A 57,671-nucleotide genomic window follows, 5' to 3' on the forward strand; every position below is an offset into this window, starting at 1 on the left:
CAAGGTATTCTTGCCGAAGACCGTGCGGTTCAAGACAAAGCCAAAGACCACGAAGAGGCCAGCAAGTATCCAGACCGGAGTCGGGATGCCGAACAATTTCGAGAGCGCCAACTGATAGAAACCCGGATCATTGATGCCTATGGCGCGCCCATCCGACGATATCAGGGCAAGGCCACGCACAATCTGCATGGTCGCCAGTGTGGTGATGAGCGCGTTGATCCTGAACTTTGCAATGACGAAGCCGTTGACGAACCCAACGAACGCACCGCACAGAAGTGCTGCACCGATCCCGACCAGTATTGATCCGGTGGTGTTCGACGCCATGACAGCCACCATCCCGGTGAAAGCGGCCGTCGAGCCGACCGACAGATCGAAGTCCCGCGCTGCGAGACAAAACATCATGGTGCAGGCGACAATCCCCACCGTAACCACCGACTGCAGCAGGCCAAGCATATTGCGTTCGGTCAGGAAATTGGGAACCAGCAATGCAACGATTGTGAAGGCCACGATGAAAATCAGGACGATGCCCTGGTCCCCCAGCAAAATCTTCTTCAACTGATTGGTCATGCCTGTGTCCTCAATACGCAATTTCTGTTGGCTGCTTCACGTCCGGAAGCGCCGCTGCCAGGATCGCATTTTCTTCAAACTGGTCACGGTTCAACCCGGCCGCGATTTTCCCGGCGCACATGACCAGGATACGGTCGCAGATGCCCATCACCTCGGGCAGTTCGCTCGAAACCACGACGATGCCCATCCCGCTTTCGGCAAGTTCGTAGAGAATCTCGTAGATTTCGGACTTGGCGCCGACGTCGATCCCGCGCGTCGGTTCATCGACGATCAGGACCTTCACACCCTGCTCCGCCAGCCAGCGGCCCAATATGACTTTCTGCTGATTGCCGCCGGAGAGGTTGACGATGTCCTGCTTGCGCGACGGGGTGCGTACCTTCAGGCGCTTGATGAAGGTTTCCGCAACCTCCACCTCCCTCTTCCGGTCGAGCAATCCGTATGGACTGTAATGGCGGCGCGAGGAAACATTGATGTTTTCTTCGATCGAGCGTCCCTGAAGAATACCGTCATGTTTGCGGTCCTCAGAACACAGAACAATCCCCGACCGGATCGCCTGACGCGGACTCCCGGCTTTCACCTGGGCACCATCGATCGAGGTTGCACCGGAAAACTGCGGATCGGCCCCGAAGACCAGTCGCATCAGTTCGGAACGGCCCGCGCCGATAAGGCCGAAGAAGCCGACAATCTCGCCGGCGCGCACATCAAAGCTCGCAGGCTCCGGCAGGCGTTCTCCGGAAACATTCTCCACCTTCAGACGCACGGCACCTGCCTCACGGCCGCGCCAGCCCCAGATATCGTTGATTTCCCGCCCGACCATTTCGGCTACGATCTGATCACGCGTTACACCTTGCAACGTCTGATGGTGTGCTGCGAGCTTGCCGTCGCGCAAAACCGTCAAACTGTCACAAAGCCTGAAAACCTCATCCAGCCGATGCGAAACATAGAGGATAACCTTGCCTTCGGCCCGCAAGCGGTCAATCAGCGTGAAAAGAATTTCACTTTCGCGGGAAGAAAGCGAAGAGGTCGGCTCATCAAGGGCAATCACCCGTGCATCGAGCATCACTGCCTTGGCGATTTCCACCATCTGCCGTTCACCGATGGACAGCGTCTTTACCTTCTGGCGCGGATCGATATCGATTCCTGCATTCTTCAATTTTTCGGTGACATCGGCGAACATTTTTGCGGAGGCAACTACACCCGCCTTTGCCGGGAACCGGCCAAGATACAGGTTTTCCGCCACGGTCAACTCGGGCACGAGCTGCAGCTCCTGGTGGATGACGATCACACCATGTTCGAAGGCGTCTCTTGAAGAGCCATACGCCTGAACATCGCCGTCAATGCGTATTTCGCCCTCGTTCGCATGCTGATCTCCAGACAGAATTCGGATGAGGGTTGATTTACCGGCACCGTTCTCACCCATCAATCCATGCACGGCACCCTTGCGTACATCGAAACTGATGCCGGACAGCGCTTTCACGCCGGGATAGGTTTTCGTAAGATTTGAGAACTGTAAAAACGACACGTGGCTTCCCCTCCAGCTTGGCGGCGGAACAAACCGCCGCCAGGGATTTCAATATACGGCGAGGATTACTCGATACCGAGTTCCTTGCGCACCTGCTGGAAAGTATCCCGCTTGGCGAGAGCGCCCGATGTCAGGGTAAGCTTTTCCGGCTGCTTGCCGTTCGCCACCCACTCATACATGTTGGTGGCGGTCTCATAGCCATGACGCTTGGGAGAAATGATAACAGTCCCGACAAAACCGGTAGCGGTCGGCTTCTTGAACTCGTTGATCGCCGAGTCCGCCCCGCCGATGCCGACGCCGATCACACCGTCTGCCGGAATGCCCACACTCTCCGTCGCGCGCACAGCACCGAGCACCGCCTCGTCATTGAGGCCGAAAGCGACCCACTTCTTGATACCGGCATGCGCATTCAACACCACGGTTGCAGCATTCAGAGCAGCTTCGGTATCCGTCTTTGCCTGCGGGGCAGGAAAGATATTCTCGGCCTTGAAGCCGTTTGCCTTCAGCACCGAAATGGCACCCTCGACACGGTCAACGGCCGTCGGCAGCTGATCGTAGGAAACGCGAATGGCCCCCACTTCTTCCGGCTTCCAGCCGCGCGCCTTCATCTCGTCAACGATGCCCTGCCCGACGGCTTCGCCGATCTTGGTGGCGGAAATGCCCATATGCGGCACATCCTCAAGCGGTTTGCCGGCGGCATCGACCAAACGGTCATCGACCGTCATCATCTTGAGATTGTTCGCAGCCGCCTTGGCCACAATGCCCGGTCCGAGCTTCACGTCGGGCGTGCAGACGACAAAGCCCTGAGCGCCTTGCGCGCCAAGATTGTCGATTGCCGACATCAGCTTCTCGCCATCCTCAGCGCCAATCTTGACGAGAGTAAATCCCTTCTCCTTGGCTGCCTGGTCGGCAAATTTCCACTCATCCTGGAACCAGGGCTCCTCCGGCTGTTTCACGATGAATCCGATTTTGGCATCCTGCGCACTGGCAGGAACCATGGACACGACAGACATCGTTGCGAGTGCGCCGGCGAGAATCGCCGTCTTGATTAAATTCATTGTCATTCCTCCCAAAAGCACGATCCCGTTTTCCGATCGTGATGGTACAATTAATCATTTTTATCATACTCGTCAATTGCTCTGGTATGATAAATAGTCTATTGCTCAAGGGATTGGAATTCTCGATACGATGATCGATAAGGCTGTGACGCCGTCGCGTCACAGAGGGGAAGAAATGATGAGCCAAGCCACTGATCCGTCGACTGCAGGCGCGCAGAAAATACGCCGCCCCCGCGTGATGCCGGATGTGGTGCGCGCGCTTGCACGTGACATATTTGCCGGCCGTTATCCGAGCGGCAGCCTTTTGCCGCGGGAAAGCGACCTCGGCGACGCCTATGGCGTTAGCCGGACGGTTATCCGGGAGGCGCTGAAGGTTTTGGCCGCCAAGGGGCTGGTCAGCAGCCGTCCGCGCATCGGAACAACCGTATGTGATCCGGATAACTGGAACATCATCGACCCCCAGGTGCTGGAATGGCACGCGCCGCACCTCCTGGACGACCGCCTGTTCGACGCCATCCTTGAAACACGCCGCGCCATAGAACCGCTGGTTGCGGAACTCGCAGCGAGCAGGGCCACACTGCAGGAAATCGCCGATCTCGAACTTGCCTGGCAGGGCATGGCCGACGCTGCGAACGACGTGGAACAGTTCTCGCGTTCAGACATAGCGTTCCACCAGATTCTGTATGCGGCAAGCCACAACCCGGTGTTTCGTCAGATCGGCGGACTGATCGACGCGGCACTGAAATTCGTTCTCGAAACCACCGCCACCACTTCCAACGATCAGAGAAGCGAAGCGATCAAGGCGCACCGCGCCATGGTCGAAGCATTGCGGATGCGCGACGCTGCCGCTGCACGCAAGGCCGCCAGTGACATTCTGGACCTCGCCGCACGCGATCTTGCCGCGGCAAAATCCCTCAATGCAGGCAAAACCGTTTAAAGGTCAGACAGACGATGAAAATCACCGCACTCAAGACATTCATTGTTCCCCCGCGCTGGCTCTTTCTGAAAATTGAAACCGACGAGGGTGTCAGCGGCTGGGGCGAACCCGTTGTCGAAGGCCGGGCGCACACGGTTGAAACCGCGATCACGGAACTTGCCGATTATCTGATCGGCAAGGATCCGCGTCTGATCGAGGATCACTGGACGGTGATGTATCGCGGCGCCTTCTATCGCGGCGGCCCCATCCTGATGAGTGCGATCGCCGGTGTCGATCAGGCGCTTTGGGACATCAAGGGCAAAGCACTGGGCGTGCCTGTCCATGCGCTTCTCGGCGGCAAACTCCGCGACCGGATCAAGGTATATTCCTGGATCGGCGGTGACCGGCCAGCCGACATCGCCGCCGGCGCCCTTGACGTCACCAGCCGCGGTTTCACCGCACTCAAAATGAACGGCACGGAAGAATTGCAGATCGTCGACAGCCACGACAAGATCGATGCAGTCATCGAACGTGTCGCGACTGTTCGCCAGGCAGTCGGACCGAACATCGGCATTGCCGTCGATTTTCACGGCCGTGTCCACCGGCCGATGGCACGGGCCCTGGTCAAGGAACTCGATCCCTATCGCCTGATGTTCATCGAAGAACCGGTGCTGAGCGAGAACCGTGAGGCGCTCAAGGAAATTGCCGCTTTTTCATCCGCGCCGATTGCACTCGGCGAGCGCCTTTATAGCCGCTGGGACTTCAAGAGCGTTCTTGAGCAAGGGGCCGTTGATATCATCCAGCCCGACCTGTCTCACGCGGGCGGCATTACGGAATGCCGCAAGATCGCGGCCATGGCCGAAGCCTACGACGTGGCGCTGGCACCCCATTGCCCGCTTGGCCCGATCGCACTGGCAGCTTGCCTGCAGCTTGATGCTGTCAGTTACAACGCCTTCATCCAGGAACAAAGCCTCGGTATCCACTACAACAGTACCAATGATTTGCTCGACTACGCCAAGGACAAATCCGTCTTTCACTACGAGGATGGTTATGTGGCAATTCCGGAAGGTCCGGGCCTCGGCATTGAAATCAACGAGGAATACGTCATCGAACGCGCCAAGGAAGGACACCGCTGGCGCAACCCGATCTGGCGGCACAAGGACGGCTCTTTTGCCGAATGGTGATGTTCAAGCGCCGTCATTTTGATCGATCATTCTGCGATCCATCGCTGGACAATTCTGGTCAGTCCTAAATTGCATGAACGGTTCAATCGCTGGACACGCATTCTTACCCGCACCTGAAATTTCAACGAGACATATCCCATATAAAGCCCCTCGGTTTTGGTGTGATCGCAGCGTAAACAAACGTCTCGTATATTTCCTCCGCATTCTCACATCGGTCGTCGCGCGCTTGTTATCAAGCGGTGGCTTGCAGTGGAATGCGCATGTTGGCCGTCAAATAATTTGAGTTGACCGTTTTTGATGACGAGGCAACACTTGCAATCCACCGCAAGGCAGGAGGAAAAATTATGAACGAGCCTGATCGTTGGCGCCACATGGCAGCCGCGCCGAGAGATGGCCGGCGGATTCTCGTCACGATTCGCCCATCCGAACAGGGGCCGGCGGAAGTCGACCTTGCCTATTGGTCGAAGGGTGATCAGTTCGGCACAGAAGGCTGGCGTGCTTCCGATTCCTCGCCTGGCCGCCTCGTCGAATATGCCGAGCCGGAATTGAAATGCTGGATGCCGATGCCCACAGCTAATCTCGACGGCAGCTCCATGCCGTCACCATGGGAAGGCGACGACGCGCGCGAGCTCGACGGGACAGGGATTTAGTAGCTCGCGCCGATATGTTGCGAGGACTCAATATGGACTCTCAAAATCCTGTTGAGCCACAGGCTTTTATACTCACTGCAGTCTATTGTTCGTTGTTTTTGTTATATTATTTATCCTATCCCGCACCTAATACGAAGATAGCTTCGGCAGTATGGACTTAAAACTTTTCTTAACCATGATGCCGAATGCGATATGCGCCTGATGGGGCTGCGTTAAAAGGCTAATTTCGCTCTGCGGTGGTCCATCTACCCGCTTATCGCGGCATTCGTGGCTTTGCTTGGCTGTACAGCGTTGCTTTTAATGAGTTTTTGGTGCCCCCTGCCCTCTCCGCTCTGTCCTGGCGCCTGCGTACTTGCCGGTGTTTTTCTCTTATCGGCATATACAACTGTTCGTTTTCTCGCGTCTTGCGCGTTTGTACACATTGAATTTGCTGGGGTTTTTCCGGGTGGTTTCGCCCGCGAAACGGTGTGGTTGGCGCGCCATGTCGGTGTTATTCCAGCTGCCCCTTGACCAGTCTGACATGGGTGCCATTGGCCCTGAGCTGGGCAAGCAGCATCGGCCAGACGGAGAATTCGCCCTTGGCCGCCTTGTCGGTGAGGGAGCGCAGATACCCGCCGGCCGAATTGATCTGATCGGCCCTTTGCAGGATGCAGGCCATGGCAATGGCGGCGTTTTCCTGGCCGAGCACCGCACAGGCCTCCTCATAGGCGGATGGGCTGACGCCGAGCATGGAGCGCACGACAATGGCCGCGCCCATCAGTTCGGACCAGCTGGCCAGCCCGTTTTTGGCATAGGCCGCGATATCCGGACAGGCCTGGCGCACCAGTCCGAGCGGAACCGGCTTTGCCTCGAAGCCATCCGCGCCCAGCCCGGAAAGATCGACGCTGCGGCCGGACATATCTGCCGGCAGCCCGGCGGCCTCCGGCATCCTCCGGTCCGGGCCCGGGTTTTCCGCTGTCTGGTCTTCCCCCGGCTCTTGCTGCGGTTCGCTCGGCAGATCCCCGTTGTGGTTGTGCGTGTTGGCTTGGCCTTGGTCTTTTCTAAAGCCGGGTTCAAGATCAGAAGTGGATTGGGTATTTGAATTTTGTTTGTGGCGCTCAGAATGAGACTCTTTGGCGCTTGTTTGTGTCAAATTCAGCTTATCCTGCAACAACTTGGAGATCTCCAGCTGGATGCATTCCAGGCCGTCGACAACCGGCTCCAGATCGCGGATCGTCGCCTGGCGGGGAATATCATCGATCACACCGCGAAACGCCGTGTGGTGGCCGTTCCAGTCGATGTCAGGCATTTCCTCAAAGCCGAGCTCAATCAGCTTGACGATGTCGCGGCGCAACAGCGTCACCTTCTCCTTCATCAGCTTCAGCTGCAGCCGCTCGCCCCGCACCGTCTGCGCCATGGTGTCGAACTCCTGCGCCCGCACCACCAATGGTGCCAGCGAGAAGCCAAAGGCCTCGCCGCCCTCCCCTGCCCCCGCTGTTCGGGCTTTGCGCGCATAGCGCTTGCCGTTGGGGCTGTCCTTGCGGAAAATCAGGCCGGTTTCCACCAGCGCGCTCAAATGCCGGCGCAGCGTTGCCGGCGCCATGCCGTGCGCACGCAGCGACAATTGCACATTGGACGGAAACACCACCAGCCCGCCCGCCTCGCTGAGCTCGCTCTGCGGATAGAACGTCAGCAGCGCGTTCAGAACCACCAGCGCCCGGTCGGAAATCCCGATCAGCGCCCGTGCCTCGCACAAGGAGCGGAACAGCTTCCATTTGTCGACCGAAGCCTGCGGATCGACGTCGCTCGCCTGCGCCTGTGTTGCCAGCATGCCAAGCGACAGCGATCGCCGCCCGAACGGCGTCGTGAATGCATTCCCCGACTGCATCGTCTTCTACCTTTCAATAGGCAAAAGAAATCCGCTCGCCCAAACGACGCCAAAATGTCTTGACACTGATTCCCGGAAATGCGATTCTCGATCCTGCTAGAGATATGAGAGAAGCCTTCCAAGACAGAGATGTTTAGGTGGGCTTTTTTCTTGTGCGGTTAATCTCCTGTTTTTCCTACTGTTTCCGATTCCCTGAAGGCTCGATAGAGTTCGTCAAGGTTATCGGCAATATATGCACCGAAACGAGAAGCATTTCTGGCCTTCAACGCCAGTGTAAAGCTCTTTCCCGTATCTTTGATCTCTGCGTTAAGCGATTTATCCTTGGCCGCCCAGGTCTTCGTCCTGGAAGCGCTTGCTTTCAGCGCCGGCCGCTTCGCATTGTTCAGGCAATCGAACAGGCGCGCAAACCGGTCATCGCTGTTCTCGACAGCAAAGTCCGGAGAATGAATGAACTCGGCCGCCCTCGCCTGATTTCCCGGCTGTTCCAGAAACTTGGAAAGCTGCCACCAGCGATCCCGCCCCGTTGCCTTGGCCGAGCCGATGGCAAGAACGATAGTCTCTGGTATGTACGACGAAACCGACTGCATCTTGGAAAACGTCGTCGGATCAAGTGCCAGCGCCGATTTGACGACGGCATGATCATAGCCAAGATCGCCCAGCCGCTTTGCAAACAGCGTCCGCTCGATAAAGGAGAGGTTTTGCCGCGCCGCGTTTTCCTGCCCCTGCGCGATGACGTGATCCTGATCCGCCATCGGCTTGACCACGGCGCGCACGAACTTGCCGAGATGCCGTGCGACCTTAACCCGGCGATGACCGAAAACGATCTGGTAGCGACCGGATACGGAGGGGTGCGGGCGAACGAGAATGGGCGAATCCTGCCCCCTCTCCGCAATGGCAGCCAGCAGCTCCTGAAAAGCCTGATCGTCGTCATCGATGCGATCGGCGACAAACGAACCGTCGATCAGTTCCGGATCAAGTTCAACGACACTGCCCTTGGCCAGTTCTTCGAACGAGCTCTTGATGGAGCGCGATGCACCCGTCACCACATACGATAGGGCGTCGTTGCGTTCCGTCTGCGCGGGCGCCGGGTTCATCACGCTGCTGAAAATATCCTTCCGGGCCATCTAATTGCGTCCATTCCCAGTCATGCAGTTGATTCTTCTTGCGAAAATCAATGTTTTTACGGCAGTAAATCGTAGGTTCATGTCATCGGCCCCACGCACGATGCACGAGCGAGGCGATCTCGGCATTGACAGCGTCAAGTGACTCGATCGCCCGCTCATAGGTTGAGCGCGTGAAACTGTTCTTCTCTACCTCGTAAAGCGTCTGCTTGGTCAGGCCGGCATCCGATACCGCCGTGGATTTCAGCATGGCATTGGCCAGTATCTCTTCAGCCAGCATGGACTGCATGAAGCCCACCATCTGCGCCTGCGGAATATCCGTCGGTTCGTAGCGGGTAATCAGGTAGCGGAACCAATCGAGTTCCACTTTCGCTCCCGCCTGTTTCACGGTCTTCAGGATACCACCCAGCATGAGCAGGAACTGGGACATGGACATCAGATCCAGCATCTGCGGGTGCACGGTGATCAAAACCGCCGTGGCAGCCGACATTGCCGTCAGCGTGAGATAGCCGAGTTGCGGCGGGCAATCGACGACAACCACGTCATAACGGTCATCGACACTCTCCAGCGCGCTGGCGATACGGGTAAAGAACTGCCGGCCTTCGCGCGATGCCTTGTCCTGCATCGCCAGCGGGGTATCGTACTCATACTCCTGCAGTTCGAGATTGGCCGGAATGATATCGAGCCCGGGGAAATTGGTCGGCAGGATCACATCGGCAATCGGCTTGCGCTGATCGTCATAGCGGATGGATTCGTACAGCGACAGATTCCGGTCCAGTTCAGGCTGGAAACCGTGCAGGGCGGAAAGGGACGCCTGCGGATCAAGATCGATCGCCAGAACCCGGTGGCCCGTCAGCGCCAGATACTGCGCGAGATGCGCCGATGTCGTGGTCTTGCCGGAACCGCCCTTGAAATTGACGACAGCGATCACCTGCAGCTTGTCGCCGGGCTTGCGGTGCGGCACATATTTTTTAACCTCGGTCCGGCCGTTGCGGTCGAGATAATGGCGCAGCTCCAGCATCTGCTCCGCCGTATAGGAACGCCGCCCGGATGCGGCCTGGGCCGGCACGGGCCCCTTGCCTTCCAGGTGCAGCCGCTTGAGATTATTCTGCGTCACACCAAGATAGTGCGCCACTTCCGCCATGGAGAACTGCCGCAATGTCTTCTTGGCATTCGGCGGAAACTTTTCCATGCGAAGCTGGTTCAAACGGCGTGAAATCTCTGCACCCTGATCGAGGATCTTGTCATCAAACTCAAACTTGGGCAGAGGTAGAGCGAAATTCATCGGAGACAAAACCTCTAATAGCGCTTTTTCAAAGCAAATCTTCTGAGAAGCGCCATTAAGCTCCGATTCGAACAAACCATCAAGAAATTTTAGGTTAACAGAAACTTAACAACAGTTTTGTCATGCAATACATGCGGAGCTTTGAATCCCGATGCATATCCAGCGGCGCTGCCGCGCGCTGCATTAAAACGCGAGTAACTTGCTGTTTTTCCTACAAAAACATTGAGTATTTACCGCAGTAAATACGCCTTTGAACCGGACACCCGACGCAATCGGGGCAATCCATCTTACAGCCGGGCGCCGCTTCACCATTGTAGCCCACCCGACTTATCCGATGATTTATCAGCAGGCACGCCCGGAATCATGCGTTTTCAGCGTCGGTCTGGTCATCGGCGGCGAATCGAACGCGATTCCTGCCCTCCGACTTGGCGCGGTAGAGCGCGACGTCCGCCGCCTTGATGAGTTTCGGCCATCCGGCGGAGCCCAAGACGCCGCTGGCGACGCCGAAACTTGCGGTCATATTCAGACAAACACCGTCTGCCAGCCGAATCTCGTGTCGCTGCAAGGCAAGCCGGATGCGGCGAGCGCGCATGACGACGTCCGCAAGCTGGTCACCCGTCGAGAGAATGGCAAACTCCTCGCCGCCAAACCGGGCGATGACATCCGCCGACCGGACCATTGACCGCAGCAGGGCCGATACGTCCTTGAGCACATGGTCTCCGGCCTGATGGCCATAGGTATCGTTGACGAGCTTGAAGTAATCGATGTCCAGAAGAATAAGACAGGCCGTCTCCGGCTGCTCATCCTTGTTTGCTGCGCTCTGACCGATCAGGTCGAGCGTGCGTCGATTGAAGAGACCGGTCAAGCCGTCGGTTTCCGCCTGCTCCTTCAATTTGTCGGTCAAGATAGCCCGCTCATGCAGCTTGCCGCGCAAAACCTGCAGCGCATCGAAAAGCCGGCGCATTTCCCCGGCATAATGCTGCCTGTCGCCAAGTTTGACCGGTACGTCGTGGGCAAGGCCGATAACCTCTTCGCGCGCCTGCAGGAGCGGTGACAGGACGGACCGGTGCACCATATGAACAAGGCTCGCAAGAATGGCCAGTATCGCCGATGTTATGGCGACAACCATGATCAAGGTACTCAAGGCATGATCACGCGTGTGCATGAGTTCGTCGATCTTGACGTTCAGAAACTCGCTGCGCAGGCTCTCCAGCGGTTGAAGCGTTTTTACAAAGCGGTCTGTGAACTGCTCCGCCGTCATGGAATATTGCCCGGAGACCCGGCCTTCCGCGACAAGAGCATCGACCATGCCCAGACCCTCGCCGAAAAACACACGCTCGATTTCCTCGCGCTTGCCGGCAAGACGGGCATCGCTGCGGAAGAGGGCGTCCTGCACGCCAATCAGGCGCCAGAGCTCATTGAGCCGCCCACGCGTCCGGCTGCTGTCAATCAGGTGCTTGCGTTCCAAGGGATGATGCGTCGCGATCGGTGCCATGATCTGGGACGCAATGCGACCGCCATATTCCCGAAGATCGCTCAGCATGTGGCCCGTCATCACGGATGCCGCGATGGCATCGTCGGATCCAACAAGCTCATTGACATTCCAGGCCACAATTGCTTGGAAATCGTCGACAACCGCAAACATGCCTTCAATCGCCTGTTGGACGTCGTCTGTAGTGCGCTGGTCAAATGGCATCGCAGCGACCCGATCGACATCCATTCTGGCGCGTTTGAGATCAACACCCGTCTGCTCAAGCAGCCGGAGAGGGATGGGGTGGTTTAGGGTTCCCGGATCAGGTGTTTGAGGGGCTGCCGCAGCGGCAAGAGCCGCATCACTGGCGGCGCGAAACTGGATAAGCCGCTGGGTTACGTCAGGTGTCAGAGGATCGGCGCTCCCCATGACCGTGTTCGACGGGCCGCGTTCCGCCGACAGGCGATTGGCGGCGTCCAGAACCAGGCGAAAGCGTTCAACCCGATCAAGATTAAGCCGTGCGAGCCGGTAATCCCCATAGGAAGGCAATATGATACTCGCCGCGAGAATAGTGGTACAGGCCACGGCCATGCCTATCCCGGTCCAAAGCTTCCGATACAGGCTGGCGCCTGCATTGTTTCGCGGGGCATTTCGGGGTGGTTCAGTGGAGCTGGACTCTGGCAGGGCGGGACGTCTCCCAAAACGGGCCGGACGAAAAGAAGTCAATCAATATTATCCTATCGCAATAGTTCCCGCCAGCAGCTGAGGCGCCACCAGCAAGACTGTCCTTCGTCCCCTCTGAAGTCCGCGTTTTCTGACAAACGCTTGGTCTTGTCGCTCAATCGTATGGCTGGTTTAAGGGAAGATATCAATAGGCAAGCACACGCATAGGTTGATATTGATGTGCACTTTTTAGTTGTATTCTTTCAAGAGACACTGGGAAAGCCCTGGTCTGCAGTCAAATACCGGGCGGCAAATGAGACACATTTGCCGCCCGGTACGCCGGCGATAAACCATCCGGCCGATCAAGTCTAAAACGGATGTCCGTTGCTATTTCTTGCCGCCCGCCTTGCGGCTGGCATCGTCCTCGACCAGTTCATACCACATGGCATTGAGAACGGCGAAAGCAGCAGCAAACGGCAATCCGAGCAGCCAGGCAAAATACCACATTCTTCTACTCCTTCTTCGTCCTAGTAAGCGTGACCGCTCTTGTTGGTGATTGTCTTGTCATCCACCTTCCCCCACAGCACGTGATAAACCCAGCTTGTGTAGAGAACGATCAGCGGCACGAAAATGACCGTCACCACCAGCATGATGAACAGGGTCAGGTGGCTTGACGACGCATCCCAGACTGTCAGGCTCGATCGCGGATCAAGCGACGATGGCAGGATGAAGGGAAACATCGACAGGCCCACGGTCGAGATAATGCCGAAAATCGACAGTGCGCTTGCCAGGATGGTGGTGATTTCCCGCTTGAGACGGAAACCCAGCATGGCGACAAGAGCGCCCAGGAAGCCGAGGAGGGGGGCAACCAGCATCCATGCATGTGTGTTGAAATTGGCAAACCAGGCGTTCTTGTCCGACACCACAGTCTTCAGCAGCGGATTGGATGGCCCCGTTGGATCGACGACGCTGGAAATGCGATACCCGTCCAAACCGGTCCAAAGGATAAGTCCCGCGACGGCAAACAGAAGCACGGTGACCGGCGCCGCGATCCCGCCAAATCTGCGGGCGCGCTCGGCGATGATCCCCGTCGTCTTCAATTGCAGCCACGCACTGCCGTGCATAACCAGCATGGCGACCGAAAGAAGCCCGCAGAGAAGCGCGAACGGGTTCAGCAGCCCAAAGAACGACCCTTCATAGAAAATGCGCAGATCGCCGTCAAAACGGAAGGGAACACCCTGCAGCACGTTGCCCAGGGCCACGCCGAAGATGAGTGACGGCACGAAGCCGCCGACAAACAGGGCCCAGTCCCAGGCAGCCCGCCAGGTGGCACTCTCGCGCTTCGACCGATATTTGAACGCGACAGGCCGGATGATCAGCGCCGCCAGGATAACGAACATGGCGAGATAAAACCCGGAGAAGGAGACCGCATAGAGTGGCGGCCAGGCGGCAAATATCGCGCCGCCGCCAACAATGAGCCAGACCTGATTGCCTTCCCAGATCGGACCGATCGTGTTGATGGCGATACGGCGCTCCATGTCGGTGCGGGCCACAAAGGGCAACAACGTACCGATGCCGAGATCAAAGCCGTCGGTGACGGCAAATCCGATCAGCAACACGCCGAGCAGAACCCACCAGATCAACCTTAAAGTGTCATAGTCGAGAAATTGATGCAGGATCATGATTGTTTACTCCGCCGGTACGATATGGGGGGAAATCAGGACGGCTTCTGGCTCGTTGTCCAGTTCCGGCCCCTTGCGAATGGCACGAAGCATCAGGCCCATCTCGATCACGAACAGGATTGTGTAGATCGTCACAAATCCGGCAATCGTGATCAGCAGGGACGTCGCGCCCAGATTGGAAACGGCTGCCGCCGTTGGCAGGACACCCTCGATGATCCAGGGCTGGCGGCCGAATTCCGCAACGATCCATCCCATCTCCGCTGCAACCCAGGGGAGGGGGATCGCCAGGACTGCAATGCGCAATAGCCATGGATATGTATCGAGTTGCCGCCGGACCGACAGCACGAAGAACGTCCCGGTCAACAGGATGAAGAACATGCCGAGACCGACCATGATGCGGAACGACCAGAAGAGTGTTGGAACGTGCGGGACCGTATCCAGCGCGGCCTTTTCGATCTGGGCATCGGTTGCCTGGCGCGGATCATCGACATAGCGCTTGAGAAGCAGGGCGTAACCGAGATCGGCGCCGTTGTCTTCAAACTTGGCCCGCACGTCCGGTGCGATCGCATTGGTGCTGCCGGCAGCACGAATCTGTTGCAGCGCGTCATAAGCCAGGAGCCCCTGTTTGATCCGCACTTCCGCATGCTTGACCAGATCCTCGATTCCGGGAATTTCCGTGGTCAGCGACCGCGTTCCGATGAGCCCCATCACCCAGGGAATACGAACCGCATAATGGGTTTCACGGCTCTGCTGATCGGGAAAACCGAATGCCGTGAAGGCAGCCGGAGCAGGCTCGGTCTCCCACATCGCCTCAATCGAGGCGAGTTTCATTTTCTGGTGTTCGGTGGAGAGATAGCCGCTCTCATCACCAAGCACGACGACGGAAAGGGCCGCGGCCAGTCCGAAGGATGCCGCCACCGTCATCGACCGCTTGGCCAGCGCCGTGTGACGCCCCTTCAGGACATACCAGGCGGAAACACCCAGAACAAAGATGGAAGCCGTTACGTAACCGGCGGAAACCGTGTGAACGAATTTCGCCTGGGCGACCGGGTTGAACAAAACTGCAAAGAAATCAGTAACTTCCATGCGCATCGTCTGGGGATTGAACGCTGACCCCACCGGATTTTGCATCCAGCCATTGGCGATCAATATCCACAAGGCGGAGAAGTTCGAGCCGATTGCGACCAGCCAGGTTGCCGTGAGGTGTCCCACTTTGGACAGCTTATCCCAGCCGAAGAAGAACAACCCGACAAAGGTCGCTTCCAGAAAGAACGCCATGAGGCCTTCAATGGCCAGCGGCGCCCCAAAGATATCACCGACATACTGGCTGTAATAACTCCAGTTCATGCCGAACTGGAATTCCATGACAATGCCGGTGGCCACACCGAGCGCAAAATTGATACCGAACAATGTGCCCCAGAACTTGGTCATCTGGCGCCATATGACGCGGCCGGTCATGACGTAGACGGTCTCCATGATTGCAAGCAATACGGAGAGGCCAAGCGTCAATGGTACGAAGAGAAAGTGATAAAGCGCGGTTATCGCAAATTGCAGGCGCGAAAGCGCTACGATGTCGAGTTCCATCTGCTCATGCCGGGCTTACGCCCGACCCCCTGTTGATCGGCGCCGCGAAGGGCGGACGCCGAGTGATTGAGACTGCGTCCTCAGTCCGGCCGCAGTGCTGCAAGTGCGGCGTCGAATTCTGGTTCGCCGCGGTGTAAAGAGGCAACGATCTGCCCCTGTTTCATGATGAGGAGACGGTCGGCCATTTCAGCCTCCCGCCGTATATGTGTGGCGACAAGGACCGCGTGACCGGTCATCTCGTGCCTCAGCCGCCGCAGGACATCCCGCGCTGTGTCGCCGTCCAGCCCTTCGGTCGGTTCGTCCAGCAGCCAGAGCGTCGCGTTGCGCAGAAGCAGCCGTGCCAATGCAAGACGGCGCAACTGTCCGCCCGAAAGCCCCAACCCGCCTTCACCAAGCCGGGTATCGAGTCGGGCCGGTAATTTTTCCACATGGTTTGCCAGCCCGGCTATCACAAGCACCTGCCAAAGGCGGTCATCCGCGGCGTCGGGGTCCGCAAGCCTGAGATTCTCGCGCAGACTATCCTGAAAGAGTTCCGTCCGTTGTGTCAGGCGTGCCGAAGGGACATAGGCGGCATGGCCACTCACAGGCTGCAATTCACCGGCAATCAGGGCCAGCAATGTCGATTTTCCCGCACCGCTGGCGCCAACCAGCGCAACGCGCTCGCCCTTCGCCAATGACAGCGAGACATCCGTGAGGGCGGGATGAGCTGCGCCCTGATGAACGGCCGTGACTTTCTCAAGCGCTACCGCCAGACCTACGGGAGGAGGGGAGGCGAGGGGAGGCGAGGGGACAGCGGCAAGATTGCCGCCGATGCGCCGCGCGGCAAGAATGGTGCGGCCAAGTTCAACTGCGCCGCGCCGCAGCCCGGCAAAGGGTTCAAGCGCTGCCAGGGCCATGAGAACAGCCAGGGCCGCAACCGGCGCCCCGATCAGACCCGCCTGTGCCAGAATGGCAACGGCCAACAGCGTACCGGCGAGAAGCACGGCGGAGGCGATGCCGAAACCTGCGGTGACCGCCATTTCAACCCGGTTGAGCCCGTCATCCGCATTCACCAGACGATCATCGGCGGATTGGATGGCAGCGCACTGCGCCGCCACCCGGCTGGCCATGATAAGGTCCGTCTGCCCCGCGACAAGATCGATCACACGCGAGCGAAGCGCTTCCATCGCATGGGCCCGGCGGCGCGCCGCATCCAGCGAAAAGCGCCCCGCTAGAAAGGGTATCGCCAGCCCTGTTGCGAGAAGCCAGGCAGCCACGCCCAGGCCAAACAGCGGATGCATCAGCCCGAAGACCACACTCACAGCCACCGCGGAACACAGCGCGACGGCGCCCGGCACCACTATCCGCAGATAGAGCGAATCCAGGGCGTCGATGTCGGCCGTCAGCCGGAACAGCAGCTTTGACGGCCGGCGGAGCAGCAGATGGGCCGCCTCGGGTCTGGCCCATCCGCGAAACAAGGTCTCGCGCAGACCGGCGAGAACACCGAGCGTGGCGTCATGGGTGGTCAACCGCTCGCCGTAGCGCGCAGCGGTACGGGCAAGGGCCAGAAAACGGATACCTGCCGACGGGGCGAAGACATCGAACGTGAAAGCCGTTGCCGAGGACAATCCGGCAATGGCCGTGGCGGTGATGAACCAGCCCGACAAGCCAAGCAGGGCAATACCGGCAAGCACTGTCGCCGCCGCCAAAAGCGCACCCGCCAGCAGCATGAATCGCCGCTCTGCCAGGAAAAGCCGCAGCACAGGCCGGAAATCGCGTCGGAATGACATCACGCATCACTCCTTGTGAAAGCGGTCCGAAGATCGATGATGCGATCTGCCCGTGCGGCGAGAGCCGGATCATGCGTTGCGATGACCAATGTCTTGCCTTGCGCCAACGCAAACAATCTGTCGGCAATATCATTTGCCGTCTCATCATCGAGGTGAGCGGTCGGCTCATCTGCAAGAATCAGGTGCGCATAGGAATTTGCGGCAGCGCGCGCCAGGGCGAGACGCAGCGCTTCGCCGCCGGAAAGACCCGAACCGCCTTCGCCGATGGACGATTTTCCACGGGCATTGGCGACCGTGTCCAGAGCGGCATTGTGCAGCGCCGCTGCCACCGCATCCGCATCGACCTCCGGCCGACCCAGCGAGACGTTCGCGCCGACAGTCCCGGCAAAGATATGCGGTTTCTGGCCGACCCAAGCAATGCACCGCCGCTGTGTCGCAGCATTTGCTGCCATGGATTTGCCGGCAACCAATATGTCGCCGCCGTCCAACGGTGCCAGACCTGCAATCAGGGCCAGCAAGGTCGATTTTCCCGATCCGCTCGGTCCAAGCAGGGCCACGCTTTCACCCGGAGCGATATCGAGGCTGAACCGTTCGAAAACCGGCCGCCCGTCCCCGACATAACGGAACGTGACATCACGCATATGGACGGACGGCGCTCCGATCTGCGCAGGGAATGCAGTCCGGTCATCATGGGGCTTGTCGCCGTCATGCGGCAGGTCCACGCCCTTGACGGCAAGTTTCCGCAACGCCTCCAGCGAAGCTTCGCCTGCAGCACGGTCATGCCAGACCGCCGAAAGCTCGCGCAACGGCTCGAAGAAAGCGGGAGCGAGCAGCAGGATGAACAGCCCTTCGCTCAAGGAGAGCCTGCCGCTCCAGGTTCCGAAGTCGAGTTGCCCGAGGAGATGAAACCCGACATAGACCGCCACCATGGCAACGCCAAGCGCGGCAAAAAGCTCGAGGACAGCCGAGGATAGAAAGGCGATGCGCAGGACTGCCATCGTGCGGGACCGCAACGACTCCGCATCCGTCCTGAGGCGCCTTGCCGTCACATCCACCGCATCGAGCGCGCGAATTGTCGCCAGTCCGCGCAGGCGGTCGAGCAGAAACGCATTCATTCCGCCAACTTCGACCAATTGCGCCTCGCTTGCCGCCTTGGCGCGCCAGCCGATCAACGCCATGAACACGGGAATGAGCGGCGCGGCAACGAGCAGAACGATGGCAACAGCCCAGGACAGGGAAAGGACGCAGACAAGGATTGCAAGCGGGACCAGCGTTGCCTTGAACCGGGCCGGACGAAACCGCGCGAGGTAAGGCACCACGGCTTCGGCCTGCTCGGCCACGATACTCGCAGCCTCCCCGGAGGCAATCCGGCCGGGATCAAGCGGCGAACGATGGGCAAGGGCGAGAATGGCGTCCCGGCGCAGTCCGGTAAGCGTGGAGCGCGCACCATGGAAAGCGAGCCGGTTACCCGCAGCGTCGATGAATGCACGCACGACGCCGATTGCAAGAACGCCGGCGGCAAGCCAGACGACACCCGACAAACCGTTGCCCGCAGCGATCCGGCCGACAGCGATGCTGAGCAGGGCCGCCTGCGGCAGCCACAGGAGCGCGGCAACAGCCTGCACAAGGGCTGCGGACCGTCCTCCGGGCAAACGGCCTGATGTTTCCGTCCCGATATTATCCGGCTCAGTGGTTTTTGCGCGCACCTGGCCGTTTGCGGCCGGATCTCCTGCCCGCAAGGCTACCGGGGAACTGAGTGCATCGACTGACATGACATTTATGCCTTGTCCGGACTGCGTTTGGTGCGGCCGAGCGAGACGATCTTGTCTTTCGCCTCGAGCAATCGCGTTACCTTGGCGCCAAGCGTCAACAGAGTTGCAAGGCGGTCAGTTTCGAGCTTCTTCACGTCATCGTACCAAGTTGTGAGGCGCTCGATAAGCCCATGCATTTCCGCCATGCGTTCCTGTGCATGCCGCTCGGCATCGCTCGCCGGCTGCTGCATGAGTATTTCGCGCAAGACGGAGAGTGTCGGATCGACCTCGCGCTTCTTTCGTTCCTCCGCCAGCGTGCGCAAAATCTGCCAGACATCGTCCGGAGTTGTGAAGAAGTCCCGCCGGTCATCCGGCAGGTGTTTCAGCAGGACAAGATTCCAGGCCTGCAGCTCGCGCAAGCTCATCGATACATTCGATCTGGAAATGCCCAGCGATTCGACAATCTGATCGGCATTCAACGGTTCGGGCGTGACATAGAGCAGGGCATAGATCTGCCCCACGGTGCGATTGATGCCCCATCGGCTGCCCATTTCGCCGAAATGCAGCACGAAGGACTGAACGAGAGGAGGAAGGTTCATCAGAGATTCCCGACACAACAGTTATTTCAGTAATTACTGAAATTACGATATTCGATAAATCAATGAGATGCAAGTGACCTCGGAACTCAACCTAGCATTGCAACGATGACGGAAAGAATACGCTGTCTGTTCAGGGGCTTGGCCAACAAAAAACCCGGCCGTTGCCAACCGGGTTTTCCAATTTCCATCTGAACGCCGTGACGCGGTCAGTTCAGTCCGAGCTTGCCGCGCAGGGTCGAAAGATCTTCAGCCAGCGTGTTCACAGCAGCTGCAAGCACCGCGCGATCGTCGTCGGTCAGCTTGTCATAGAGTTCGTAGCCTTCCGCCGTCTTGTACTTCGACAGGGTTTTGCCGACCGTATCGAAATTACCCGCAACCTTGGTGACGAACGCGCCGTCACCCTTTTCGATCAGCGGCCGTGCCAGCTCGAAAATCTTGCGCGAACCATCGAAGTTTGCCTTGAAATCCCACAGGTCCGTATGGCTGTAGCGGTCTTCTTCGCCGGAAATCTTGGTCGCCGCCACTTCTTCCATCAAGGTCGCCGCGCCGCCGAAGACCTTCTCGGGCGGGAAGGTCAGATCGGTTATGCGCTTGTGCAGTTCAACCACATCGGCCTGGAGCTTGTCGGCAAACTCCGCCAGGCCTTCCGTGCTGTTCTGGCTGAACAGGCCATATTCAAGACGATGGAAACCGGTGAATGCCGGATCTTTTTCCTTGAGTTCGTGATTATCGGCACGCGAATCGATGGAGCCATCGAGATCGCTGAAAAGTTCGGCCACCGGCTCCACGATTTCGTAGTTCATGCGGGTCGGCGCATAAAGCTTCTTGGCCTTTTCAAGATCGCCGGCCTTGATCGCATCGGTAAAGGCCTTGGTCTCGCTGACCAGCTTTTCCAGGTTTTCACCGATGAAAATCTTGTACTCGGCAATGGGCCCGACGAGATCGAGAGGCGAGACCTCCGCATTGGCGACGCGCGGCGTCACGGCGGCCATGATCGCGAATACGCTCGCTGTGAGATAGGCTCTGAATTTCATGGGTAGCTCCTTCAGGATTTGGTGTTTGTTGGCGTGTGGCCGGCTGCTTCCAAGAGGGTTCGGCCAAGAAAATCGTCGGCGCCGGTGACGCCCGGCAGGGTAAAGAAGAAACCGCCGCCAATGGGCTTGATGTATTCTTCCAGCGGCTCGCCATTCAGCTTGTTCTGAACGGCAATGAATCCCTTCTCCAGATCCGCCTGGTAGCAAATGAACAGCAGCCCCTGTTCGAGCTGACCGGATTTGCTCACGCCGTTGGAATAATTGAACGGGCGGCGCAGGATGAGATGCGCGTCGGCGGCCTTGCTGCGGTCATTCGCCAGCCGGATATGCGCATCGAGCGGCGTGACAGCACCGTCCGGGTCTTTTGCATAATCGGGCACTTCCGTTTCGGTGCGGCCGCCAAAAGGAGCGCCGCTGGGCTTGAGCCGCCCGATAATGCGCTCCTGCTCGCCAAGCGGCGTGCGATCCCACCGCTCGACGAAATTACGGATGATCCGGACCGCCTGATAGCTGCCATTGCGCGCCCAGGCCGGTTCGTCGCCACTGTCCTGAACCCAGACAATCCGCTGCATCAGGCCGGCGTCGCCGGCATCGGGATTGGCCGATCCGTCACGAAAGCCGAGAAAGTTGCGCGCGCTCTGGTGCGTACCGTCGGGGCTGCGCGGCAGGACGGGAACCGACCCCTCCTGCTTCCAGCGCAGGACCATCAGATCCGGCAGGTTTTTCAGGATATCGCGCAGGGCGTGAATATTGGTATCCGGTGTATTCGACGATATCTGCAACGACAGGTCGCCATGACACAGCGACTGGTCCAGCGCGTCATTCTTGAACGCCTTCATCCGCGACAGGCTGACGGGTTTGTGGGGTGAAAGCCACTCCCGCTGCTCGAAGAACGATGCGCCAAGCGAAACGGTGATTGTCAGATTGTCGGGCAGGACCACCGGGCCGAGGATGCCGCTGTCCGCTGGCGGCAACTTGTCATCGAGGGCAGGGGGCGTGCCACCCGTCATCAGGAACGCAATCCGCTCGGTGAGGCTTCTGAACAGCCGCTCCACCTCTTCCGGCTTGCTCGCCAGGACCCGGAACGACGCCACCATGCCGGCGGCCGGACGCGGTGTCACGATGCCGGACTGATATTGCCCGTGGAAGGGCTGCTGTTCCAGCATCTTGTCGCTCACGGGAGCGTCGGTCACCTGTTCGCCGTGGCTGTTCGCAGCCTGAGACGTCGTGATGCCGGCCGCGAGCACACTGCCAGCTGCGCCCGCTCCGAGAAGGAGGCCGCGGCGGCTGGTCATGAAGGGCTTATTGTCTCTGTCCTTTGTCATGATTGCTCCCCCGGGCCTATTCAAGCCCGACAGCGGCATTCAGTTTGCCGATGGCATCGGCAAGTGCCTGCATCTGTGCGGCCAGTGCCGTTCTTTTGTCCGCGCTTACGCTGTCATAGGCCGGGAAACCATCCGCACGGTGCAGCGATTTCAGCGTGCCGTCCACGGCAGCAAAGTGCGCTTCGATATCCGCGACAACCGCAGGAGAGCCCTGTGCAACCACTGGCTTCATCAGCGCGATCATGCGCGACACACCGGCAAGATTGGCTTCAAAATCGGCAAGGTCGGTTCGCGCGTAGTGATTTTCGCCGGCGGCGATCCTCGTGCCCGCAATGGTACCGATCAGGCGGGTGGCGCTGGCGGCAATCTGATCAGGCGGGATGCGCAGTGACCGTACCCGATCCTTGAGCGCCGAAACGTCAGCCAGCAGTTTTGCCGAGACTGGCGCAAGGCCATCGAGGCTCTTGACCGAATAAAGCCCGTACTCGATGCGGTGAAAACCGGTAAAGCCGGTGTCCGCCTCGCGCTTTTCCAGATAGTCGGCGACAGGATCGATCGCATTGTGCAGATCGGCAAAGCGGTCGGCCATGGGCTCGATCTGCATGTAGGGCTGGCGGGCCTTCTGGTAGAGCTCCCGCGCCTTGTCGATATCACCGGCCTTGATGGCCTCGTCAAGCGCCTGCACGCCCTTCACAAGCGCACTCGTCTGCGTGGCAAGAAAGACCTGGTATTCGGCCAGCGGACCAACGAACGCCACCAGCGCCGGGCGCGCTGCCGCCGCATCGGCCTCCGCCGAAGGCGTTACGGTCAGGGTCCCGCGCGGATTGTTGAGCAGTCCGCAGGTGATTTGATACGTGCCTGGATTGAGCTTGGCAGTGAATGTCTGGGTAAAGCCCGGAACGATATTCTCCCGTTCTTCCAGCACCATGACGCCGTCGAGTATTTCCCATTCAAGGGCCCGATCCGACTTGTTGACAATATTGAATGTAGTCCGCCCGGCCGGAACGGTCAGGGCATTCGGATCACATTTTCCCTCACTGATCGTCACCGTGATTGCGCCAGCCGAGGCGCCGGTCTTGACCTTCGTCGAGGCATAATAAAATGCGCCTCCGCCAGCAACAACAAGCAAGCCGGCACCCATGACGGCAAGCTTCATCAGTGTTTGCGAGGGCGGGCGGGGAGCAGACGGGTTCGTATTCTGGACCATGGGATGCTTTCAGTGGGTTGGCCGGGATGCCGCGGCAGCGGTTTGACGCTGCGCTGGCCGCAGAAAGAAGAACAGGCTGACGGCGAGAAACACGACATAGGCGATGATCTCACCGAGCGTCGGCATATCCTGATAGCCGAACATGCCTGACAGCAGCGTACCGAAGGCGCTGCTGACCGGCAGCACGTTGCTCAAATCGAACACCACCGTCTGCAGGCTGTTCCAGACGCCCGCTTCATGCAGGTGCCGCAGCGAACCGGCAAGGATGCCCGCGGCCACCACGAGGATGAACAGGCCTGTCCAGTAGAAGAACCGTTTCAGGTTGAGACGGACACCGCCGGCATAGATGCCGTAGCCAAGACCGATGGAGACCAGGATGCCGAGAAGCGCACCGAGCGGCGCATCGGAGTTCGCGCTCTGCTGGAAAATGGCCAGGAGGAAGAACACGGACTCAAGTCCCTCGCGGGCCACTGCAAAGAAGACCATGGCAACCAGCGCCGCTCCCTGCTCGGAGGAATGGGCGAGCGCGTCGTCGATGGATGTGTGCAGTTCCGATTTGATGGAGCGGGCAGCCTTGCGCATCCAGAAGACCATGGATGACAGCACGATCACCGCGATGAAGCCGACAAGGGCTTCGAAAAATTCCTGGGCTTTCTGGGGAAACTGCGCGCTGACCATCTGCAGACCCGCGCCCACGAACAGGGACAGGGCAACGGCAAGCAGAATGCCCACCCACACGGCAGGCATCCAGGCACCGCGACCGGTCTGCTTCAAATAACTCGCAACAATGCCGACAATCAGCGCGGCCTCAATGCCCTCGCGCAGCATAATCAAAAATGGAACAAGCATTAAAACCAATCCTCGGCGCGGCCAGCCCGATGTTGCGCAGCGCTGGGCAAGTCATAAACCGGGACGAAAAACGAAGCAATAACAATATATTAGAAGAATTCTAAGAAGATGAGGCGGCGAATTTCTGTAATCTTTTCCGTATGTTGAGTGATTTTGTCCACTATTTTGCGACACGAAAATGTGCCCTTTGCCGCGCTTGCAAATACCACTGGTTGCAGAACATGAGGTCTTCAGGCAGGTTTTACCAAGAGGAAAGGCGCACCTGCCGGAAAATTCATGCCTCGGGCTTGCCGTAGCCGCCGCCCGTCGGCGTGACGATGATGAAGGCTTCACCCGCTTCCAGCACGGTGTGCGCACAGCCCTGCAGCGCTTCGACGGCGCCATTCCTGCGGCGCACCGCATTGGAGCCGGTCTGCCCCGGCTCTCCGCCCTGCAGACCGAACGGTGCGACACGGCGATGACCGGAAAGAATGGCGAAGTCGAGCTTTTCCTGTGCGCGGATCGTCCGCTGCGTGCCGTTCCCGGCGGACCACTTTCCCTTGCCGCCGGAACCGGCGCGGATGTGAAAGTCTTCCAGCACCACCGGGAAGCGCGTTTCGAGAATCTCCGGATCGGTCAGCCGGGAGTTGGTCATGTGGGTGTGAATGGCATCGGCGCCATTATAACCGGGGCCAGCCGGGGCGCCGGAACAGATCGTCTCGTAATACTGATACTGGTCATTGCCGAAGGTGAGATTGTTCATCGTGCCTTGCGCGGCAGCCTGCGCACCCACAGCACCGAACAGGCAGTTCGTGACGGCCTGGCTGACCTCGACATTCCCCGCGACAACCGCAGCGGGATATTCCGGCGAAAGCATGGTGCCATCGGGAACAATGATATGGATCGGGCGCAGACATCCGGCATTCATCGGAATGTCGCTCTGCACCAGTGTCCGGAAGACATAGAGCACGGCAGCGCGCGTCACCGGTCGCGGCGCGTTGAAATTGTCGGACCGCTGTTCCGATGTGCCGGTGAAATCGACGGTCACCTCGCGCGCAACCTTGTCTACCGAGATTTTGACGACGATGCTGCAGCCCTGATCCATCTCATAGCTGAAGCTGCCGTCCTGCAGCTGGTCAAGCACGCGGCGCACGCTCTCGGCGGCATTGTCCTGCACATGGCCCATATAGGCCTCGACGACATCCTCGCCGAAATGGCTGATCATCTTGCGCAGCTCCGCCACGCCTTTTTCATTGGCGGCAACCTGCGCCTTCAGGTCATTGACGTTCTGCAGCAGCGTGCGCACGGGGTAGCGGGCACCGGTTAGAAGGGCCGCCAGTTCGTCCTCGCAGAAACGGCCGCGATCCAGCAGCTTGAAGTTGTCGATGTAGACGCCTTCTTCTTCGATGTTCGTTGCCAGCGGCGACATGGAACCTGGCGCGATACCGCCGATATCCGCATGGTGGCCACGGCTCGCCACCCAGAAACGGATCGTCGTACCGGCATCGTCGAACACAGGCGTGCAGACCGTCAGGTCGGGCAGGTGGGTGCCGCCATTATAGGGGGCATTGATGAGGAAGACATCGCCGGGATGAATGACCGGATTTTCCCGGATTGCGGCGGCAACCGACGCGTCCATGGAGCCAAGGTGCACCGGCATATGCGGCGCATTGGCGACAAGATTGCCTTCCGCATCGAAAACAGCGCAGGAGAAATCCAGCCGCTCCTTGATGTTGACGGAATAGGCGGTGTTCTGCAGCGTCACGCCCATCTGCTCGGCGATCGACATGAAGAGATTGTTGAAAATCTCCAGCATCACCGGATCGGCCTTCGTGCCGATGGCCGAACGGTCCGGCAGCGCCTTGATGCGCTTGAGAACGATATGGTTCTTGGCCGTCAGTTCCGCCTGCCAGCCGTCCTCGATAACGATAGTCTGGTTCGGCTCGATGATGATGGCCGGGCCGGTGAGGCGCTGGCCGGGCTGCATTGCATCGCGCAGCACCACGGCCGCGTCATGCGCTACCCCTTGCGAATAGAAGCGGTTGTGCCGCACCGCATCCGGCTCGCCGGTCGCAGTCGCATTGACAGCCGCCTCGGCTTGACCGGCACCGCCGCCGACGGTCTCCACTTCCACCGCGTCGATAACGAGCGCCTTGTTTTCGGCGACAAATCCAAAGCGGCGCTTGTGCAGGATTTCGAACTCGCGCCGCAAACGGCCGATGTCGTCATGTGCCGGAAAGGTCGCCTCGACGGCCAGCACAGTATCCGTACCGGCGTAGCGGATATGGGCGCGCACGATGGTGGTGATCTCACTTTCGGCGATACCCTGCGCATTGAGCTCGGACAGGCATTCCTGCTGAAGCTCCGCAGCCAGACCGGCAAGCGGGGCAGGGGCGGCCGGATCGAGCGGCACACCCAGTGCCTTCTGCCGGGTCGCTCGGATATCAGCAAGGCCCATGCCATAGGCGGACAGCAGACCCGACATCGGATGAACGAGAATGCCCTTCATGCCCAATGCATCGGCAACCAGACAGGCGTGCTGGCCGCCGGCGCCGCCGAAGCAGCTGAGCGCATAGCGCGTCACGTCATAGCCGCGCTGTACGGAAATCTTCTTGATCGCCTCGACCATATTGGCAACGGCGATGCGGATAAAACCGTCAGCCACATCTTCAGGGCTGCGGCCATCGCCGATCCGGCCTGCCAGTTCGGCAAAGCGCGAGCGCACGGCATCGACGTCCAGCGGCTGGTTCTGGTCCGGTCCGAAGATCGGCGGGAAGAATTCGGGCAGGAGCTTGCCGACCATGACATTGGCGTCGGTCACGGCGAGCGGGCCGCCATTGCGGTAGCAGGCGGGACCGGGATTGGCACCGGCGGAATCCGGGCCGACCCGGAAACGTCCGGCATCGAAATGCAGGATGGACCCGCCACCGGCGGCAACCGTGTGGATGAGCATCATCGGCGCGCGTACCCGCACCCCTGCCACTTCCGTCTCGAAAGCGCGCTCGTACTCGCCATCGAAATGCGCGACATCCGTTGATGTGCCGCCCATGTCGAAGCCGATGACATTGGGAAAGCCGGCTTCTTCGCCGGTTCGGGCCAGGCCGACAACGCCGCCGGCCGGACCGGACAGGATGGCATCCTTGCCCTGGAACATATCGGCAGCGGTCAGACCCCCCGAGGACATCATGAACATGACGCGCGCGCCGGTGCGCGCAATATCGAGCTCCGCCGACACCTGTGCCACGTAGCGGCGCAGGACCGGCGAGAGATAGGCGTCGATGACAGTGGTATCACCGCGCCCGACCAGCTTGATCAGCGGCGAAACCTCGTGGCTGACGGATACCTGGGCAAAACCAATCTCCCGGGCGATTGCGGCCATGGCAGCCTCGTGCGCCGGAAATTTGTAGGCATGCATGAACACGATGGCGAGCGCGTCATAGCCTTCATCCTTCAACGCTTTCAGGGCTGCGCGTGCCTGAACGTCGTCAAAGGCGATCTCAACCGTGCCATCGGCGAGCACGCGCTCATTGATTTCGACAACCTGATCATAAAGCGCCTCGGCCTTGATGATCTCGGTGGCAAAGATGTTCTTGCGTTCCTGATAGCCAATGCGCAGGGCATCGCGAAAACCCTTGGTGGTCACTAGTGCCAGACGTTCGCCCTTGCGCTCCAACAGGGCATTGGTGGCAACGGTGGTGCCCATGCGCACTTCGCCGATGCGCCCGGCCGGAATGGCTTCGCCGGGCTTCAGCCCGAGATGCAGGCGGATGCCCTGCACGGCGGCATCCTTGTAGGCCTCGGGATTTTCGGACAGCACCTTGCGGGCATGCAGCACGCCTTGCGGATCGCGCCCGATGACATCGGTAAACGTGCCGCCCCGGTCAACCCAGAAATCCCAGCTTCCGATGCTCATCCCGCACTCCTCTTGATCGACTGCCACATTTGTAAGCATGCCCAATTAATAGACTATAGCGTCATTGACAATATGTCGATAAAATGATGATATAAATTCGTCAAGGCGGAGGCAAGCAGAATGACGACTGGTCCGAAAGACCACACCACGGCGGATCTCGAACAATTTGCAACGGCACTGCCGAAGCATCTCAAACCCGTCTCCTCCATTGGTCCCATTGTCTCGTCAGCCCATCTTGCCGAGGGCGGTTCGCCCGGCCTTTCCGAAGTCGAATACGGCATGATCCTCGCCTCCCATGCTTTTTCCCGCTGGATGGTGCGCTGCATGGCGGCCGCCGGACTGCCGGGGCTTTCCGCCACGGAAATTCTCATTCTCCACTCCGTCCGGCATCGCGGCCGCGAAAAGAAGCTTGCCGACATCTGTCTGGTTCTCGATATCGAAGACACGCATGTCGCCACCTATGCCATCCGCAAGCTGGAAGCGGCCGGGCTCGTCACCACCGGCAAGGCCGCCAAGGAAAAGACGATCAAGATCACCAACAAGGGCGCCGATGCCTGCACGCGTTACGCCCAGATTCGCGAGCGGCTGTTCGTGGCATCGACGACCAATGCCCGGCCGGCCGAGGATACGCTGTCGGAAATCGCAGCCGTCCTGCGCTTTCTCTCCGGCGCCTACGATCAGGCGGCCCGCGCCGCCACCACACTTTAAGGATAGCTGCGTGACCGATACCGCTTCAGCCCCGCTCTTGGCCGTGGACAATCTTTCGATCGCGTTCGGTCCGTCGCGCGTCGTGGAGAATCTGAGCTTTTCGGTGCGGGCAGGGCGCACGCTTGCCATTGTCGGCGAATCCGGGTCGGGCAAGTCCGTGACCTCGCTTTCCGTCATGCGGCTTGCCGATATGATGGGCGGCCAGTTCCCCACCGGCCAGGTGCTGTTCGAAAGCCGCCAGGGGCGGATCGACCTGACCACCGCCACGCAGAAAACCATGCGCGGCATTCGCGGCAAGGAGATCGCCATGATCTTCCAGGAGCCGATGACCTCGCTCAACCCGGTGTTCACCATCGGCGACCAGATCGCCGAAGTTCTGATCCTGCATGAGGGCATGTCCAAACAGGCAGCGCTGGCCGAGGCCAAACGGCTTCTGGACATGGTGCGCCTGCCCGACGCTGCCGATCTGCTTGGCCGCTACCCGCACCAGCTGTCCGGCGGCATGCGCCAGCGCGTCATGATCGCCATGGCGCTTGCCTGCCGCCCGAAACTGCTAATCGCCGATGAGCCGACAACCGCGCTCGATGTCACCATACAGGCACAGATTCTGACCATCATCCGCGAATTGCAGACCGAACTCGGCATGGCGGTGATCTTCATCACCCACGACATGGGCGTTGTCGCCGAAATGGCCGACGACGTGGTGGTGATGTGGAAAGGCCGCAAGGTCGAGGAAGGCCCGGTTGCCGATATTTTCGCCCGCCCGCAGCATCCCTATACCCAGACCCTGCTCGCCGCCGTACCAAAACTCGGCAGCATGACCGGAGAGGCCTATCCCAAGCGCCTGCCGCTGACGGTCATGGACGGTGACACACCCCGCCTTGTCGGCGGCGAGCATGTTCAGGACACGGCCCGCTACGGCCTGCCGCCCGTCCTATCGGTGCGTGATCTCGTCACCCGCTTCAACATCAAGAAGGGCATTTTCGGCGGCGTTACCCACCGGGTCCATGCGGTTGAGAAGGTTTCGTTCGACATCCATCCCGGCGAAACCCTTGCGCTTGTCGGCGAGTCCGGTTCGGGGAAATCCACGATCGGCCGCACGATCCAGCAACTGCAGAAAGAAACGTCGGGCACCATTCTGTTCGGCGGGCGTCCCGTCTCCTCGATGAATGGCACGGAGCGGCAAAAGCTGCGGCAGGAAATCCAGTATATTTTCCAGGACCCGTTTGCCTCGCTCGATCCGCGCAAGACCGTGGGCTTCTCCATTGCCGAACCCATTCGCACCCACGCATTGATCGGCGGCAGCAAGCCGATCCAGAAACGGGTCGATGAATTGCTGGAACGGGTAGGCTTGACCAGCGCCCATGCCAGCCGCTATCCGCACGAGTTTTCCGGCGGCCAGCGTCAGCGCGTCTGCATTGCCCGCGCGCTTGCTTCCAATCCCAAACTGATTATTGCCGACGAGGCGCTGTCGGCGCTCGACGTGTCCATTCAGGCGCAAATCCTCAATCTGTTCATGGAACTGCAGGAACAGCAGGGCCTCTCCTATCTCTTCATCAGCCATGACATGGCCGTCGTTGAAAAGATGAGTCACCGGGTCGCCGTGCTTTATCTGGGCCAGGTCGTGGAGATCGGTACCCGCCAGCAGATTTTCGAAACACCAGCGCATCCCTATACGCAGCGCCTTTTGTCGGCAGTCCCCGTGGCTGATCCCGCGCGCGTGCGCAACCGCGCCATGCTGGAAGGTGAAATACCAAGCCCCATTCGCCGCGTCGGCGACGAACCCGCCATTTTCAAGCGAACCGAAATTGCACCCGGCCACTTTGTGGCGAGTGCGGCCTGAACCAAACGTCTACATATAATGAGGAGAACACAACAATGATAAGAACACGACGGGGAATACATGCAGCGTTTCTGGCGCTGGGTCTGACAGGCACAGCCTTGCTCGCAGCACCCGCATGGGCGGCGGGCACGCTGACCATTTCGTCGCCGCAGGACCCGGGCAGCTGGGATCCGATCGATACGTTTCTCGTCAACTGGGCCTCGGTTGCCACCAATATCTATGATGGCCTGACCTATCGCGGCGCCGATCTGAAACTGGTACCCGGCCTTGCCACCGCCTGGGAAGAACTCGACGAAGGCAAACGCATCCGCTTCACCCTGCGCGAAGGCGTAAAATTCCATGATGGCGAACCCTTCAATGCGGAAGCCGTCAAATTCACCTTCGACCGTCTTCTCGGCGAAGAAGGCAAGAAGGGTCCGCAGCGTTCCAACTATGCCGCCATCGACAAGGTGGAAATCATCGACGCCAAAACCGTCGATTTCCATCTGAAGGCGCCGGATCCGGTGCTTCTGACCAAGCTTGCCGGCTATGGCGCGATGATCGTGCCGCCGAAATACATCCAGGAAAAGGGTGACGATTATTTCAACGCCCATCCCGTCGGCACCGGCCCGTTCAAGGCGGTCTCCTACGAGCCGAAGATCGGCATCAAGCTCGAAGCCTTTGCCGACCATTGGGGCGGCGCACCAAAACTCTCCAACCTCGAATATCGTTTCATCGCGGAACCCGCGACGGCCGTTGCCGAATTGCAGGCAGGCCGTGTCGATCTGGTCATTCCTCCCACCATTCCCGTCGGCATGATCCCGACCATTCAGGCCGATCCGAAGCTGGAAGTGGTCAGCACCGCCGGACCGACCGTCTATGCCCTGCGCTTCAACACCAAGAGCGGACCGACGGCGGATGAACGGGTGCGCAAGGCACTGATCCTTGGCGTTGATCGCGATGCGATTATCCAGACCATCCTTGGCGGCCAGGCAGCACCGATTGCCAGCTTCCAGGGCGCCCTGTCCTTCGGCAACGATCCCGACATGAAGCCGCTGCCCTACGATCCGGAAAAAGCCAAAGCCCTGTTGAAGGAAGCGGGCATTGCGACGGGCACCACGCTGCAGATCGACGTGCGCGGCAACGACTCCACGTTCAACGAGGTGTCGCAGGCCATCGCCAGCTATCTCCAGGTCATCGGGCTCAACGCGACGATCAAGCCCTACGAGACCAACGTCCTGCTCAACGACATCATTCCGGCGGGCAAGACCGGCGCGATGTTCGAACAGGCATGGGGCGGCTGGACGCTCGATTACGACAACACCGCCTATTCCATGTATCACTCGGGTGAAAAGTGGAACCCCTATGACAGCGATCCGAAGCTGGATGCGCTGCTGGAATCGCAGCGTTCCATCACCGATCGGGCAAAGCGCGAGGAAATCCTCAAGTCCATCGCCCACTACACGGTGGATCGGGCGCTGGAAATTCCGCTCTACAATTACAATGCGATTTTCGGCGTGAGCAAGCGCGTGAAGAATTTCACGCCTGTTCCCGACAGCCGTCTGCGGCTGACGGATGTCACGGTCGAGTAGCAAAACAGGCCCGTCGCCTTTCAATAGGCGGCGGGCCAAGGATTGAAGGATAGAGACGTGGCTGGTTTTCTCATCAAACGCTTTCTGCAGGCGATCTTCGTCGTCATTGTCGTGACGCTCATCGTGGCGTTCGCCATTCGCCTCACCGGCGATCCGGCGCTGATGCTGACACAAGGCGCAGGCAGCGTCACCGAAGCGGACCTTGTCCGCATCCGCGAGGCGCTTGGTCTCAACCAGCCGTTTCTTGTCCAGTATTTCGGCTTCATCAAGGGGCTGTTCACGCTGGATTTCGGCCGCAGCTTCCTTGGCGGCACGCAGGTCTCCACCCTGCTTGCCGCCGCCTTGCCCGCGACGCTGCTCCTTGCTTTCTCCTCCTTGATCGTCTCCATCGCCATTTCCATTCCGCTCGGCATCAAGGCAGCAACGGCGCGCGGCAAGTGGGCGGATCAGGCGATCCGCATCCTGTCGCTGGTCGGCCTGTCCTTCCCCAATTTCTGGCTGGCGCTCATGCTGGTGCTTTTGTTCGCCATCACGTTGAAATGGCTGCCGCCAAGCGGCATGAACGGTTTCGAGAGTTTCATTATGCCCGCTGTAACCATGGGCATCATCCTCACCGCCACCAATGTGCGCCTGGTGCGCACCGCCATGCTGGAAACCCTCAATTCACAATACATCATGGTGGCCCGCGCCAAGGGCCTCAGCGAGAATGTCGTGCTGTACAAGCACGCGCTGCGCAATTGCGCCATTCCGCTGATCACCTATTTCGGCCTGCAGTTCGGCGGCCTGCTCGGCGGTATCGTGGTGGTCGAGCGCGTGTTCAACTGGCCGGGTCTTGGCACACTCGCATTCGATGCGGTCGGCGCGCGCGACTATCCCGTGCTGCAGGCGGTCATCACAGTCCTTTCCCTGATGATCATCGGCGTCAATCTTCTCGTCGACATCGCCTACGGCCTTGTCGACCCGCGCATCCGGACGGAGTAAGCCCATGTCTGCCGTAGCCTCCACCCCTCGATTTGCGCGGTTCCGCAATCTGGAATTCATCCTCGGCGCGCTGCTCGCCGGCGGCATGTGCCTCGCCGTCATCTTCTCCAGCGTCATCTTTCCGGGCGGCGCCGAAAAGATCGACCTGATGGCACGCCTGCTGCCGCCTTTCATGAAATGGGCGCATCCCTTCGGCACCGATCCGCTTGGCCGCGATGTGCTGGCACGGGTGATCACCGGCGGCAAGATTTCACTGCAGGTCGGGTTTATCTCCGTTGCCGGCGCCGTCATCATCGGCGTGGTGATGGGCCTGATCTCCGGTTATTACCGCGGTTTCTGGGACATGGTGGTGATGCGGTTTGCCGATGTGCAGCTCGCCATGCCGTTCATCCTTCTTGCCATCACCTTCATTGCCATTGCCGGCGGCGGCCTGACCAACATGATCATCCTGCTGATTGTCTCGCAATGGGTGCAATATGCCCGGCTGGTGCGCGGCTCGGTGCTGTCGTTGCGGGACCGGGAATTCATCCTCTCGGCGCGCGCCATCGGCGTGAAAGACCACCGCATTCTGTTCCAGCATCTGCTGCCGAACCTGATCGGGCCGGTCATCGTGCTGATGACTCTCAATGTCGCCACCAACATCCTGCTGGAGAGCAGCCTGACCTTTCTCGGCCTTGGCGTCGACCCGCTGATACCGAGCTGGGGCGGCATGCTCGCGGACGGGCGCACCTATCTGCAGAATGCGTGGTGGGTCAGCGTCTTTCCCGGCCTTGCCATTCTCCTGACCGTACTGGGCTTGAACCTTCTGGGCGATTGGCTGCGCGACAGCCTTGATCCCACCGGACGAACATCGCGCTAATCAACAGTGAATTGAAATGACACTTATTTATGAAAGCGGTTTCAACCGCACCCTCGACCAGCTCCTCGCAACCTATGGCGAAGCGGCCGCCCGTGGCACGCGCTTCGAAGCCTGGCTGTTCGAGGATGCGCCGAGCCGCCGCGCCGCCGAAGCAAGGCTTGCGGCCATCGGCGTCGAGGCGCGCTTGCGCAGCGCCTACAAGCCGCTCCTGCATTTCTTTCTGGAAGAAGTCGATACCGAAGCCCTGAAAAGCATCGCCATCGCCTATCCCATGCACGAAAACTGCCCGCAGAACCGCTTTCTCCTCGAGACCTATCCGCTGGCTGCGCTGACCGGCACCGCCGAGCTGCGCTTCGAAACCGGTAGCAGCGCACCCTTCACCTATGATGTGACGCTGGTCTACAAGGACGGCCGCAAGGCTGAGCACAAGGTTTTCGCCCCCAATCGGATCCATACGGATTTCATTGGCGAAACCCTCGTCTCGCCCACCGGCTGGATCAGGCTGAACGGCGCCTTCGAGGGCACGCGCATCGAGACCGACTACGAAGCCCTGTTCGCCAATGCCATGCGCGCCGTGATCGATCACGACTGGGGCAATACCGAGCCCTATTTCGGCGAGCTCAACATCCGCGCAACGCTGCCCATGGCCGACCAGCCGCTGCCATTCGGCGACGAAGTCATCAGCCTGCGCGAGGCGCTGCACGAAGACTTCTATTTTTCGCTGCTGGAAGTATTCCAGAAAAAATCCGGCCGTCCGCTTGGTGACCGCGGGCTGCAGCCCGGGCAGATCATACCGGAGATCACTGAAGGCGAGGGGGCTCCTGCGATCCGGATCGAAATCCGCACGCTCGATACATCCGAAGTATCCGGCGAGGCACAGTCTCTTGCGACGGCGCATGCGCCCATCTTCGTTGCACAGGTCCGCACGGAACTTTCCGGTATCGAGGGTGAAACCTTCGAAGCACGCTCCCGTGCCGGGAGGGTGGTTCAAGCCCGCTACCACAGGGGCACCGATGCCGCCGTCATGATCAGCGGCGGCCAGCACCCGAATGAAACAACCGGTATCATCGGTGCGTTGCGCGGTGCACAGGCATTGGTAGATCGTCCTGGCGCGCATTTCACCATTTCGCCGCTGGAAAATCCGGACGGTTACGCCGTGCACCATCGTCTGCGCTCCGACAATCCGCGCCACATGCACCATGCTGCGCGGTACACGGCGTTGGGCGACGACCTGGAATACCGCACCGCCGCCCAGCCTTACGAGAAAGCGATCCGCTTTGAGGCACAGCGCCTGAGTGGCGCACGCCTGCACGTCAACCTGCACGGCTACCCCGCCCATGAATGGACACGACCGCTTTCCGGTTATGTGCCGCGCGGCTTTGCCATGTGGACCTTGCCGAAGGGTTTCTTCCTCATCATGCGTTACCAGCACGGATGGGAAGAGCGGGCCGAGCGCTTCATCGATGTGGTGACCCGGCGCCTGGCCGCCGTGCCGGGGCTCGTCGCCTTCAACGACACGCAGATCAGCCTCTACGAAACCCATGCGGGTGAAACCGGTTTCCGCATCATCAATGGCTTTCCCTGCATGATCTCGGTCGATGACAGGCATGACGTGCCCTTGACGCTGATCACGGAATATCCCGATGAAACGATTTATGGCGACGCGTTCATTGCCGGACATACCGCGCAGATGGAAACCGTTCTTGCCGCATATGATGCGTTTCAGATGATCGAATCCGTGGCCTGAGTGGAGGTCTCAGTGTTGGGCTTGCCCACTCAGCGTGATCAACATGACAGCGGTGATGGTGACGGCGGTACCGGCCAATTGTAGAGGCGTCATCATCTCATCTAGAAAAACAAAGGCAATGCCCAAGCCGAAAACCGGCGTCAGATTAAGAAAACTGCCGGCAATGTTCGCGCTGATCGAGCCCAGCGCACGCATGTAGAGCGAGAAGCCCAACGCATATTGGACAATACCGGACACAAGAACCAGCAGCCATATTCGAAGGGACTGGGGCAAGCCGATACCGTCCGGCGACAAGAGCCATTCCACCGGAAGCAAAACCAAGGCGAAGACCAGAGCCACGGTTTGTTGCCACGCGACGATGATGATCGGGCTGGTTTTCAACGCAATGCGCGACGACAGAACGACATAAATCGCGGCTACGGCTGTCGCAAAAAACATCAACGTGACGCCAAAGACGCCATTGCCCGTTGCTTCACTGAAATTGAGCAGACCCAAAGCAACCACCAGGCCCGCAAGCGCCACGACGGATAGAACCAGAAAGCGCCCCGTCGGTGCCACGCGCAGGATGACGACGGATGCCATCACGATCATGATGGCTTCCGATGACTGGATGAGTGTGGCCGCACCCGCCTTCATGTCTGTCAGACCGATAAGACCAAGCAGATAGGCGAGGCCGGGCTCGAGCAGCCCGAGCCAGGCATATCGCATAATTTCCCGCCAACGTCCGGACACGGTTCGTTGGCGCCAGACAATAAGCCACAACACCGCAACACTGCCGGCCAACTGCAGAACCAGGAGGGAGACCGGGGAAACATCGGCCAACGCAGATTTTGACATCACGGTCGCTGTTCCCCAGCATAGCGCCGCCAGCATCGCTGCACCTATCCCGGCATGAAAACTCGAAAGACTTTTCACGGGTAACTTCCTGTTTCAAATCACTCTGGTCTGAAATGCCGGACTGCGTGATTCAGACGCGAGCCCAGCGCATTCGGTGAAATCAAAAATGAAAATTCTACTGCCTGTCGAAATATTGACAGGACAGCATGATGATAGCCAAAATCACATAGCACAGAATGCGCGAGAGGTATTTGAGACTAAAGTCCAAGACTCAAGGCAATTTGTCGATGAAACTCAGCACCGCCTTGTTGAACAGTTCCGGCCTCTGCAGCGGGGCAAAATGGCTGACGCCGGGCAGGCCGGTCAGTTGGGCACTAGGAATGCTGCGGGCGAGATGGGCAGCGTGTTCGGGTTTGATGAACTCGTCATGCTCGCTCTGCACGATGGCAACGGGCACACGGATTCTACCGAGATCAGCGGTGGTATAATTGGGTTCGGTCTGCATCATCAGGCTGACCGCGCCGACAAAAGCGTCGAAGTCATCCGGCGTTGCCGAGAGCGCCGCGTAATCCTTCTTATGGCGGGCAAAACACCGGTCGATCACCGGTGTCGGCACGAATTCCCGGGTGCCGCTCGGATCCATGTTGCAGCCGAAGAAGAAAACACCCGTGAGGCGATCCGGCCTTTGGCTGGCAAGCACCAGCGCAATGCAGGCGCCGTCGCTCCAGCCGACAAGTGCCGCTTTTGCAAGCTGCAATCTATCCATCACAGCGAGAACATCCGACGCCATCAGATGATAGGTATAGGGCCGCTCGTCCCGCGTGCTGCGGCCATGGCCGCGGCTGTCGATGAGAATGACCCGGCGGCCGGAATTGACCAGGGCCGGAACCTGATACCCCCAATTGCCGCTGTGACCGAGGCCGCCATGCAGGAGGATCACCGGAGCGCCGGAGCCGTAGGACGCATACCAGATCCGCGCGCCATCATGCTCGACATTGCCTTCGGCTGTCGCCGCAGGCAAAGGCGCCGCGCCATCCGCCTCGAACATCGTCAGATCGTCGTCCTTGAATGTCATAGTGACCAATCCCCGGTCGGAACAAGGCTTCAGTGGGCGAGGCTCGACACGCCCAGCAGCTGATGAACCGTTTCATCGTCCTTGGACAACTGCTCCGACGAGCCGTCCCAGACGATGCGCCCGCGTTCGAGAATAATGACACGCTCGGCAAATTCCAAGGCGCTCTGGATACGCTGCTCCACCAGGAGGATCGTCATTTCACCGCTGGAAGCGAGGCGCGAAAACGCCGCCATCAGTTCCTCGCAGATAACCGGCGCCAGCCCCTCCAGTGGTTCGTCAAGAAGCAGCAGGGAAGGGCGGCCAAGGATGGTGCGGGCCGTGGACAGCATCTGCTGTTCGCCGCCCGACAGTTTTGAGCCGGAATTGGCGCGGCGTTCGTACAGGCGCGGAAACATGTCATAGGCTTCCTGCAATGCGCTGCGCGGCCTGCCCTTCAGCCCGACGAACAGATTCTCCTCCACCGTCAGCGATGGAAAAATCGCCCGAGACTGCGGAACGAAACCGAGCCCGCTCCAGGCGCGCGCGGCGCTGTCCATCGCGGTCAGGTCGCTGTGGCCGAGTTTGATGGTCCCGTCATAGCGCTTCGTCTGTCCGGCAAGCGTTGCGAACAGTGTCGTCTTGCCGACACCGTTGCGGCCGAGCACGGCCACGCGTGACCCCGCCGCTGCCGTGAAAGAGATGTTCTCGATCACCCGCGTCGGGCCATAGCCCGCACAGAGATTTTCGACTTCAAGCTGCGCTGCTGGCATGGGCATAGCTCCCCAGATAGGCTTCGCGCACCCGCGCATCTTCGGTCACGTCGCGCGGCGAACCATCGAAGATGACCGCCCCTGCGGCGAGCACCACGACCCGCTTGGCAAAGCGGAAAACGAGATCCATGTCGTGCTCGATCATCAGCACCGCGAGATCACCCGGCAGTTGCGCAAGCGCATTTTCGATCAGGAACGTATCGCTGTGCGGCACGCCCGCCGCCGGTTCATCCAGCAGCAGCACCTTCGGGCGCAGCGCCATCGCCAGGGCAATTTCCAGGAGGCGCTGCTGGCCATAGGCGATCGCGCCCACCGGCACGGTTGCAAGCGCACCGAGATTGAGCGTTTCAAGGATGCCGCGCATTTCGCGCATGACCTGCGGCATGGCATGAAAATTCCCGGCCATGCGCCCGGATTTGCCCTCGCGCTGCAGGATGGCCAGCGCCACATGCTCCTCGGGCGTCATTTCCGAGAACAACCGGGTGACCTGAAAGGAACGCACGAGCCCGGCACGCACACGCCGCATCGGACTGAAGCGGGAGATGTCCTCGCCATCCATCAGCACCCGTCCGGAACTCGCCTGCAGGTGCCCGGTCACCAGATTGACGAAGGTGGTTTTTCCCGCGCCGTTCGGGCCGATCAGCGCCAGCCGGTCTCCTCGCGCCATGGACAGTGAAACATCCCGGGTGACGTCCAGTCCGCCAAAGGATTTTTTCAGCCGTTCGACTGCAAAGACCGCACTCATGGATTGCTCCTTGCAAAACGTCTGGCGAGGTCTGCCGCCGTGCCATAGAGCCCCTTCGGTGCGAAGAGCACCACGGCAATCAGCAGGGCGCCGACAATGGTCAGCCAGTGGAACGGGTTGGCGGCGGAGACCACGTGTTCGAACCACATGAACACGACCGTGCCGGCAAGCGCGCCAAAGAGCGAGCCCGCACCGCCCAGCACCAGCATGACCAGCGCCTCGGCCGAGTTGGTGAAGCTCAGACTGTCGAGCCCGACGACCTGCGTTGATACCGCATTGAGCGCACCGCCAATGCCGGCGACGGCACCCGATATCACATACATCCTGATCAGGCTCGCCTTGACCGAAGCGCCCATGGCGCTGACGCGCACCGGGTCCTGGCGGATACCACGGCACAGCATGCCGAAGGGCGAGCGCACGAGGATACGCAGGAGAACAAAGACAGCGATGAGCAGGACAATACCGAAGACGTAGGCCGTCCGCCCCCAGAGATCGAAGGCAAAGAGCCCAAGCAGCGGATCGGGTGCGATGCCGGAAAGGCCGTCGCTGCCGCCGGTATAGGTGGATGCCTTGTTGGCCGCTTCATGGAAGAGGTGAATGACCGCAATGGACAGGACCAGTTGGGCAAGGCCATGGCCGCGCAGGATGACGACGCCGGAGACAAGACCGGCCACGGCTCCGGCGATCGCGCCGATACCGATCATGCTCAGCGGTTCGGTGATGCCAAAGGTGACGGCAGCAATGCCTGCCGCATAGGCCCCGGCACCGAACAATGCGGCATGGCCGAGGGTTGCAACACCGCAATAGCCCGTGACGAGGTCAAGCGACAGCACCAGCAGCATGATGGCAATGATACGCGTCAGCAGCGCCAGATTGTCCGGAAACAGGATGTAGCCGCCGATAGCAGCCAGGACGATGACGGCAACGCCGATAAGATCACGCTGCCATGGCCTGCCCGTGCGGACAGCTGGAGCGGCGGACGGGGAGATGTCGGTGGCGCTCATGTCATTTCGCCCTTCCGAGAAGGCCGCGCGGAAACACCCAGACGATGGCAATCACCGCGAGATAGAAGAAGAATTCGCCATATTCAGGCACGAGATAGCGTCCTGTCGTGTCGATGGCGCCAAGCAGAAGGCAGGCAATGAGGGCGCCCGGAATGGAACCGGCACCGCCGACCGAAACGACAACGAGGAAGGTCACCATATAGCGCAGCGCATAATAGGGCTCGACGGGCAAAAGCTCCGCACCGATCACGCCGCCGAAGGCGGCAAGCCCCACGGCGAGGGCAAAGCTTGCGGCATAAACGATCCGCGTGCGCACGCCGAGCGAAGCGGCCATGGCAGTGTTGTCGACGGAGGCGCGCAGCTTGACCCCGAACGAGGTGCGCTCGATGAGGAACCACAGGCCGAGCGCCACGGCGACGCCGCAGCCAATGGCAAACAGCTTGTGGGCGGCAATGGTACGGAAGCCGAGATTGACCGGACCCTGCAGGTCGGCGGGAAGGGGAATGGTTTTCAATGTCGGGCCAAAGACATAATTGGCAAGGCCGATGACGCAGAACGTGATGCCGATGGTCATCAGCACCTGCGTCAGTTCCGGCGCGCCATAGATGCGGCGATAGAGGAAGCGCTCCAGCGGAATGGCGATGACGATCGTACCGATGACGGCAAGAACGATGGCAAAACCGTAGCCGAGGCCCAGATCGCGCGCCGCATAGGACGCGATATAGCCGCCGATCATGGCGAAGGCGCCATGGGCGAGATTGACGACGCGCATCAGCCCCATGGTCACGGACAGCCCTATGGAGATGATGAAAAGCACCATCCCGTAGGCGAGCGCATCGACGCCTATGCTGAAGAAAACCTGCATCAGATCATCCCGGTCACGGAAAGAAGGCTATCACCCTCCTCTGGGCTTCCGCCCATCTCCCCCACAAGGGGGGAGATCACATCGACATCTGCACTTGTACTGACTTTGTGATGTCTCAGAACTGACTGAAACAGTGATGCAGGCTGATCTCCCCCCTTGTGGGGGAGATGTCCGGCGGGACAGAGAGGGGCGCCTGAATCAGATAGATTTCGCATCGGCTATCGCCTACTTGGCCGCAGCCAGACCGGGGTCGGGCTGTTTCTCGAATGTCTTGATTTCCTTGTTGTAATAGGCGCCGTCGCTGCCCTTGGCGACTTCGCGCAGATAGATGTTCTGCGTGATGTGCCGGGTTTCCGGATCGATGGACACCGGCCCGCGCGGGCTTTCCCAGGCAAGGCCCTTCACCGCATCGACGGCCTTCTTGGCATCCTGCTTGCCGCCGGTGGCTTCGATCATCTTGTAGATGACATGCATGCCGTCATAGGCGCCGACTGAAGGGAATGAGAGTTCCGCCGGATTGCCGATGGCCTTGCGCGCCGCCTCGACAAAGGCCCTGTTCTCGGGCGAGTCATGCGCAATGGCATAATGGAACGTGGTGAGGATACCGAGCGCCGCATCGCCAAGCGCCGGCAGATCGGATTCCTGCGTCAGATCGCCGGGCGCAAGAAACTGCACACCCGCTTCCTTCAGGCCGTTCTCATTATACGCTTTGACAAAACCCAGCGTCGTCGGACCCGATGGCAGGAAAGCAAAGACGGCCTGCGCCCCGGAATTGCGCACGCGCTGCATGACCGGGCTGAAATCATTGGTCGACAGCGGCATGCGGATGGATTCGACGACCTTGCCGCCCTCCTTCTCGAAGGTGGTCTTGAACGCGTTTTCCGCATCCACGCCCGGCCCGTAATCGCTGACCACGGTGATGGCTTTCTCGATACCGCGCTCGCGGGCGATTTTGGCCATGGGTGCGGATGTCTGCCAGGTGGTGAACGATGTGCGCACCACATAGGGGCTCTTAGTGACAATGGCCGATGTCGCCGCATTCATAACCACCAGCGGCACATTGGCCTGCTGCAGCAGCGGCGTGACAGCCATGGCATCGGGGGTGAAATAGAAGCCCGCGAGATACTGCACGCCTTCCTTCACCACCAGTTCCTGTGCCAGCGCCTTTGATTGCGCGGGATCGGCCTGCGGCACGTCGCGGTACAGCACTTCGATGGTGTCATTGCCGATCTTGTTGCCATGGGTGGCGATATAGGCGTCAATGCCGGCCTTGAAGTTCTTGCCCTGAATGGCGAACGGGCCCGAGAACGGGCCGACCACGCCAATCTTGATCACATCGGCATAGGCCGCGCCGCCAAGCAGGACGGCTGCCGCTGCAGCCAGAATAAGCTTTTTCATCATTCCTCCCTTTGATCCCCTGCCGGCCAGATCATTCTCCTCATCTGGTCCGTTTGGAATGTTTCGTTCAATGTCTCATACCGGTTGGTAATGTAAAATGAAAACTATGCGCTATTGCATAATCCCTGAGTTATGATTTTTCCGGCGACTTGCCGTTTCCGAGCCTCGTTATGGAAGACAACAGGCCGCTCGTCGCCTGCTGCGATGTCGCTGATGCCATGACCATGGACGGCAGGATCATCCACTCCAGTGTCCAGGCCGCGCCGGACCGCTCCTGCTCATGCACCAGCGCCTGATGCATGCCGGAAAGCTGCGTGGCGTTGTAGCGGGCGAGTGTGACAAGCAGTTCAGCCTGAACCGGATTCTGCTTGTGCGGCATCGCCGATGAACTTCCCCCGCCACGAAGGCTGATCTCGCCGCCGGATTGTGCAAGCAGGGCAATATCCTGCCCGATTTTCCCCAGGCTGCCCGTCACGAGCGAAAGGAAACCGGCGAAATCGGCGATACGGTCGCGCTGGCTGTGCCACTGCGGCGCGTCATGCAGGCCAAGCGCCGCAGCAAGGCGCTGTCGAACGGCATTCGCCTTATCACCAAGCTTTTCCAGCGTGCCCGCTGCGCCTCCGAATTGAATGACCGGAAAAGACCGGGTGAGAAAGGTGAGCCGTTCCCTGTCGCGAAACAAGGGTGCCCGCCACGCGTCGATGCGGTCATGCACGGTAATGGGCATAGCCGCCTGCATGCGTGTATGCCCCATCAGGCTGTTTGCGCCAAAGGCAGCCTCGAGCCGATCCAACCCCGCAATCACGTCGTCCATCCCCTCGCCAAGACAGGCAATGGCAGGCTTCAGCCGGATCATCAGGCTCGTATCGATGACATCCTGACTGGTTGCGCCGAAATGCAGGGCGTTCCGATGTTCCTCGGGAATGACAGCCCGCAGCTGCCGCATCAGTTCCGGCACGACGACACCGTCGCGGGCGGTCGCGCCCTTCAAGGCCATCATATCAGGCACGAAAGACCGGCAGGCTGTTGCAATTGCCCGCGCGGCATCGGCGGAGATGACCGCTTCATCCCCCTGTGCCTGCGCCAGTGCGGCCTCGAAATCGAGCATGGCGGCAATATCGGCGCTGGCGGAAAACCAGTCCGCCGCCGCTTGCGCGCCGAGAAGGCCGGAGAGAAACGGATGATCGAAGGGCGAGATACTCATCGGTCAGATATCGAAGAAGACAGTTTCCTTCTCCCCCTGCAGATGGATATCGAAATGATAGGCCGATCCTTCCCGGCGCGCGAGAAGCGTCGGCACGCGGTTGCGGTGCTCGATGCGCTGCAGCACCGGGTCTTCGGCGTTCGCGGCCTCTTCATCGGCAAAATAGAGCCGGGTCTGCAGGCCGATATTGATGCCGCGTGCCACGATCCACAGCGTCACATGCGGTGCCATCAGCCTGCCGTCCTTATAGGGCACACGGCCGGGCCTGATCGTCTCGAACACATATTCGCCGGTTTCCATATTCGTCGGGCAGCGGCCCCATCCGGTGAAATTCACATCGGCTGTACCGCGCATTTCCGAGGGGCTGTTGTACAGTCCCGCAGCATCCGCCTGCCAGATTTCCACCAGCGCATCGTGCAGCGGCGTGCCGGTTCCGTCAAAAATCCGGCCGCGCAGGGTGATGCGCTCGCCCAGCGTCCGGTCATTGACCATGGCAACACCAAGATCGGTATCATAAACGCCCGTGATCCCCGAGAAATTCGGCGTGCAGCCGATATGCACATAGGGTCCGGCGGTCTGCGACGGCGTTTCCTTGAGAAAACCCAGAGACTGAACCATCAATTGCCCTCCATCCGGTTCTCGAACAGCGTGGAACGGCGCCCGCGCAGCACGATATCAAACTTGTAGGCGCGCGCATCCATGGGGATGGTGTTCTGACGGTCGAGCGCAGCGATCAATTGCTCGATGGCCGCCTTGTCGGGGATCGATTTGACGATGGGGCATTGCCAGATCATCGGATCACCCTCGAAATACATCTGCGTAATCAACCGCTGGGCAAATCCGTGCCCGAAAACGGAAAAATGGATATGGGCCGGACGCCAGTCATTGACGCCGTTCGGCCAGGGATAGGCGCCGGGCTTGACCGTGCGAAACCGGTAATAGCCATCCTCGTCCGTGATGGTCCGGCCGCAGCCGCCAAAGTTCGGATCGAGCGCCGCGAGATAGCCTTCGCGCTTGTGGCGGTAGCGTCCGCCGGCATTGGCCTGCCAGAATTCGAGCAGCGCACCCGCCACACCGAGACCGCGCTCGTCCACCACACGGCCATGCACGATGATGCGCTGGCCGATGGCGCTTTCACCCGGCCGGGCAAAATTGTGGATCAGGTCCGCATCCAGTTCGCCGAGCAGCGCATGCCCGAACACGGGACCAGTGATTTCCGACAACGTATTGTCGAGCGACAACAGCGCTCGTTGCGGCGAGCGGACAACACTTGTCTTGTAATCCGGCGTATAGGCGGGCGGATGCCATTGCCTGTCGCGCTGGAAGAATGCTCCGGTTTCCGGTTTTCTATTGGACACAGTTGCCTCCCGTCACGCGGCCCGTTCGGCCTCGAGTTCCTTATAGACCTGCTTTGCCAGCTTGATGGCATGGTTTGCCGCCGGAACACCCGCATAAATTGCAACATGCAGCAGGGCTTCGCAAATATCGTCCTGTGTCGCGCCCGTATTGGCCGTCGCGCGGATATGCATGGTCAATTCGTCATCCTGGCCGAGCGCGGCCAAAAGCGCGATGGTGACAATCGAGCGTTCGCGCTTCGTCCAGCCGGGCCGCGACCAGACATGACCCCACGCCGCCTCTGTGATCAGTTCCTGGAAGGGCTGATCGAAATCGGTCTTGGTGGTTTCCACCCGGTTGACATGCTCTTCGCCCAGCACGACGCGGCGCGTGGCCATGCCCTGCAGATAACGACGCGATGGGGCAGCCGTATCCGTCATGATTTCCCTCCAAGCTTGAATTCGTCGACAAAGGCCCTGATCACGGCGACCAGCGTTTCCGGCTGTTCGACACAGGGAATATGGCCGGCATCCTTGATCACTTCATAGCGCGCACGCGGGATGAGCTTTGCCAGTTCGAGCACCAGATCCGGCGGCGTCGAACCGTCCTGATCCCCAACAATGCAGATGGCCGGCACCGCAATGCGCTTTGCAGCTTCGGTGAAATCCGCATCGCGCAGCGCCGCGCAGGTACCGCCATAGCCATCGGCAGGCTGGCGGATGAGCATGTTGCGGTAGCCGGTCAGATCATTGGCCCGCTCCCGGTGGAAGGCCGGGGTGAACCAGCGCTGCAGGATCGTGTCGGCAATGGATGCGATGCCATTCCGGGTCACGGCATCGATGCGCGCATTCCAGAATTCGGCCGTGCCGATCCTGTGCGCGGTATCGCACAGGACCAGAGCCTGCACGAGTTCGGGCCGCGTGGCATAAAGTCCCTGCGCCACGAGCCCGCCGACGGACAGACCGCAGACAACGGCATCCTTGACCGAGAGGTAGTCGAGCAAACCCGCGAGATCACCGACATGATCATCGATGCTGTAAGGAGGCGTACCCAGACCGGAAAGGCCATGTCCGCGCATGTCATAGGTGACGATGGCAAACTCGCCGACCAGACGCACGATCACGTCACGCCAGATGCGAAAATCCGTACCGAGGGAATTGGCGAAAACCAGCACGGGCTTGCCTGCGGGCGCGCTGATCAACTGGTAATGCAGCGTGACGCCATTGATGTGAGCAAATTGCACCGAAATCCTCCCGGTCAGTTATGTCGATAATGGATTATGCATTTGGTTCAGTAAAATGATATCTTGCCGCATTCGCTTAACCCCGGGGTTATGAAATATATGATCGACGGCCGCATCAAGTTCCGCCACCTGCAGACTTTTCTTGAAGTTGCCCGCCAGAAAAGCGTGATGAAGGCGGCGGCAATTCTTCATATCAGCCAACCCGCCGTAACCAAAACCATTCGAGAAATGGAAGAGGTGCTCGGGGTTGCCATGTTCGAGCGTGACGGGCGCGGCATCCGCATCACCCGGTTCGGCGAGGTTTTCCTGCGCTATGCCGGAGCGGCGATCACCGCGCTGCGGCAGGGCATCGATTCCGTCAGCAACGAGCAGTCGGGCGAGGGGATTCCCGTCCGGGTGGGCGCCTTGCCGACGGTTTCCACCCGCATCATGCCGCAGGCCATCAGCCTGTTCCTGCAGGAGAAGACACAGAGCCGGCTGAAAATCGTCACCGGCGAAAATGCCGTGCTGCTCGAGCAATTGCGGCTCGGCGATCTTGACCTCGTGGTCGGACGGCTGGCGGCGCCGGAAAAAATGACCGGCTTTTCCTTCGAACATCTCTATTCCGAACAGGTGGTGTTTGCCGTCAGTGCCCGCCATCCGCTGCTCAATACCAGCGAGGACATTTTCAACCGCCTTGCCGAATTCCCCGTGCTGATGCCGACGCGGGCATCCATCATCCGGCCTTTCGTCGACCGGTTTCTCATTGCCAACGGCGTGGCCAAGCTGCCGCATCAGATCGAGACGGTCTCCGACGCTTTTGGCCGGGCTTTCGTCCGCTCCCATCAGGCGGTGTGGATCATTTCGGCAGGGGTGGTTGCCGGGGACGTCGCCGACGGGGCGCTTGCGCTGCTGCCCATCGACACGACCGAGACCAAGGGACCGGTTGGCTTGACAACCCGCGCGGACGTTACCCCGTCATTGCCGCTGATGATCCTGATGCAGACCATCCGCGAGGCGGCAGGAGAGATGAAACCGGATCAGAAAAACTCGTCGAGCAGCCGGTAATAAGCCAGCTTTGCCGGATCGGCCTGCATCAGGCCGTAGCAATCCAGAAAAAGCTTCACCCTCTCGTCGCCGAAATTATCCGCAATGCTGCGGCACGCCAGCGCAATATCCTGGTAGCGATCGGCAAGACCAAGCCGGCCGCAGTCGATATAGCCGGTGAAGATGCCATTCCCGGCCATGAAATTCGGCAGGCAGGCATCGCCGTGGGTCACGATGACATCCGCTGTCTCGGGCCTTTCCGCCACAAGCCGGCTGAAAAGTTCGGATGCCGTCTTTCCCAGCATATCGTCGTCGAAATCCGCCTCGTCCACCAGCCCGGCCTGCATGCGGGCCCGCGCCACTTCAATGCGCCCGTCAAGCCGGTGATCGAACGGACAGGTCGCGGGATCAAGCGCATGCAACTGGCGCAGCGCTCCGGCAAAAATCCGGATGCGCGTTTCGATGGACAAAGAACCGGCCGAGGCAAGATCTTCACCGGGAACCCCGCTCATCAACAGCCAGAAGTTGCCGGCATGGGCGCCCTCGAAGAGAACATCGGGGCAGGGCATATCGCGGGAGGACAGCCAGCGAAGCCGCGCCGCCTCATCGGGCAACTCACCGTAAGGGCTAACGGCTTCGACCTTGATGAAGAGCCGTGGCAAGCCTTCGCCTTGCAGCATGAAAACCTGCGCATCGGAACAGCCGAGCGCATCGCGGTTCCAGCTGTAGCCTGCAACAAGAGCTTGCAGTTGTGGCGGCACAAGCATCGCGTCCGGCGGATTTGTTGTCGCGGTCATGGGAATTTCCGGTTTCGGGCGTGTTCTTCAGGCACGCATATGCGGGCGGTGGAACCGAAGCAATAACCTAAAACGGCAGTCCCACATAGTTCTCGGCAAGCGCGGTCGATGCCGCCCGGGAGTGGGTGAGATAATCGAGTTCGGCCTCCTGTATTTTCTGGCCGAATTCGCCGGTATCGGGAAAGCGATGCATCAGCATCGTCATCGACCAGGAAAACCGGACGGCTTTCCACACGCGCAAGAGTGCACGACGCGAATAGTCGTCAAGGGCCGCCGTGCTCTTATCGGCATAATAGTCGCGCAGGCCTTCGAAGAGATAATGCACGTCACTGGCCGCCAGATTGAGGCCCTTTGCTCCCGTCGGCGGCACGATGTGGGCGGCATCGCCAGCCAGGAACAGGCGGCCGAAGCGCATGGGTTCGGCCACGAACGAGCGAAGCGGCGCGATGGACTTTTCAAATGACGGGCCTGTTGTGACGGCGGCCGCATCCTCTTCCGGCAGCCGGCGCCGCAACTCGTCCCAGAACCGGTCGTCGGACCAGTCCTCCACTTTGTCGTCCAGCGGGCACTGCACGTAATAGCGGCTGCGCGTCAGGGAGCGCATCGAGCACAGTGCAAAGCCGCGTGGATGGTTGGCATAGATCAGCTCATGTGCCGCCGGGGGCACCTCCGCCAGAACACCGAGCCAGCCAAAGGGGTAGGTGCGTTCGAACGTCCGGATCGCCTCCACCGGCACGGACCGGCGGCTGACCCCATGGAATCCGTCGCACCCGGCAATGAAGTCGCAATCGATGCGGTAGGGTTTGCCGTCCTTTTCGAAGGTGACGAACGGCTTTTCCCGGTCGAAATCATGGATGGCAACGTTCTGCGCCCCGTAAAATGCCGGTGCACCGCCCGCCTCGCGCTGCTGCATCAGATCCCGCGTCATCTCAGTCTGGCCGTACACCGTCACCCGCTTGCCGCCCGTCAGGTCGAACAGATCGATGCGATGATTGCGCCCGTCGAACGCCAGCGAAAAGCCATCATGCGGCAGGCCTTCCGCATGCAGACGGGCGCCGGCGCCTGCCTCGTCGAGCAGCCGCACCGTGCCTTCTTCCAGCACTCCGGCGCGCACGCGCCCCAGAATATGGTCCTTGCCCGACCGGTCGAGGATGATGTTGTCGATACCGGCCCGGGTCAGAAGCTGACCGAGCAGAAGCCCGGCAGGTCCGGACCCGATGATAGCCACGTGCGTGCGCATGATGCCTCCCAGCATGAAATAATTGCGCAAGGCTAGCGGCAGGACGCATCTGAACAATGGACTTCTCAGGCAAAAAACAGGACAATCTGAACATTGGGGACGGGAGGAACCGATGACCGGCGCAGTACCAACCTATGATCTCTATGGCGAAAACCATCCGAAACGGCCGGATTTCTGGCTGCATTGGGAGACAATCGCCTCCAGAAGCCAATTGCACAATTGGGAGATCAAAACCCATCGCCATGCGGCATTCTTTCAGATTTTGTACTTTCGCGGCGGAACCGGCGATGCGGTTTTCGGCGCGCACAGCCATCCCATACAGCCACCGGTCATGATCACCGTGCCGCCGCAATGCGAGCATGGCTTCCGGTTTTCCCGGGATATGGATGGCATGGTCATCACCATGCTGGCCGCGCGCTTCGGGTCTTCCGGCCGCACCATCTGCGACGCCGGCATGCCGCCGCGATTGATTTCGCTCGTACCCGATCACGCCGATGCAGCGTTTCTGACGCACAGTCTCGAGCGCCTGTGCGCCGAGCTGGTATCGGGCGGCGCCTTTCACGACGATCTGGTGGAATCCTATCTCAAATCCATCGTTCTTCTGGCAGCGCGCATGACCGCCCCGGAACTGCCGCCCGGCGGTGAAAGCTCCAGTACGGAAGAGCGCCTGAAACTGCTGAACATCATGGTCAACCGGCATTTCCGCGAACATCGCCCGGCGGAATTCTATGCCGGACACCTCGGTTTGTCGGCAACCCATCTCAACCGCATCGTCAAGGCGGCGACGGGGCAAAGCACCAATGGCTTGCTGGCACGCCGCCTTGCCGATCAGGCGAAGCGCGATCTGGTGTTCACCTCTGCCAGTATCAAGCAGATCGCCTATGATCTCGGCTTTGCCGATCCGGCTTATTTCACCCGGTTTTTCACCCGGGAGACCGGCACGACACCCCGGCAGTACCGCACCGAGCAAAGCGCCAGAATGGCTGTCTGAACCTATAGCCTGTCATACCAGCACCGCGGCGATGGTATCGCGGGTCGATTGCATGGCGGGCAGATAGCGCTCGATCATTTCCGCGATCGTCACGCGCGGTGCCTGCGCGCCGACATTGATGGCGGCGATGGTCATGCCGCGCGTGTTGCGCACGGGAACCGCGATGGAGCACAGCCCGATCTCCAGTTCCTGGTCGATCACCGCGTAGCCCTGCGCCCTGACGGTGCGCACTTCATCCATCAGGTCCGGCAGCGCGGTCTTCGTGCGCGGCGTGTTCGCTGGGCGGTTGCTGCCTGCAAGGATGCGCAGTGCGTCGTCATCGCTCATCGCCGCGAGCAGGACCCGGCCCATGGAGGAACAATAGGCGGGAAGGCGGCTGCCGGGATTGAGATTGATCGACATGACACGCTTGTGCGAGGCACGCGCGATGTAGACGATCTCGTTGCCGTCGAGCACCGAAGCCGAGGCGCTTTCACCGGTCTTTTCGGACAACTGATCAAGAAAGGGCTGCATCAGCCGGGGCAGGGGCGTCGATGACAGGTAGGAATGGCCAAGACGCAGGATGCGCGGCGTCAGCGTGAAGAATTTTCCGTCATAATCCGCATAGCCAAGCTGTGTGAGCGTCAGCAGGCAGCGGCGGGCCGTGGCGCGCTCCAGCCCGGTCATCCGCGCAATGTCCGTGATCGACAGGCGCGTATTGACCGCGTCGAAGGCCTCGATGACGGAGAGCCCCTTGGCAAAACCGCTGATGAAATCCGTTTCACGCATCCACACCTGCCTTATCCGCTGCATTTCCGCACAATTTGTGCGATATACGAACAAATGTCAAATAACGCACAAAATCATTGACGGGCGGAACGCGACGGGACTACGCCATGCGGACAAATGGAGGTTTGCACCGGATACCGGCGATCGCCGTGCTTCGGGAACAGCGACAGGGAGAGAGACGTGGCAAAAATCTGCACGCTTGCCGAAGCCATCGGGGACAATGTCAGGGATGGCGATACGCTCGCCATGGAAGGGTTTACCCACCTCATTCCCTATGCCGCCGGGCACGAGATCATCCGGCAGGGCCGCAAGGAGCTGTTCCTCGTGCGCATGACGCCTGACCTCATCTACGACCAGCTGATCGGTGTCGGTGCGGCGCGCGGCATGAAGTTCTCCTGGGGCGGCAATCCCGGCGTGGGCTCGCTGCATCGCTTCCGCGACGCGGTGGAAAACCAGTGGCCGCGGCCGCTTGAGATCGAGGAACATTCGCACGCGGCCATGGCCAATGCCTATGAGGCGGGTGCGGCCAATCTGCCGTTCGCCGTGCTGCGCGGCTATATCGGCGCTGACCTTGCCAAGGTCAATCCGAACATCCGGTCGGTCACCTGTCCCTTCACCGGTGAGGTGCTCGCCGCCGTTCCCTCCATCCGTCCTGACGTGTCGATCATCCATGGCCAGCGTGCCGACCGGCAGGGCAATGTGCTGATCGAGGGCATCTCCGGCGTGCAGAAGGAGGCGGTGCTGGCCGCCAGCCGTTCCATCGTGACGGTGGAGGAAATCGTCGACGAATTGAATCCGCCATCGCCCAATGCTGTGGTCCTGCCCCGATGGGCCATCAATGCCGTCGTGCATGTGCCGGGCGGCGCCTTCCCCTCCTATGCGCATGGTTACTATCCGCGCTCCAATGCCTTCTACATCGCCTGGGACAAGATCGCCCGCGACCGCGACAGCTTTACCGCGTGGATCAGCGAGAACGTTCTTGCCGGCAAGCCGGAAGATTTTGCCCGCCACGCCGTCCGGCGTGCGGCGAATGCAGCGTGAGGAGCAAGACCATGACCCAGGATTTCACCCCCACGGAAATGATGACCATCGCGGCTGCCCGCGCGCTGAGCAATGATGATGTCTGCTTTGTCGGGATCGGCGCACCCTCCGCCGCCTGCAATGTGGCGCGGCTGACCCATGCGCCTGACATCACGCTGATCTACGAAAGCGGCACCATTGGCACCAAGCCGGATGTGCTCCCGCTTTCCATCGGCGACGGCGAACTCTGCGACACCGCCTTGTTCACCGTTTCGGTGCCGGAAATGTTCCGCTACTGGCTGCAGGGCGGGCGCATCACCACCGGATTTCTCGGCGGCGCGCAGATCGACCGCTTTGCCAATCTCAACACGACGGTGGTCGGTCCTTATGATACACCGAAAGTGCGGCTGCCCGGTGGCGGCGGCGCACCGGAAATAGCCAGCAATTGCGGCCAGATTTTCATCACCATGGCGCTGACCAATCGCGGCTTTGTCGATCATCTCGATTTCATCACCTCGATGGGGCATGGCGAGGGCGGCGATCATCGCGCGCGCCTCGGCATGAAAACCAGGGGGCCGACCAGGGTCATCACGGACCTATGCATTTTCGAGCCTGATCCGGTCACCAAGGAGCTGACCGTGGTGTCGATCCACAGGGGTGTGACACGCGGACAGATCGAAGAGAATTGCGGCTGGCCCGTCCGGTTTGCTAAGGAGATCGTGGAAACGCCAGTCCCCACTGCAACCGAACTTTCCGTGCTGCGCGATATCAATGCCGCACGAAACGCGCTCACGAGGCCGCCTGATGTCTGAAGCCTATATCTGCGACTATATCCGCACGCCCATCGGCCGCTTCGGCGGCGCCTTAGCTTCCGTCCGCACCGACGATCTGGGCGCAATTCCGCTGAAAGCGCTGATGCAGCGCAATCCCTCCGTCGACTGGGAAGCCATCGGTGAAGTCATCTATGGTTGCGCCAATCAGGCGGGCGAGGACAACCGCAACGTGGCTCGCATGTCCCTGCTTCTGGCAGGCCTGCCGGTGACGGTGCCGGGCACGACGATGAACCGCCTGTGCGGTTCGGGGATGGATGCGGTGATCACGGCGGCCCGCGCCATCAAGGCCGGGGAAATCGAGATTGCCATCGCCGGCGGCGTCGAATCCATGTCGCGCGCACCCTTCGTTCTGCCGAAAGCCGAAGGCGCGTTTTCGCGCCACGCGGAAATTCACGACACCACCATCGGCTGGCGCTTCGTCAACCCGCTGATGCAGCAGCAATACGGCATCGATTCCATGCCGGAGACCGGCGAGAATGTCGCCGAGGAGTTTCATGTCTCGCGCGCCGATCAGGATGCTTTCGCCGTGCGCTCCCAGCAAAGGGCAGGGGCGGCCATGGACAATGGCCGGCTTGCCCGCGAAATCACGCCCGTCATCATTCCCCAGCGCAAGGGCGACCCGGTGATCGTCGACCGCGACGAGCATCCGCGCCCGCAGACAACGCTCGAGCAGCTGGCCAAACTGCCGACGCCCTTCAGGAAGGGCGGTTCGGTGACAGCGGGCAATGCTTCGGGTGTCAATGACGGCGCAGCGGCGCTGATCATCGCATCGGAAGCGGCAGCGCGGAAATACGGCCTGACCCCCATCGCCCGCATCATCGGCGGTGCGACCGCCGGTGTTCCACCGCGCATCATGGGGATCGGTCCTGTCGCCGCCACCGAGAAACTTTGCGCACGGCTTGGCCTGACAGCGCAGGATTTCGGCGTGATCGAACTCAACGAAGCCTTCGCCTCGCAGGGCCTTGCCACCCTGCGCGCACTCGGGCTTGCGGACGATGCCGACCACGTCAATGCCAATGGCGGGGCGATTGCCCTTGGCCATCCCCTGGGCATGTCCGGCGCACGCATCACCGGAACCACGGCACTGGAACTCAGCGTCAGGCATGCCCGCTATGCGCTGGCCACCATGTGCATCGGCGTCGGCCAGGGCATCGCGGTTGCCCTGGAACGAGTCTGATCAGGCGAAGTGCCGGGATTACACGGCGATGCGTGCCTCCGACTGTTCCAGCGCCTTCCTGATGGCGAGCTGCCGCTCCCAGGCCAGGGCGTCGCCGACGATCAGATCGAGATCGGCGCGTTTCGGCTCAAAACCGAATACGGTGCGCACACGTTCGTTCCCTGCGACCAGCACTGCCGGATCGCCCGCGCGCCTCGGGGCGGTCCGGACCTCGAAATCGACGCCCGACACGCGCTTGACCGCGTCGATGATGTCAAGCACGGAATAGCCGTAGCCGTAGCCGCAATTGGCTGCGGTGCTGGCTCCTCCGGCCTCCAGATAGTTCAGGGCGCACAGATGCGCCTGCGCCAGGTCGCTGACATGAATATAGTCGCGGATGCAGGTGCCGTCGGCTGTCGGATAGTCCGTTCCATACACGTCGATATGTGAGCGCTCGCCCGTCGCCGCCTGGCTGGCGATCTTGATGAGGTGCGTGGCACGCGGGAACGACTGCCCCGAGCGCAATTGCGGGTCGGCACCCGCCACGTTGAAATAGCGCAGCGCCACATAGTTGAATTCCGGATGGGCCACGGCCGCATCGCGCAGCATCCACTCGGTCATCAGCTTCGACGTACCGTAGGGCGAGATCGGCTGATGCGGCATATCTTCGCTGATCGGCGTTCGCTCCGGTTCCCCATAAATTGCGGCGGTCGACGAGAAAATGAAATGCCTGATGCCTTCGGCAATGGCTGCTTCCATCAGGGAACGCGATTGCACGGTATTGTTGCGGTAATAAGAAAGCGGATCGCGCACGGAATCGGGAACGACGATCGAACCGGCGAAGTGCAGGATCGCCGTCACATTGTGCCGGCGGATCAGATCGCGCACCAGCGTCTGATCGCCGATATCACCCTGCACGAACGGCACATCATCCGGCACCAGCCAGGCGAAACCGCAACTCAGATCGTCAAGGACCACGACCGGCCGGCCGGCATCCTTGAGGGCAAGCACCATGTGGCTGCCGATATAGCCGGCACCACCAGTAACAAGAACAGTCATGGGGAGGAACTCCTGCAACTTTGTTTGAGAGATTGATAGGGTGGAGCGGCGTGTGCCATGTCGATAGTCTGTCTTACACTTCCTTTCCTACAGTTTGCTTTCCTCCCGGGAAATTCTGATTGTTTGCTGTCTAAGCGACTCGTCGGGCGGAGTCCGATGCGCGCCTGCCCGTCTCGGTCATCTTGTGATCGACGCCATTTTCGGTCAGGAAGACATTCATCTCGCCATAAGTCTCGAACCAGGCGCGATTGTATTTATCGAAAAGCGATTGATCCCAATAATCCTCCAGCCTGAAAGGCTTGCCGCCAAAGACGTCATAGCTCGGGATCTTGTAGGTTTCGGCGAATTCGGCCGTGCGGCTGTCATAGGTGAAATAGATCGACGGCACGCCGTTGGCCAGCGCCATGAGATTGCCGTGCAGGCGGTAGCCGAGAACCAGCTGATGCGTGCGAACAAGCGTTTCATAGTCCGCGACCACGTCGGAATAATACATGCGCTCGCGGTAGAGCTTTTCCATTGCATCGTCGAAATACCAGTCCGAGACCCAACGGTTCGCCTTCAGCGCGGCGATGGCGTCTTCCTTCTGCTCGTCGGTGCCGAAGACCATCTTCTTTTCTTCCACTTCGCCCTGCGCCATCAGGGTGATGTCGAAGCGGTTCGCCATCGCCTTGATAAGGTCGCGGTGCAGGGTCAGATAGCGCTGGATATCCTGCGCATAGGTTGGCGAGACTTCGCGCCGGACCGTCACACCCACCTTTTCCACCGTGTCGAGCTCAGGCAATTTGATGCGCAGATGCTGGTTGTTGCGCCGGAACGCCGTGGGGCAACCGATGACGCGGACATTCTTGATGCCGATATCGTTGAGAACCTGGGCGGAATAAGCGCCGCGCACACCAACGGAGGTGGTCGAATCGGCAATGAGGCGCCAAACCGCCTTGGACTCCTCCGACAGTTCCAGCTGCCCCTTGACCGGCGCCTGCGCGCCGACACCGAAGGCGATGACGGGCAGCCCCAGGCGCTTGAGAACCGGGATGGTGTCGCGCCAGTTCATCTCCCTGTTGATGTAGTTGGACCCGCGCAGGATGACATAGTCATACTCCTCGCGCAGCTGGTCGATCTTCTCCATCGGCGGTCCGGCAATGGGAAGTTCTGCCACCTTCTCGTAGTTCATGAGCTTCAGGGATGATTCAAAGACGAAGGCATCACCGATATTGTGGTAGTGGTCGATGCTGCGCTGAATGTCGCTGTGCTGGTACCAGCGGACATTGTCGTGATCGTAAACTTCTCCGGCGGGGATCATTACGAGGACGCGTGCCATGAGGTATTCCTTCTTTTGGCGATGAAAGCTGGATAACCTCAGCTTGCTTGGGAAAGAACAACGTCAGTTCTTGCAGCGATCGTGAGTGGCTGCTGCCGGCTAGATTTAAGCAATTCACCATAGAGAGCAAGGTGTTCCTGAGCACAGTCGATATAGTTCACGGGTTTCCGGATGGTCTGATGCAAACGGTCCCAGATCGAGGTGTCGCTGAGGACTTCGGTGAAACGGTCGGCCAGGTCTTCGGCGCTGCGCACACGGAAGTGCAGACCATCCAGCCCGTCCCGGACTTTTTCGGCCATACCGCCGATATTGGAACAGATCACCGGGCGGCGATGGTGCAGGGCCTCCTGGATCACAATCGGCGAGTTCTCCCACCAGATCGACGGCATCACCACCCAATCGACGGGCTGCATGAGACGCGGCATCTCCGCATTCTGGTAGGCGCCGTAAAAGCGCACGCGCGACCCGGCTTCCTCGATCAGTTTTCGCATGCGATCCTGAAAGTCGCGCGGCTGCTTCTCCAGATTGCCGCCAAAAATCATCAGGCGCGAATCCTCACCCCATGTTTCCTCGGGCACACGCGACACCGCATCGATCAGGACGTCGATGCCCTTGAACGGCGTTATCTGCCCGAAATAGGCGAAGCGGTTGCGCCGCGGCCTTGGGCCCGCCAGCTCGCGCGGCGGTGTCACGCTGTCGATGGCGATACCATTCTCGATCACCCTCAGCTTGGCGGGATCAAGTCCCCACTCCTTGTACCTGCCGGCCAGGAATTCGCTGGGTGAAACAAAGGCGTCGGCAAGCTCGAGCATGCCGCGGATGAAGCGTTCCCGCTTGAGAAAGCGGGCGGGGGGAATATTGGGAAAGCAGGCGTGGCAATCGATGGGCGAAGCCTCGTTGCACAGCTTTGCCGAGCTTGCCTTCACCATCTGCCCGTCATTGTTGCAGATCGACAGATATTCGTGAAAGGTCAGCAGAATGACCGCATCGGGCAGCGCCTCGCGGATGGCATAGAGCGTTTCCAGCCCGAGGCCGAGCACATGGTGGAAATGCACGACCTGCGGATTGAGATCGCGGACAAAACGCAGGAGATCGCGGCGGATTTCATCGGTGTTCTTGTTCGACAGATAGAAGTGGTCGTATTCGTCGGCATGGAACAGGATTTCATCGCTGCTGCGCCGCATGCTCATCAGCGCCGTGGTGCCATGCCGCGGAATGGGATGTCCGGCCCGTGCCAGGTACACGGACTGGACTCCGGGCAGGCTGTTGAGCCCCTTGTGCAGATTGTAGGAAGCAATTTCGC

Annotated in this window: 49 protein-coding genes and 1 pseudogene (2 of these 50 cut by a window edge); 14 read left to right on the forward strand and 36 right to left on the reverse strand. The window is 60.1% G+C overall.

The genetic code is table 11. The features are described from left to right. The 3 genes from araH to AC1Q5O_RS18175 all read right to left on the reverse strand — a co-directional run. Positions 1-567 carry the 5' portion of an L-arabinose ABC transporter permease AraH gene (gene araH / locus AC1Q5O_RS18165; protein WP_346305398.1) on the reverse strand. The gene continues 384 nt to the left of window position 1, outside the view, so only the first 567 of its 951 coding nucleotides appear in the window; it begins with the start codon at positions 565-567; the stop codon falls past the left edge of the window. A gap of 10 nt (positions 568-577) precedes the next feature. After that, positions 578-2,089, reverse strand: coding sequence for an L-arabinose ABC transporter ATP-binding protein AraG (gene araG, locus AC1Q5O_RS18170; protein WP_492564880.1), 1,512 nt, complete (start codon positions 2,087-2,089; stop codon positions 578-580). Between the two features lie 65 nt (positions 2,090-2,154). Then, positions 2,155-3,147: an arabinose ABC transporter substrate-binding protein gene (locus tag AC1Q5O_RS18175; RefSeq protein ID WP_105735011.1), complete on the reverse strand. Its 993-nt coding sequence runs from the start codon at positions 3,145-3,147 to the stop codon at positions 2,155-2,157. Between the two features lie 178 nt (positions 3,148-3,325). Here AC1Q5O_RS18175 and AC1Q5O_RS18180 point away from each other — a divergent pair, with 178 nt between their 5' ends. From AC1Q5O_RS18180 to AC1Q5O_RS18190, 3 genes are all read left to right on the forward strand, one after another. Then, positions 3,326-4,084 (forward strand): FadR/GntR family transcriptional regulator, encoded by a 759-nt coding sequence (locus AC1Q5O_RS18180; protein WP_492564882.1) that lies wholly within the window; start codon positions 3,326-3,328, stop codon positions 4,082-4,084. A 14-nt stretch (positions 4,085-4,098) separates the two neighbouring features. Continuing rightward, entirely contained in the window at positions 4,099-5,247 is a 1,149-nt protein-coding gene (dgoD, locus tag AC1Q5O_RS18185; protein ID WP_288194018.1) for a galactonate dehydratase, read from the forward strand. A gap of 344 nt (positions 5,248-5,591) precedes the next feature. Then, positions 5,592-5,897, forward strand: a complete 306-nt coding sequence (locus AC1Q5O_RS18190) for a hypothetical protein (protein ID WP_288194020.1) — start codon at positions 5,592-5,594, stop codon at positions 5,895-5,897. Positions 5,898-6,387: 490 nt separating this feature from the next. On the opposite strand, the gene repC is transcribed toward AC1Q5O_RS18190, so the two are convergent. From repC to AC1Q5O_RS18265, 15 genes are all read right to left on the reverse strand, one after another. After that, the gene (repC, locus tag AC1Q5O_RS18195) at positions 6,388-7,764 is read right to left on the reverse strand and encodes a plasmid replication protein RepC (RefSeq protein WP_492564885.1); all 1,377 of its coding nucleotides are present in this window, start codon (positions 7,762-7,764) and stop codon (positions 6,388-6,390) included. 158 nt (positions 7,765-7,922) lie between these two features. Next, positions 7,923-8,888, reverse strand: coding sequence for a plasmid partitioning protein RepB (gene repB, locus AC1Q5O_RS18200; protein ID WP_492564887.1), 966 nt, complete (start codon positions 8,886-8,888; stop codon positions 7,923-7,925). Between the two features lie 82 nt (positions 8,889-8,970). After that, the gene (gene repA, locus AC1Q5O_RS18205; RefSeq protein ID WP_105735049.1) at positions 8,971-10,170 is read right to left on the reverse strand and encodes a plasmid partitioning protein RepA; all 1,200 of its coding nucleotides are present in this window, start codon (positions 10,168-10,170) and stop codon (positions 8,971-8,973) included. A gap of 361 nt (positions 10,171-10,531) precedes the next feature. Beyond that, the gene (locus AC1Q5O_RS18210) at positions 10,532-12,226 is read right to left on the reverse strand and encodes a GGDEF domain-containing protein (protein WP_492564890.1); all 1,695 of its coding nucleotides are present in this window, start codon (positions 12,224-12,226) and stop codon (positions 10,532-10,534) included. Positions 12,227-12,691: 465 nt separating this feature from the next. Continuing rightward, on the reverse strand, positions 12,692-12,811 hold the full coding sequence (gene cydX / locus AC1Q5O_RS18215; RefSeq protein WP_105735051.1) for a cytochrome bd-I oxidase subunit CydX: 120 nt from the start codon (positions 12,809-12,811) through the stop codon (positions 12,692-12,694). Positions 12,812-12,831: 20 nt separating this feature from the next. Beyond that, positions 12,832-13,986 carry a cytochrome d ubiquinol oxidase subunit II gene (gene cydB / locus AC1Q5O_RS18220; RefSeq protein WP_492564892.1) on the reverse strand — a complete coding sequence of 385 codons (1,155 nt, stop codon included), beginning with the start codon at positions 13,984-13,986 and terminating at the stop codon, positions 12,832-12,834. A gap of 6 nt (positions 13,987-13,992) precedes the next feature. Then, positions 13,993-15,570 carry a cytochrome ubiquinol oxidase subunit I gene (locus tag AC1Q5O_RS18225; protein WP_223615876.1) on the reverse strand — a complete coding sequence of 526 codons (1,578 nt, stop codon included), beginning with the start codon at positions 15,568-15,570 and terminating at the stop codon, positions 13,993-13,995. A gap of 80 nt (positions 15,571-15,650) precedes the next feature. Continuing rightward, a complete protein-coding gene (locus tag AC1Q5O_RS18230; protein ID WP_492564895.1) occupies positions 15,651-17,342 on the reverse strand; it encodes an amino acid ABC transporter ATP-binding/permease protein in 1,692 nt (563 codons plus the stop codon). Next, positions 17,339-19,111 (reverse strand): thiol reductant ABC exporter subunit CydD, encoded by a 1,773-nt coding sequence (gene cydD, locus AC1Q5O_RS18235; RefSeq protein ID WP_492564897.1) that lies wholly within the window; start codon positions 19,109-19,111, stop codon positions 17,339-17,341. Before cydD ends, AC1Q5O_RS18230 begins: the two co-directional genes overlap by 4 nt. 5 nt (positions 19,112-19,116) lie before the next feature. After that, positions 19,117-19,689: a GbsR/MarR family transcriptional regulator gene (locus AC1Q5O_RS18240; protein ID WP_223615878.1), complete on the reverse strand. Its 573-nt coding sequence runs from the start codon at positions 19,687-19,689 to the stop codon at positions 19,117-19,119. A 206-nt stretch (positions 19,690-19,895) separates the two neighbouring features. Further along, on the reverse strand, positions 19,896-20,723 hold the full coding sequence (efeO, locus tag AC1Q5O_RS18245; protein ID WP_492564900.1) for an iron uptake system protein EfeO: 828 nt from the start codon (positions 20,721-20,723) through the stop codon (positions 19,896-19,898). Positions 20,724-20,734: 11 nt separating this feature from the next. Next, on the reverse strand, positions 20,735-22,048 hold the full coding sequence (gene efeB, locus AC1Q5O_RS18250) for an iron uptake transporter deferrochelatase/peroxidase subunit (protein ID WP_492564902.1): 1,314 nt from the start codon (positions 22,046-22,048) through the stop codon (positions 20,735-20,737). A gap of 16 nt (positions 22,049-22,064) precedes the next feature. Further along, on the reverse strand, positions 22,065-23,255 hold the full coding sequence (gene efeO, locus AC1Q5O_RS18255; protein ID WP_492564904.1) for an iron uptake system protein EfeO: 1,191 nt from the start codon (positions 23,253-23,255) through the stop codon (positions 22,065-22,067). 9 nt (positions 23,256-23,264) lie between these two features. Next, positions 23,265-24,104 carry an iron uptake transporter permease EfeU gene (gene efeU, locus AC1Q5O_RS18260; protein ID WP_492564906.1) on the reverse strand — a complete coding sequence of 280 codons (840 nt, stop codon included), beginning with the start codon at positions 24,102-24,104 and terminating at the stop codon, positions 23,265-23,267. Between the two features lie 274 nt (positions 24,105-24,378). Then, a complete protein-coding gene (locus tag AC1Q5O_RS18265; RefSeq protein WP_492564907.1) occupies positions 24,379-27,996 on the reverse strand; it encodes a hydantoinase B/oxoprolinase family protein in 3,618 nt (1,205 codons plus the stop codon). Between the two features lie 120 nt (positions 27,997-28,116). On the opposite strand from AC1Q5O_RS18265, the gene AC1Q5O_RS18270 reads away from it, so the two are divergent. From AC1Q5O_RS18270 to AC1Q5O_RS18295, 6 genes are read left to right on the forward strand one after another with little or no spacing between them, the layout of a single operon-like run. Beyond that, positions 28,117-28,704, forward strand: a complete 588-nt coding sequence (locus AC1Q5O_RS18270; RefSeq protein ID WP_105735062.1) for a winged helix DNA-binding protein — start codon at positions 28,117-28,119, stop codon at positions 28,702-28,704. A 10-nt stretch (positions 28,705-28,714) separates the two neighbouring features. Beyond that, positions 28,715-30,547: an ABC transporter ATP-binding protein gene (locus tag AC1Q5O_RS18275; RefSeq protein WP_492564909.1), complete on the forward strand. Its 1,833-nt coding sequence runs from the start codon at positions 28,715-28,717 to the stop codon at positions 30,545-30,547. Between the two features lie 35 nt (positions 30,548-30,582). Continuing rightward, on the forward strand, positions 30,583-32,118 hold the full coding sequence (locus tag AC1Q5O_RS18280) for an ABC transporter substrate-binding protein (protein ID WP_492564911.1): 1,536 nt from the start codon (positions 30,583-30,585) through the stop codon (positions 32,116-32,118). Between the two features lie 57 nt (positions 32,119-32,175). Then, positions 32,176-33,099 carry an ABC transporter permease gene (locus AC1Q5O_RS18285; protein ID WP_492564913.1) on the forward strand — a complete coding sequence of 308 codons (924 nt, stop codon included), beginning with the start codon at positions 32,176-32,178 and terminating at the stop codon, positions 33,097-33,099. A 4-nt stretch (positions 33,100-33,103) separates the two neighbouring features. After that, on the forward strand, positions 33,104-33,958 hold the full coding sequence (locus AC1Q5O_RS18290; protein WP_130272160.1) for an ABC transporter permease: 855 nt from the start codon (positions 33,104-33,106) through the stop codon (positions 33,956-33,958). 16 nt (positions 33,959-33,974) lie between these two features. Further along, positions 33,975-35,705, forward strand: a complete 1,731-nt coding sequence (locus AC1Q5O_RS18295) for a M14 family metallopeptidase (protein ID WP_492564916.1) — start codon at positions 33,975-33,977, stop codon at positions 35,703-35,705. A 9-nt stretch (positions 35,706-35,714) separates the two neighbouring features. Here AC1Q5O_RS18295 and AC1Q5O_RS18300 read toward each other — a convergent pair whose 3' ends face one another. From AC1Q5O_RS18300 to pcaD, 12 genes are all read right to left on the reverse strand, one after another. Then, positions 35,715-36,620 (reverse strand): DMT family transporter, encoded by a 906-nt coding sequence (locus tag AC1Q5O_RS18300; protein ID WP_492564917.1) that lies wholly within the window; start codon positions 36,618-36,620, stop codon positions 35,715-35,717. Between the two features lie 193 nt (positions 36,621-36,813). After that, entirely contained in the window at positions 36,814-37,617 is an 804-nt protein-coding gene (locus tag AC1Q5O_RS18305) for an alpha/beta fold hydrolase (protein WP_492564919.1), read from the reverse strand. A 29-nt stretch (positions 37,618-37,646) separates the two neighbouring features. Further along, the gene (locus AC1Q5O_RS18310) at positions 37,647-38,366 is read right to left on the reverse strand and encodes an ABC transporter ATP-binding protein (RefSeq protein ID WP_492564921.1); all 720 of its coding nucleotides are present in this window, start codon (positions 38,364-38,366) and stop codon (positions 37,647-37,649) included. Further along, positions 38,347-39,111 carry an ABC transporter ATP-binding protein gene (locus AC1Q5O_RS18315; protein WP_492564923.1) on the reverse strand — a complete coding sequence of 255 codons (765 nt, stop codon included), beginning with the start codon at positions 39,109-39,111 and terminating at the stop codon, positions 38,347-38,349. The genes AC1Q5O_RS18310 and AC1Q5O_RS18315 overlap by 20 nt, the downstream gene beginning before the upstream one ends. Beyond that, positions 39,108-40,115, reverse strand: a complete 1,008-nt coding sequence (locus AC1Q5O_RS18320; protein ID WP_492564925.1) for a branched-chain amino acid ABC transporter permease — start codon at positions 40,113-40,115, stop codon at positions 39,108-39,110. Before AC1Q5O_RS18320 ends, AC1Q5O_RS18315 begins: the two co-directional genes overlap by 4 nt. A 1-nt stretch (position 40,116) precedes the next feature. Then, on the reverse strand, positions 40,117-40,980 hold the full coding sequence (locus tag AC1Q5O_RS18325; protein ID WP_492564928.1) for a branched-chain amino acid ABC transporter permease: 864 nt from the start codon (positions 40,978-40,980) through the stop codon (positions 40,117-40,119). Between the two features lie 225 nt (positions 40,981-41,205). Next, a complete protein-coding gene (locus tag AC1Q5O_RS18330) occupies positions 41,206-42,378 on the reverse strand; it encodes an ABC transporter substrate-binding protein (protein WP_105735366.1) in 1,173 nt (390 codons plus the stop codon). A gap of 130 nt (positions 42,379-42,508) precedes the next feature. After that, positions 42,509-43,582 (reverse strand): 3-carboxy-cis,cis-muconate cycloisomerase, encoded by a 1,074-nt coding sequence (locus AC1Q5O_RS18335; protein WP_492564931.1) that lies wholly within the window; start codon positions 43,580-43,582, stop codon positions 42,509-42,511. 3 nt (positions 43,583-43,585) lie between these two features. Beyond that, positions 43,586-44,200 (reverse strand): protocatechuate 3,4-dioxygenase subunit alpha, encoded by a 615-nt coding sequence (pcaG, locus tag AC1Q5O_RS18340; RefSeq protein WP_492564932.1) that lies wholly within the window; start codon positions 44,198-44,200, stop codon positions 43,586-43,588. Beyond that, entirely contained in the window at positions 44,200-44,940 is a 741-nt protein-coding gene (pcaH, locus tag AC1Q5O_RS18345) for a protocatechuate 3,4-dioxygenase subunit beta (RefSeq protein WP_346305947.1), read from the reverse strand. Before pcaH ends, pcaG begins: the two co-directional genes overlap by 1 nt. Positions 44,941-44,952: 12 nt before the next feature. Further along, on the reverse strand, positions 44,953-45,357 hold the full coding sequence (gene pcaC / locus AC1Q5O_RS18350) for a 4-carboxymuconolactone decarboxylase (RefSeq protein ID WP_464664296.1): 405 nt from the start codon (positions 45,355-45,357) through the stop codon (positions 44,953-44,955). Beyond that, positions 45,354-46,160, reverse strand: a complete 807-nt coding sequence (pcaD, locus tag AC1Q5O_RS18355; RefSeq protein WP_492564935.1) for a 3-oxoadipate enol-lactonase — start codon at positions 46,158-46,160, stop codon at positions 45,354-45,356. Before pcaD ends, pcaC begins: the two co-directional genes overlap by 4 nt. 99 nt (positions 46,161-46,259) lie before the next feature. On the opposite strand from pcaD, the gene pcaQ reads away from it, so the two are divergent. Then, the gene (gene pcaQ / locus AC1Q5O_RS18360) at positions 46,260-47,207 is read left to right on the forward strand and encodes a pca operon transcription factor PcaQ (protein WP_492564936.1); all 948 of its coding nucleotides are present in this window, start codon (positions 46,260-46,262) and stop codon (positions 47,205-47,207) included. On the opposite strand, the gene AC1Q5O_RS18365 is transcribed toward pcaQ, so the two are convergent. Both AC1Q5O_RS18365 and pobA read right to left on the reverse strand, forming a co-directional pair. Next, positions 47,180-47,953, reverse strand: coding sequence for an APH(3')-II family aminoglycoside O-phosphotransferase (locus tag AC1Q5O_RS18365; RefSeq protein WP_492565286.1), 774 nt, complete (start codon positions 47,951-47,953; stop codon positions 47,180-47,182). The genes pcaQ and AC1Q5O_RS18365 overlap by 28 nt on opposite strands. 97 nt (positions 47,954-48,050) lie before the next feature. Beyond that, on the reverse strand, positions 48,051-49,223 hold the full coding sequence (pobA, locus tag AC1Q5O_RS18370; protein WP_492564937.1) for a 4-hydroxybenzoate 3-monooxygenase: 1,173 nt from the start codon (positions 49,221-49,223) through the stop codon (positions 48,051-48,053). A gap of 112 nt (positions 49,224-49,335) precedes the next feature. On the opposite strand from pobA, the gene AC1Q5O_RS18375 reads away from it, so the two are divergent. Further along, on the forward strand, positions 49,336-50,214 hold the full coding sequence (locus tag AC1Q5O_RS18375; protein ID WP_492564938.1) for a helix-turn-helix domain-containing protein: 879 nt from the start codon (positions 49,336-49,338) through the stop codon (positions 50,212-50,214). A gap of 12 nt (positions 50,215-50,226) precedes the next feature. Here AC1Q5O_RS18375 and AC1Q5O_RS18380 read toward each other — a convergent pair whose 3' ends face one another. Beyond that, positions 50,227-50,982 (reverse strand): IclR family transcriptional regulator, encoded by a 756-nt coding sequence (locus AC1Q5O_RS18380; protein WP_492564940.1) that lies wholly within the window; start codon positions 50,980-50,982, stop codon positions 50,227-50,229. Positions 50,983-51,162: 180 nt separating this feature from the next. Between AC1Q5O_RS18380 and AC1Q5O_RS18385 the strand changes: the two genes are divergently transcribed. The 3 genes and pseudogenes from AC1Q5O_RS18385 (at position 51,163) to pcaF (ending at position 54,012) form a co-directional block, all read left to right on the forward strand. Continuing rightward, positions 51,163-52,023 (forward strand): CoA transferase subunit A, encoded by an 861-nt coding sequence (locus AC1Q5O_RS18385; protein ID WP_492564942.1) that lies wholly within the window; start codon positions 51,163-51,165, stop codon positions 52,021-52,023. A gap of 11 nt (positions 52,024-52,034) precedes the next feature. Continuing rightward, positions 52,035-52,807, forward strand: a pseudogene (locus AC1Q5O_RS18390) (CoA-transferase subunit beta). Beyond that, positions 52,807-54,012, forward strand: a complete 1,206-nt coding sequence (pcaF, locus tag AC1Q5O_RS18395) for a 3-oxoadipyl-CoA thiolase (protein ID WP_492564944.1) — start codon at positions 52,807-52,809, stop codon at positions 54,010-54,012. The pseudogene AC1Q5O_RS18390 and the gene pcaF overlap by 1 nt, the downstream one beginning before the upstream one ends. Before the next feature lie 18 nt (positions 54,013-54,030). On the opposite strand, the gene galE is transcribed toward pcaF, so the two are convergent. The 3 genes from galE to AC1Q5O_RS18410 form a co-directional block, all read right to left on the reverse strand. Further along, entirely contained in the window at positions 54,031-55,050 is a 1,020-nt protein-coding gene (gene galE, locus AC1Q5O_RS18400; protein WP_492564946.1) for a UDP-glucose 4-epimerase GalE, read from the reverse strand. Between the two features lie 130 nt (positions 55,051-55,180). After that, positions 55,181-56,368 carry a polysaccharide pyruvyl transferase family protein gene (locus AC1Q5O_RS18405; RefSeq protein ID WP_403184766.1) on the reverse strand — a complete coding sequence of 396 codons (1,188 nt, stop codon included), beginning with the start codon at positions 56,366-56,368 and terminating at the stop codon, positions 55,181-55,183. Positions 56,369-56,406: 38 nt separating this feature from the next. Next, positions 56,407-57,671 carry the 3' portion of a glycosyltransferase family 4 protein gene (locus tag AC1Q5O_RS18410; RefSeq protein ID WP_492564949.1) on the reverse strand. Its footprint extends 64 nt past the window's final position, so 1,265 of the gene's 1,329 nt are visible here — the last part of the coding sequence; the start codon falls outside the window, past its right edge; the stop codon is at positions 56,407-56,409.

Source organism: Phyllobacterium sp. MT110, assembly GCF_058792715.1.

Coding starts and splice junctions, on each gene's coding strand:
- AC1Q5O_RS18175 (WP_105735011.1), bottom strand. CDS start 3,147: ATGAATTTAATCAAGACGGCGATTCTCGCCGGCGCACTCGCAACGATG.
- AC1Q5O_RS18180 (WP_492564882.1), top strand. CDS start 3,326: ATGAGCCAAGCCACTGATCCGTCGACTGCAGGCGCGCAGAAAATACGC.
- dgoD (WP_288194018.1), top strand. CDS start 4,099: ATGAAAATCACCGCACTCAAGACATTCATTGTTCCCCCGCGCTGGCTC.
- AC1Q5O_RS18190 (WP_288194020.1), top strand. CDS start 5,592: ATGAACGAGCCTGATCGTTGGCGCCACATGGCAGCCGCGCCGAGAGAT.
- repC (WP_492564885.1), bottom strand. CDS start 7,764: ATGCAGTCGGGGAATGCATTCACGACGCCGTTCGGGCGGCGATCGCTG.
- repB (WP_492564887.1), bottom strand. CDS start 8,888: ATGGCCCGGAAGGATATTTTCAGCAGCGTGATGAACCCGGCGCCCGCG.
- repA (WP_105735049.1), bottom strand. CDS start 10,170: ATGAATTTCGCTCTACCTCTGCCCAAGTTTGAGTTTGATGACAAGATC.
- cydX (WP_105735051.1), bottom strand. CDS start 12,811: ATGTGGTATTTTGCCTGGCTGCTCGGATTGCCGTTTGCTGCTGCTTTC.
- cydB (WP_492564892.1), bottom strand. CDS start 13,986: ATGATCCTGCATCAATTTCTCGACTATGACACTTTAAGGTTGATCTGG.
- AC1Q5O_RS18225 (WP_223615876.1), bottom strand. CDS start 15,570: ATGGAACTCGACATCGTAGCGCTTTCGCGCCTGCAATTTGCGATAACC.
- cydD (WP_492564897.1), bottom strand. CDS start 19,111: ATGTCAGTCGATGCACTCAGTTCCCCGGTAGCCTTGCGGGCAGGAGAT.
- AC1Q5O_RS18240 (WP_223615878.1), bottom strand. CDS start 19,689: ATGAACCTTCCTCCTCTCGTTCAGTCCTTCGTGCTGCATTTCGGCGAA.
- efeO (WP_492564900.1), bottom strand. CDS start 20,723: ATGAAATTCAGAGCCTATCTCACAGCGAGCGTATTCGCGATCATGGCC.
- efeB (WP_492564902.1), bottom strand. CDS start 22,048: ATGACAAAGGACAGAGACAATAAGCCCTTCATGACCAGCCGCCGCGGC.
- efeO (WP_492564904.1), bottom strand. CDS start 23,255: ATGGTCCAGAATACGAACCCGTCTGCTCCCCGCCCGCCCTCGCAAACA.
- efeU (WP_492564906.1), bottom strand. CDS start 24,104: ATGCTTGTTCCATTTTTGATTATGCTGCGCGAGGGCATTGAGGCCGCG.
- AC1Q5O_RS18265 (WP_492564907.1), bottom strand. CDS start 27,996: ATGAGCATCGGAAGCTGGGATTTCTGGGTTGACCGGGGCGGCACGTTT.
- AC1Q5O_RS18270 (WP_105735062.1), top strand. CDS start 28,117: ATGACGACTGGTCCGAAAGACCACACCACGGCGGATCTCGAACAATTT.
- AC1Q5O_RS18280 (WP_492564911.1), top strand. CDS start 30,583: ATGATAAGAACACGACGGGGAATACATGCAGCGTTTCTGGCGCTGGGT.
- AC1Q5O_RS18290 (WP_130272160.1), top strand. CDS start 33,104: ATGTCTGCCGTAGCCTCCACCCCTCGATTTGCGCGGTTCCGCAATCTG.
- AC1Q5O_RS18295 (WP_492564916.1), top strand. CDS start 33,975: ATGACACTTATTTATGAAAGCGGTTTCAACCGCACCCTCGACCAGCTC.
- AC1Q5O_RS18305 (WP_492564919.1), bottom strand. CDS start 37,617: ATGACATTCAAGGACGACGATCTGACGATGTTCGAGGCGGATGGCGCG.
- AC1Q5O_RS18310 (WP_492564921.1), bottom strand. CDS start 38,366: ATGCCAGCAGCGCAGCTTGAAGTCGAAAATCTCTGTGCGGGCTATGGC.
- AC1Q5O_RS18315 (WP_492564923.1), bottom strand. CDS start 39,111: ATGAGTGCGGTCTTTGCAGTCGAACGGCTGAAAAAATCCTTTGGCGGA.
- AC1Q5O_RS18320 (WP_492564925.1), bottom strand. CDS start 40,115: ATGAGCGCCACCGACATCTCCCCGTCCGCCGCTCCAGCTGTCCGCACG.
- AC1Q5O_RS18325 (WP_492564928.1), bottom strand. CDS start 40,980: ATGCAGGTTTTCTTCAGCATAGGCGTCGATGCGCTCGCCTACGGGATG.
- AC1Q5O_RS18330 (WP_105735366.1), bottom strand. CDS start 42,378: ATGAAAAAGCTTATTCTGGCTGCAGCGGCAGCCGTCCTGCTTGGCGGC.
- AC1Q5O_RS18335 (WP_492564931.1), bottom strand. CDS start 43,582: ATGAGTATCTCGCCCTTCGATCATCCGTTTCTCTCCGGCCTTCTCGGC.
- pcaG (WP_492564932.1), bottom strand. CDS start 44,200: ATGGTTCAGTCTCTGGGTTTTCTCAAGGAAACGCCGTCGCAGACCGCC.
- pcaC (WP_464664296.1), bottom strand. CDS start 45,357: ATGACGGATACGGCTGCCCCATCGCGTCGTTATCTGCAGGGCATGGCC.
- pcaQ (WP_492564936.1), top strand. CDS start 46,260: ATGATCGACGGCCGCATCAAGTTCCGCCACCTGCAGACTTTTCTTGAA.
- AC1Q5O_RS18365 (WP_492565286.1), bottom strand. CDS start 47,953: ATGCTTGTGCCGCCACAACTGCAAGCTCTTGTTGCAGGCTACAGCTGG.
- pobA (WP_492564937.1), bottom strand. CDS start 49,223: ATGCGCACGCACGTGGCTATCATCGGGTCCGGACCTGCCGGGCTTCTG.
- AC1Q5O_RS18375 (WP_492564938.1), top strand. CDS start 49,336: ATGACCGGCGCAGTACCAACCTATGATCTCTATGGCGAAAACCATCCG.
- AC1Q5O_RS18380 (WP_492564940.1), bottom strand. CDS start 50,982: ATGCGTGAAACGGATTTCATCAGCGGTTTTGCCAAGGGGCTCTCCGTC.
- pcaF (WP_492564944.1), top strand. CDS start 52,807: ATGTCTGAAGCCTATATCTGCGACTATATCCGCACGCCCATCGGCCGC.
- galE (WP_492564946.1), bottom strand. CDS start 55,050: ATGACTGTTCTTGTTACTGGTGGTGCCGGCTATATCGGCAGCCACATG.
- AC1Q5O_RS18405 (WP_403184766.1), bottom strand. CDS start 56,368: ATGGCACGCGTCCTCGTAATGATCCCCGCCGGAGAAGTTTACGATCAC.